The sequence below is a fragment of the Serratia sp. YC16 genome (genome assembly GCF_009707615.1).
In the GTDB taxonomy this organism is placed as follows: domain Bacteria; phylum Pseudomonadota; class Gammaproteobacteria; order Enterobacterales; family Enterobacteriaceae; genus Serratia; species Serratia surfactantfaciens.
Genome location: NZ_WLYN01000008.1, coordinates 1 through 57,145, shown reverse-complemented (window position 1 = coordinate 57,145; position 57,145 = coordinate 1). Strand labels below are relative to the sequence as shown.

The window sequence follows — 57,145 nt, the reverse complement described above, 5'->3', positions numbered from 1 at the left end:
AAAAAATCACAGTGCTCGGTCAACTCCGTTCCAAGAACCAGGACGGCTACAAATAAGAACCGAGTTCCCTGATGACAGAAGCGTCCCGAAACCATTCCGGAAAAATAAGACGCGACATTATAGCGGCGCATGCATGGCGAGTCGAGGAAAGCTAGGCGGCGCAGGCGCGCTAAAACTCACACTTTTGTCGATTCAATCGCCAAAAGGCCGCCAAAACAGACCGAACGTTGGCCATATTGCGCATCGGCCGCGTCGTCGTCAAAAACAGAAACGGCCCGCAGGCCGTTTCAAAATTCGTCAGTAGTAATACCCTAATTCGAGGGCAAAGTTCCACTGATACCTGAAAATTTCCCCCTCAGGCCAGCGTCCCGGCGCCGCGGCACGGCGGCGAGGCCGGCACGGTATCCTGCAATCCTTCCCACTCTTTGAGCGTATAGGTGTGCAGCGCCAGCGCGTGTACGCCATCGGCCAGCTCTTCCGACAGTACGCCGTAGATGGAGCGGTGACGCGTCAGAAACCGTTCGCCGACGAAGCGATCGCTGACCAATACCACTTTGAAATGACTTTCTGAACCCGCCGGAACGTTATGACGATAGCTTTCATCAACGACTTCCAGATACGCGGGCTCAAACGCCGCCCTTAACTTTGCTTCTATTTGCTCGCGAATCATAGGATCTCCTTACAACACCGGCAGAGGACCGTGCCCATCTAGTTCAATATTAGCCGGTTTTCCCCCGTTTAGACCATCACCTGGACAAATTTCTCTTTTCTGCGGTCAGAGGATGAGCGCCATCCCCACCGCTTGGGGGATTATCCGATTGAGCGGGCCAAAAAAGCGTGTTTTTATCAACGGCAGGTAAAAATTTGTCACTCAGGCGCCTTCCGCGCTTCCACCGCACGGCGGCGATGCTATGATGTCGGCAATTTGTTGTCGGCTATCCCGCTCTGATTATTGCTAAATCCATCGAGAATGAGACAGAAAACATGTTAAAGAAACTTTGTCTTCCTTTGCTGGCCGCCCTGCTGCTGGCCGGCTGCGCGACCAGCAGCAACACCCTGAACGTCACGCCGAAAATCGTTCTGCCACAGCAGGATCCAACCCTGCAAGGCATCACCATCAGCATCAACGGCGCGGATCAGCGCACCGATCAGGCGCTGGCCAAAGTGAATCGCGACGGCCAACTGGTCACGCTGACGCCATCGCGCGATCTGCGCTTCCTGCTGCAGGAAGTGCTGGAGAAACAGATGGGCGCTCGCGGTTACATGATCGGCGCCGACGGCCCGGTCGCGCTGCAGATCGTCGTCAATAACCTGTACGCGGACGTCTCCGAAGGCAACCTGCGCTACAACATCACCACCAAAGCCGACATCTCGATCATCGCCCAGGCGAAGAACGGCAACAAGCAGGTGAAAAATTACCGCTCTACCTATAACGTGCAGGGCGCCTTCACGGCCACCAATGAGAAGATCACCGACGCCGTCAACTCCGTGCTGGGCGACGTGATCGCCGACATGGCGCAGGACACCAGCGTCAACGACTTTATCAAGCAAAACGCGCGTTAATCGACGCGCCTTGCGCCGCCCGGCGGATCGGGCGGCGCAGACAGGGAACTCATGTCGAAACACTATCTGAACATCTTCACCCAGCGTAACTCCGCCATTCTGCTGCTGCTGGGCTTCGCGTCGGGTCTGCCGCTGGCATTGACCTCCGGCACGCTGCAAGCCTGGATGACCGTCGAAAACATCGATCTGAAAACCATCGGCATCTTCTCGCTGGTGGGCCAGGCCTACGTCTTCAAATTCCTCTGGTCACCCTTCATGGACCGCTATACCCCCCCGTTCCTTGGGCGGAGGCGCGGTTGGCTGCTGATCAGCCAGCTGCTGCTGGTGGCGGCGATCGTGGCGATGGGCTTTATGCAGCCCGCGCAGCATCTGTGGTGGCTGGCGGCGTTGGCGGTGCTGGTGGCGTTCTGCTCCGCCTCGCAGGATATCGTGTTCGACGCCTATAAAACCGATCTGTTGAAAGCCGAAGAACGCGGCGCGGGCGCGGCGATCTCGGTGCTGGGTTACCGGCTGGCGATGCTGGTTTCCGGCGGCCTGGCACTGTGGCTGGCGGATCGCTATTTCGGCTGGCAAACCACCTACTGGCTGATGGCAGGATTGATGCTGATCGGCCTAGCCGCCACGCTGCTGGCGCCGGAGCCGGATGAAAGCATCCCGGCGCCGCGCACCATGGAACAGGCGGTCGTCGCGCCGCTGCGCGATTTCTTTGGCCGCAACAACGCCTGGCTGATCCTGCTGCTGATCGTGATGTACAAAATGGGCGACGCCTTCGCCGGCAGCCTGAGTACCACCTTCCTGATCCGCGGCGTGGGGTTCGACGCCGGTGAAGTGGGGCTGGTGAACAAGACCCTCGGCCTGTTCGCCACCATCGTCGGCGCCCTGTTCGGCGGCGTGCTGATGCAGCGCCTTACCCTGTTCCGCGCCCTGATGCTGTTCGGCATCCTGCAGGCGGTGTCCAACCTCGGGTATTGGATCCTGGCGGTGACCGACAAGAGCCTGCTCACCATGGGCAGCGCCATCTTCCTCGAAAACCTGTGCGGCGGCATGGGCACCGCGGCCTTCGTCGCGCTGCTGATGACGCTGTGCAACCGGTCGTTCTCCGCCACCCAGTTCGCGCTGCTGTCGGCGCTGTCCGCCGTGGGCCGCGTTTATGTCGGCCCGATCGCCGGCTGGTTCGTCGAAGCTCACGGCTGGCCGCTGTTCTACCTGTTCTCGATCGCCGCCGCCCTGCCCGGCTTGCTGCTGCTCGGCGTCTGCCGCCAAACGCTGGAGCACACCCAGCAGCATGGCGACTTTATGCCGCGCACCGAGTTTTCAGGATCTTACCGCTGGGCGCTGCGCCTGCTGACGCTAGGCTGTTCGCTGCTGGGCCTGTGGCTGCTGCTGCTGATCGCCAATGCGCTGGACTGGACCCAGGCCCCACAGTTGGCCGATCGGCTGCTGCAGGCCGGCGCCGCGCTGAGCCTGCTCGGCGTCGCAATGGGCAGTACGTTGGATTACCTGGCGCTGCGCCGCACCCGTTTGGCATAATCTGACCGGCCGGCGATAGCGCCGGCCGAAAAAAAAGCGATCCGCGGGTATATTTATTTTGGTAAAAAAAGATAATCGGCGCGGAAATTATTTTTTTATCCGACTGCCGCACTCGGAAATAAAATTAAATTCACCTTTAAGACACAATTATTTTACATTAAATAAACCTTTTCTGCGTATTTCCCCGCCGTGCATTTCTTCGCCAAATTCATCATACCTTTAGTTTTCCTTAACATACGGGCTGCTCGTCACGATTCAGCGTGCCAACGCGTTGTTGTCATTGGTAAATTGTCACGCAGGGTTACATCTGTGACCCCCTTAACAGAAAGTGTCAACAAGCCGCTGACACTCCCTTAAGCATGTTTACAGTACTGCAACCTTCCCGTAAAATGCCCGCACACATGAAACGACAATTGAGCCTTTGTTATTGAGGTCGTTAGATGAGACTTAAGAAATACAATAAAAGTATTGGGATGCTGTCATTAATCGCAGGCACTGTATTGCTCAGTGGCTGCGATATGGTTTTGATGAATCCCAAAGGAGCAATTGGTGTTGAGCAACGGACACTGATTATCACTGCAATCGCGTTGATGTTGATCGTGGTGGTGCCAGTTATCTTCATGGCGTTCGCCTTTGCCTGGAAGTATCGCGCTTCCAACAAAGACGCCAAGTACAGTCCGAACTGGGCCCACTCCAACAAGATCGAAGCGGTCGTCTGGACCATTCCTATCATTATCATCGCCATCCTTGGCACCATTACCTGGAAGACCACCCACGAACTCGACCCGTTCAAGCCGATTGTCACCGACAAGAAGCCGATGACGATCGAAGTGGTGTCGCTCGACTGGAAATGGCTGTTCATCTACCCGGAACAAGGCATTGCGACTGTTAATGAGCTGGCTTTCCCGAAAGATGTTCCAGTCGAATTCAAGATCACCTCTAACTCGGTAATGAACTCGTTCTTTATCCCGCAGTTGGGTGGACAGATTTATGCGATGGCCGGCATGCAGACCAAACTGCACCTGATCGGCAACGAAGCCGGTGCCTACAAGGGCATCTCGAGCAGCTACAGCGGCGCAGGCTTCTCCGGTATGAAATTCACCGCGATTGTTACCCCGACCGAAGGTGACTTCGATCAGTGGGTGGCCAAGGTGAAGGCATCGTCTAAAAACCTGAACACCACCGACGACTTTAACAAACTGGCAGAGCCGAGTGAAAACAACCCGGTTGAGTACTTTGCCGCTGTCAAACCGAATTTGTTCAAAGAAACAATTGCCAAATTCATGGGCGACATGGATATGCACAAGGGCGCTGGCGCGCACGAAGGCATGGACATGAGCCAAGGTATGGACATGGGTGAACATGCTGCTCACGCCGGAGCCGAGGAATAACTGATGTTGGGAAAATTAACACTTGATGCGGTTCCGTACCACGAACCGATCATCATGGTCACCGTAGCCGCAATTATCGTCGGGGGCCTGGCAGTGCTGGCGCTGCTGACGTATTTCGGCAAATGGAAGTGGTTGTGGAGCGAATGGCTGACTTCGGTCGACCATAAAAAAATTGGTATCATGTACATCATCGTGGCGATGGTCATGCTGCTGCGCGGCTTCGCCGACGCCATCATGATGCGTAGCCAGCAGGCGTTGGCGTCCGCCGGCGAAGCCGGGTTCCTGCCGCCGCACCACTACGACCAGATCTTCACCGCGCACGGCGTTATCATGATCTTCTTCATGGCGATGCCTTTCGTGGTCGGCCTGATGAACGTCGTGGTGCCGCTGCAAATCGGTGCGCGCGACGTCGCCTTCCCGTTCCTGAACTCCCTGAGCTTCTGGTTCTTCGTGGTGGGCGTTGTGCTGATCAACATCTCCCTGGGGGTCGGTGAGTTCGCTCAGACCGGTTGGCTGGCGTATCCGCCGCTGTCGGGTAAAGAGTACAGTCCTGGCGTCGGGGTCGATTACTGGATCTGGAGTCTGCAGATTTCCGGTCTGGGTACCCTGCTGACCGGCGTGAACTTCTTCGCCACCATTCTGAAGATGCGTGCCCCTGGCATGCCTATGATGAAGATGCCGGTGTTCACCTGGGCGGCGCTGTGTACTAACGTCCTGATCATCGTTTCTTTCCCAATTCTGACCGTCACCATCGCGTTGCTGACCCTGGATCGCTATCTGGGCACCCATTTCTTCACCAATGATATGGGCGGCAACATGATGATGTACATCAACCTGATTTGGGCCTGGGGTCACCCAGAGGTGTATATCCTGGTTCTGCCGGTGTTCGGTGTGTTCTCCGAAGTCACCGCGACCTTCTCCAGAAAACGCCTGTTCGGCTATACCTCACTGGTATGGGCAACCATCGCGATCACCGTTCTGTCGTTCATCGTCTGGCTGCACCACTTCTTCACCATGGGGTCCGGCGCGAACGTTAACGCCTTCTTCGGTATCGCCACCATGATCATTTCCATCCCGACCGGGGTGAAAATCTTCAACTGGCTGTTCACCATGTATCAGGGCCGCATCAAGCTCAACTCCGCGATGCTGTGGACCGTTGGCTTCATCATCACCTTCTCCGTGGGTGGTATGACCGGCGTTCTGCTGGCGGTGCCGGGCGCGAACTTCGTGCTGCACAACAGCCTGTTCCTGATCGCTCACTTCCACAACGTCATCATCGGCGGCGTGGTGTTCGGTTGCTTCGCGGGCCTGACCTACTGGTTCCCGAAATCCTTCGGCTTCACGCTGAACGAAAAATGGGGCATCCGCGCTTTCTGGTTCTGGATCATCGGCTTCTTCACCGCCTTCATGCCGCTGTACGCATTGGGCTTTATGGGCATGACCCGTCGTATCAGCCAGAACATCAACCCTGAGTTCCACCCTCTGCTGCTGGTTGCAGCCGGCGGTGCGGCGCTGATCGCCTGCGGCATCCTGTGCCAGCTGACCCAGATCTTCGTCAGTATCCGTGACCGCGAACAGAACCGCGATCTGACCGGTGACCCATGGGGTGCTCGTACTCTGGAGTGGTCAACTTCGTCTCCACCGCCGTTCTATAACTTTGCCGTAGTGCCTCAGATTCATGACCGTGACGAGTTCTGGGACATGAAAGAAAAAGGCGAAGCCTATAAGAAACCGGCTAAATACGAACCGATTCATATGCCTAAGAACACCGGCGCCGGCGTTATCATCGCCTTCTTCAGCCTGGTATTCGGTTTCGCAATGATTTGGGAAATCTGGTGGATGGCTCTGGCTGGCTTCATCGGTATGATCGTTGTCTGGATCGGCAAGAGCTTCGATCACGATGTTGACTACTATGTGCAGGTTGATGAAATCGAGCGCATTGAGAACCAACACTACGAACAAATCCGTAAAGCAGGCGTGAACCATGTCAACTGAAACTCTGACCAATCATAACGCAGCCCATGCAGAGCATGGGCACCACGACGCGGGTGAGACCAAGGTCTTCGGATTCTGGATCTACCTGATGAGCGACTGTATTTTGTTTGCGAGCTTGTTCGCGACTTATGCAGTCCTGGTGAACGGGACCGCGGGCGGTCCTACCGGCAAAGACATCTTCGACCTGAAGTTTGTCCTGGTCGAAACCTTCCTGCTGTTGTTCAGCTCCATCACCTACGGCATGGCGATGATCGCCATGAACAAGGGTAAAGTTGGCGGTGTAAACACCTGGTTGTTCCTGACCTTCCTGTTTGGTCTGGGCTTCGTGGCGATGGAAATCTATGAATTCCATCACCTGATCGCCGAAGGCTTCGGTCCGGATCGCAGCGCGTTCCTGTCCAGCTTCTTCGCGCTGGTCGGCACCCACGGTCTGCACGTAACTTCCGGCCTGATTTGGATCATCGTGATGATGATTCAGGTGAGCAAGTTCGGCCTGACTGCGACCAACAAAACCCGCCTGATGTGCCTGAGCCTGTTCTGGCACTTCCTGGACGTGGTCTGGATCTGCGTATTTACCGTTGTCTACCTGCTGGGGGTTATGTAATGAGCCATTCATCCCATGAAACCTCTCACGGCGGCGCAAGCCACGGCAGCGTGAAGTCATACCTGGTCGGCTTTATCCTGTCGATCATCCTGACGGTAATTCCATTTGCGATGGTAATGAACGGCACAGCCTCTCATTCCACCATCCTGGCGGTTGTTGTCGGTATGGCGGTTATCCAGGTGATTGTTCACCTGGTTTACTTCCTGCACATGAACACCTCATCGGAAGAGCGCTGGAACCTGGTGGCATTGCTGTTCACCGCTATGATCATCGGTATCGTTGTTGTAGGTTCACTCTGGATTATGTACAACCTCAACATCAATATGATGGTCGATTAAGAGCTGAGCTGCACGTGATGATTAAGCAATACCTGCAAGTCACTAAACCAGGAATTATTTTCGGCAATTTAATTTCTGTCGTTGGGGGATTCCTGCTCGCTTCCAAAGGGAGCATCGACTATCCCCTGTTTCTCGCCACCCTGGTGGGTGTCTCGTTGGTGGTCGCGTCGGGCTGTGTGTTTAACAACTACATCGACCGCGACATCGACAAGAAAATGGAGAGAACGAAGAATCGGGTGCTGGTAAAAGGCCTGATCGCGCCGAGTGTCACCCTGGTTTATGCGACCGTGTTGGGTATTGTGGGCTTCGCGTTGCTGTATATCGCGGCCAACCCGCTGGCCATGTGGCTGGCGGTGATGGGCTTCGTGGTTTATGTCGGCGTTTACAGCCTGTACATGAAACGCCACTCGGTCTACGGCACGCTGATCGGCAGCTTGTCGGGCGCTGCGCCGCCGGTTATCGGCTACTGCGCAGTGACCAACGAGTTCGACGCCGGCGCGTTGATCCTGCTGGCTATCTTTAGCCTGTGGCAGATGCCGCATTCTTATGCGATCGCTATCTTCCGCTTTAAAGATTACCAGGCGGCCAACATTCCGGTGCTGCCGGTGGTGAAAGGCATTTCCGTCGCCAAGAACCACATCACGGTCTACATCCTGGCGTTTATGATCGCCACGTTGATGCTGACTCTGGTGGGTTATGCCGGCTACAAATACCTGATCGTCGCTGCGGCGGTGAGCGTATGGTGGCTCGGCATGGCGCTGCGCGGTTACAAAACCGAAAACGACAGCGTCTGGGCGCGTAAACTGTTCGTGTTCTCCATCGTCGCCATCACCTCGCTGAGCGTGATGATGTCGATCGACTTCAGCGCCACGGCGGCGCCTGAAGCGCTGGTGACCTACGTTTGGTAAGCCAAATCATCTATGAATGGGCCGCGTATGCGGCCCATTTTATTTGTCACGCCGAAAAGCGCTCGAACTGTAATATCTGTTAAACAACATTCGATTTACCCCCCCTGCCCTGCACACTAAAATGACGCAGCTTTACAGAAATCATGCCATCAGGCGCTGTCTCAACGTCTGATGGCATGGTTTTTACCGAGGTTTGATGTGAACGATAATTCAATGACCCCGCAGGAGCGCCGCGCCACCTGGGGATTGGGCACCGTATTTTCCCTGCGCATGCTCGGCATGTTTATGGTATTGCCGGTGCTGACTACCTACGGCATGGCGCTCAACGGCGCCAGCGAAGCGCTGATCGGCATCGCCATCGGCATCTACGGCCTGGCGCAGGCGGTGTTTCAGATCCCATTCGGCCTGGTGTCCGATCGCATCGGCCGCAAGCCGCTGATCGTCGGCGGCCTGCTGATCTTTGCCCTCGGCAGCGTGATCGCCGCCGTCACCGACTCTATCTGGGGCGTGATCCTCGGCCGCGCGTTGCAGGGCTCCGGCGCCATCGCCGCCGCGGTGATGGCGCTGCTCTCCGATCTGACCCGCGAGCAGAACCGTACCAAGGCGATGGCGTTTATCGGCGTCAGCTTTGGCATCACCTTCGCCATCGCCATGGTCGTGGGGCCTGTCATCACCCACGCTTTCGGCCTGCACGCGCTGTTCTGGATGATCGCCGTGCTGGCGCTGGCCGGCATTGTCATCACCTTGACGGTGGTGCCTTCCGCCGACACCCATCTGTTGAATCGCGAGTCCAGCATCGTGCGCGGCAGCTTCCGCAAAGTGCTGAGCAATTCGCGCCTGCTGAAGCTCAACTTTGGCATCATGTGTCTGCATATCCTGCTGATGTCCAGCTTCGTGGCGCTGCCGCTGGCGATGGAAAAAGCCGGGCTGGCGGCCAGCGAGCACTGGATCGTCTATCTGGTGACCATGCTGGTGTCGTTCGCTGCCGTGGTGCCTTTCATCATCTATGCCGAAAAATATCGCCGCATGAAGCAGGTATTTATGGGCTGCGTGGCGGTGCTGTTCTGTGCCGAAGTGCTGCTGTGGCTCTCCGGCATGCACCTGTGGGGCATCATCGCCGGCGTGCAGCTGTTCTTTATGGCCTTCAACGTGATGGAAGCCATTCTGCCTTCGCTGATCAGCAAAGAATCACCGGCCGGCTACAAAGGCACGGCGATGGGGGTCTACTCCACCAGCCAGTTTATCGGCGTGGCGATCGGCGGCAGCCTTGGCGGCTGGCTTTACGGTTTGCAGGGGGCAGGCTTGGTGTTTATCGCCGGCGCCGTATTGGCTGCAGTCTGGTTCCTGGTCAGCAGCACGATGAAAGAGCCGCCGTATGTCAGCAGCCTGCGCATTACGCTGTCGGAACTGGCGGTGAAGGATTCGGCGCTGGAAAGCCGCCTGAAGGCGCAGCCCGGCGTGGCCGAGGCGATCGTGGTGCCGGAGGAGCGCAGCGCCTACGTCAAGGTGGATACCAAGCAGACCAATCGCGGTCAGCTGGAAGCGCTGGTCAATTCGCTGTAAAGAATCAGGGCCGGCAATGCCGGCCCTGTAGAGATTAATCGCGGAAGTTCTTGAACTGGAACGGCTGCCCCAGATCGCCGCCGCGCACCAGCGCCATCACGCTCTGCAAATCGTCGCGCGACTTGCCGGTCACCCGCACTTCTTCGCCCTGGATCTGCGCCTGCACCTTCAGCTTGCTGTCTTTGATCAGCTTGACGATTTTCTTCGCCACGGTGGTTTCAATCCCCTGCTTCAGCTTGGCTTCCACGCTGTAGGTTTTACCGCTGTGGGTAAATTCTTCCGGGATCTCCAGCGCGGCGCCGTCGATGCTGCGCTTGCTCAGCTTTTCGCGCAGAATGTCGAGCAGCTGCTGCACCTGAAAATCAGACTCGGTGGCAACCTTGATGCTTTGGTCTTTCTCGTTTAGCTCAAAGCTGGCCGGCACGTTGCGAAAATCCCAGCGGGTGCCGAGATCGCGGGTGGCGTTCTCAACGGCGTTACGCACTTCCTGCATATCAATTTCGGAAACGATGTCGAAAGATGGCATACTTCTTCCTCCTGAATGAGTGCCTAATAGCTTAGGCGATTTTGATGCCGAGCATGATAACCGCTTTGCCGCCTCAGACAAAATCTGCTGAACGCACGCAGGGATAGCGCTTCGGGCTGCCATAAAGCCTATAGTTAATTCACGGTAATTGAGCGGTATTCCCGTGTTTCCAAGGAGACTGAATGAAAATAACCATTCTTGGTTGCGGCGCGCTCGGACAACTGTGGCTCTCCCGGCTGTATCAGCAGGGCCACGATGTACAGGGATGGCTAAGAGTGCCTCAGCCTTTTTGCGCCGTGAACGTGATAGAGCCGGAAGGCGTCTCGTTCAATCGCAATCTGCCCACCAACGATCCGGAGCATCTGGCGCAAAGCGAGCTGCTGCTGGTGACGCTGAAAGCCTGGCAAGTGTCCAGCGCGGTCAGCGCGCTGCTGCCGAAGCTTAACCCCCAGTGCGCCATCTTGCTGCTGCACAACGGCATGGGCACTCAGGAGGAGCTGCCGCCGAACGGCCAGCCCATTCTGCAGGGCACCACCACCCACGCCGCGCGCCACGAAGGCAGCACCATTATTCACGTCGCCACCGGCATCACCCACATCGGGCCGACCTCGCCGGCCGCCCAACGCCTCAGCCACCTGGCGGAAGTGCTGCATCAGGCGCTGCCCGACGTCGCCTGGCACAACAACATCGCCTCGGCCAACTGGCGCAAGCTGGCGGTCAACTGCGTGATCAACCCGCTGACGGCGCTGTACGGCTGCCGCAACGGCGATCTGCAGCGCTACCCGGAGCAGATCGAAACGCTGTGTCGTGAAGTCGCCAGTGTGATGGCGATGGAGGGTTACCACACCTCTTGCGAAGGCCTGATGCAATATGTCATGGACGTAATCCACAGCACCGCCGACAACGTTTCGTCGATGCTGCAGGATATCCGCAGCCAGCGGCACACCGAGATCGACTACATCACCGGCTACCTGCTGCGCCGCGCGCGCAGCCACGGCCTCACGCTGCCGGAGAATGCGCGACTGTTTGAACTGATTAAACGAAAGGAAAATGAATATGAGCGTATCGGCGCTGGTCTGCCTGGCACCTGGTAGTGAAGAAACCGAAGCCGTCACCACCATCGATCTGCTGGTGCGGGCGGGCGTAAAAGTCACCACCGCCAGCGTTGCCGGCGACGGCGAGTTGACTATCGTCTGTTCGCGCGGCGTCAAACTGCTGGCCGATGCGCCGCTGGTGGCGATCGTCGATGAGCCTTTCGACGCCATCGTACTGCCCGGCGGCCTGAAGGGAGCGGAATGCTTCCGCGACAGCCCGCTGCTGGTGGAAAAGGTGCGGCAAATGCATCTGCAGGGCAACATCGTCGCCGCCATCTGCGCAGCGCCTGCGCTGGTGCTGCAGCACCACGATCTGTTCCCGGTCGGCAACATGACCGGCTTCCCGGGCCTGAAAGACCAGATACCGGCGGATAAATGGATGGAACGCCGCGTGGTGTACGACGCTCGCGTTAACCTGCTCACCAGCCAGGGGCCGGGCACCGCAATGGAGTTTGCGCTGAAACTGATCGATCTGCTGCTTGGCAAGGCCAAGGCGGCGGAGATCGCCGCGCAGCTGGTGTTGATCCCCGGGATGTACGATTTCCGCGACTGAACGATTTGCCGATAAAAAAAGGGCTGAACACCGGTTCAGCCCTTATCGTTTATGGCGCTCCACGCGTTACGGGCGATAAACCTTCACGTTGCTGAAACCCTGCTCCAGCAGGTACAGCGCCTGCAGACGGCTCATCACGCCGCGCTCGCAGTACAGCAGATAGGTTTTGCTCTGATCCAGATCGCCGAACTGGGTGCTCAGCTTGTAGAACGGCAGCGCTTTCACTTCAACCTGTTCCAGCTGCAGCGGCTTCTCTTCCTGTTCGTCGTTGGAACGGATATCCAGGATCACCTCGTCGGCACCAAAGGCCGCGACGGTTTCCACCTCGGTCACCTGCTCCTGCGCCTGCTCGGCGATAGAGCGAATATCGACGTTCTTGGCCTCGCTCACCACCCGATCGAGAATGCTGAAATCGAAGTGGCTCTCTTCCTCTTCTATCTTGGCCTTGACGGCTTTCACCGTCGGGCTCTTCGAAATCACGCCGCAATATTCCGGCATGGTTTTGGCGAAGTCTTCGGTGCCGATTTCGCGCGCCAGCTTGATGATGTGCTCTTTATCGTGCGAAATCAGCGGACGCAGGATCAGGGTGTCGGACGCGTTATCGATCAGACGCAGGTTGGTCAGCGTCTGGCTGGAGACCTGCCCCAGCGCCTCACCGGTCACCAGCGCCTGCACGCCGTAGCGTTCGGCCACTTGCGAAGCGGCACGCACCATCATGCGCTTGAGCACCACGCCCATCTGACCGTCGTCGACTTTCTCCAGGATCTCACCCACCACCGGCTCGAAGTCGATGGCGACGAAGCGCACCTTGTGCGAACTGGCGAAACGATTCCACAGATAATGCGCCACCTGCTTCACGCCGATCTCGTGCGCGGCGCCGCCCAGGTTGAAGAAGCAGAAGTGCACGCGGCAACCGCGACGCATCAGCATATAGCTGGACACGCCCGAGTCGAAACCGCCGGAAATCAGCGACATCACGTCTTCCTGGGTGCCGACCGGGTAACCGCCGATGCCTTCGAGACGGCGTTTGACCAGCATCAGCTTGTCGTCTTCGATCTCCAGGTTTACCGTGACCTGCGGGCGGGTCAGGTTAACGCGCGCGCTCTCGATATGCTGATTCAAACCGCCGCCGACGTAGCGCTCCACGTCCTGCGAGTTGAACGCCTGCTTGCCGCGGCGCTTGACGCGCACGCAGAAGGTTTTGCCTTCCAGCTGGGCGCGGTAGGCTTCCAGCGTCTGCTCGAAGATGTGGTGGATATCGGTATAAGCGCGATCTTCCACTTCCAGAATATGGTGGATGCCGGGAATGCGCGTCAGCGCGTCGGCAATGATCGGCCGCTGGTTTTCATCTTTGGCGCGAACTTCGATATGATCCCAGTGACGGACGACCGCCAGCGTTTCATCATACTGCTTCAGGACGTTGCGAATATTGGTCGAGAGAATCTTGATAAAGCGCAAGCGCACAGATTGGCTCTTGATGGTGATTTCCGGGAACAATTTAATGATAAACTTCATGGCGGTCTTTGTTGTCAGATAAGAATTACGGCGCGGAGTATATCACCATATCGCCGTGCTCTGCGCACAAAACCACACATGAGCGCCATGATTTGCTAATCAAGATCCGCTAGGATAGGCTCTGGCACCACGGTTCACATGATGACGTAAAAAGAAAATTATGCCGAAAAAACCAGCACAATCAGCCAGTACAGAGCAAACTGCCAGCTTTGAAAGCGCCCTCGGCGAGCTGGAAAGCATCGTGACGCGTCTGGAGTCAGGCGAACTGCCGCTGGAAGACGCGCTGAACGAATTCGAACGCGGCGTGCAGCTGGCGCGTCAAGGCCAGCAAAAACTGCAGCAGGCGGAACAGCGTGTGCAGATACTCCTTAACGACAGCGCCGATGATGCGGCGCTGGCGCCTTTCACACCGGATGCCGAGTAACCGACATGTCTGAAATCGCCCCATCGGCCGCTTTTGCCGATCAATTGCAGATGTTCCGCCAGCGCGCAGATCGCGCGCTGCTGGATTTCATCGCCCCGCTGCCGTTCAATGACGGCAACATGGTGGCGGCGATGCGTCACGGCGCCTTACTGGGCGGCAAGCGCCTGCGCCCGTTCCTGGTGTACACCACCGGCCAGATGTTCGGCGTGTCGCTGACCAACCTGGACGCGCCGGCGGCGGCGGTGGAATGCATTCACGCCTACTCGCTGATCCACGACGATCTGCCGGCGATGGACGATGACGATCTGCGCCGCGGCCAGCCGACCTGTCACATTAAATTCGGCGAAGCCAACGCTATCCTGGCCGGCGATGCGCTGCAAACGCTGGCATTTTCAATCCTGGCCGATGCCGAGATGCCCGACGTGGCGCTGCGCGATCGGCTGGCGATGGTCTCCGAACTGGCGAGCGCCAGCGGCGTAGCCGGCATGTGCGGCGGCCAATCGTTGGATCTGGAAGCCGAAGGCAAGCACGTCGACCTGCAGGCGCTGGAGCAGATCCACCGCCACAAAACCGGCGCGTTGATCCGCGCGGCGGTGCGACTGGGCGCGCTGAGCGCCGGCGAAGCCGGACGAGCGGCGCTACCGCAGCTGGATCGTTACGCCGCTGCGGTCGGCCTGGCGTTCCAGGTGCAGGATGACATTTTGGACGTTGTCGGCGAAACTGAGAAAATCGGTAAGCGCCAGGGAGCGGACCAACAACACGGAAAGAGTACCTACCCGGCGTTACTCGGGCTTGACAGCGCGAAAGCAAAAGCGTGGGATCTCTATCAGGAAGCATTAGCTGCATTAGACACTTTGGCAGCGCAATCTTATAACACAGCGCCATTGCGAGCGTTAGCCAGCTTCATTATTGAACGCGACAATTAACGTGTGACGTTAACTCCTCTGATATGAGTATCGAATGAGTCTTGATATAGCCAAATACCCAACCCTGGCGCTAGCGGAAAACCCCGAGGAACTCCGTTCGCTGCCCAAAGAGAGCTTGCCGAAGCTGTGCGATGAGCTGCGGCAATACCTGCTGAACAGCGTCAGTCGTTCCAGCGGCCACTTTGCCTCCGGGCTGGGTACCGTCGAACTGACGGTGGCGTTGCATTTCGTCTACAACACGCCGTTCGATCATCTGGTGTGGGACGTCGGCCACCAGGCCTACCCGCACAAAATTCTGACCGGTCGCCGCGACCGCATCGCCACTATCCGGCAAAAGAACGGCCTGCACCCCTTCCCGTGGCGCGCCGAGAGCGAATACGACGTGCTGTCGGTCGGCCACTCGTCGACCTCGATCAGCGCCGGCCTCGGCATGGCGGTGGCGGCGGAGCGTGAGGGCAAGGGCCGCCGCACGGTGTGCGTGATCGGCGACGGTGCCATCACCGCCGGCATGGCGTTCGAAGCGATGAACCACGCCGGTGACATCAACCCGGACATGCTGGTGGTGCTGAACGACAACGAGATGTCGATCTCGGAAAACGTCGGCGCGCTGAACAACCATCTGGCGCAGCTGCTGTCCGGCAAACTTTACTCCACCCTGCGCGAAGGCGGCAAGAAAGTGCTGGCCGGCGTGCCGCCGATCAAGGAGCTGGTGAAACGCACCGAAGAGCACCTGAAAGGCATGGTGGTGCCTGGCACGCTGTTCGAAGAGCTGGGCTTCAACTACATCGGCCCGGTAGACGGGCACGACGTGCAGGGGCTGGTCGCCACGTTGAAAAACATGCGCGATCTGAAAGGCCCGCAGCTGTTGCACATCATGACCAAGAAAGGCCGTGGTTACGCGCCGGCGGAGAAGGACCCAATCAGCTTCCACGCGGTGCCGAAGTTCGATCCCGCCAGCGGCACGCTGCCGAAAAGCGCCGGCGGTCTGCCGACCTATTCGAAAATCTTCGGCGACTGGCTGTGTGAAACCGCCGCCAAAGACAGCTCGCTGATGGCGATCACCCCGGCGATGCGCGAAGGCTCCGGCATGGTGCAGTTCTCCCGCGACTATCCGCAGCAGTACTTCGACGTGGCGATCGCCGAGCAGCACGCGGTCACCTTCGCCGCCGGGCTGGCGATCGGCGGCTACAAGCCGGTGGTGGCGATCTACTCCACCTTCCTGCAGCGCGCCTACGATCAGTTGATCCACGACGTGGCGATCCAAAACCTGCCGGTGATGTTCGCCATCGATCGCGGCGGCATCGTCGGTGCCGACGGCCAGACCCACCAGGGGGCGTTCGATCTGTCGTTCATGCGCTGCATCCCGACCATGGTGATCATGACGCCGAGCGACGAGAACGAATGCCGCCAGATGCTGTATACCGGCTATCACTACAATGCCGGCCCGAGCGCCGTGCGTTATCCGCGCGGCACCGGCACTGGCGCGGCGCTGGAGCCGCTCAGCCTGCTGCCGATCGGCAAAGGCGTGGTGCGCCGCCAGGGGGAAAAGATCGCCATTCTCAACTTCGGCACCCTGCTGCCGGAGGCCGCGCAAGCGGCGGAAGCGCTCAACGCCACGCTGGTCGACATGCGCTTCGTCAAACCGCTGGACGAGGAGCTGGTGCTCGAACTGGCCGCCAGCCATGACGCGCTGGTCACGCTGGAAGAGAACGCCATCATGGGCGGCGCCGGCAGCGGCGTCAACGAACTGCTGATGGCCAAACGCCGTCCGGTGCCAGTGCTGAACCTCGGCCTGCCGGACAGCTTCGTCTCGCAGGGCACCCAGGAAGAGCTGCGCGCCGATCTGGGGCTGGACGCAGCCGGCATTCAGCGCCAAATCGAAACCTGGCTGGCGCAGTAATCGCCGCCCGCGCCTGAAAAAACGCCTCCGCTCCCGGGGGCGTTTTCGTTTCAGCCCTCCGGGATCCGCGCTACAGTTACTGTCTGAGTTGTGAATGGGAGGCAAGCATGAAGTACCTGAAACTGGGCAACACCGATCTGAACGTCTCGCGCATCTGCCTGGGTTGCATGACCTATGGCGAACCGAACCGCGGCAATCACGCCTGGACGCTGCCGGAAGAGAGCAGCCGCCCGCTGCTGAAACAGGCGCTGGAAGCCGGCATCAACTTTTTCGACACCGCCAACAGCTATTCCGACGGCAGCAGCGAGGAGATCCTCGGCCGGGCGCTGCGCGACTATGCCCGGCGCGAAGACGTGGTGGTCGCCACCAAGGTCTATTTCCCGCTGAGCAATCTGAAGCGCGGTTTATCGCGCGCCAACATCATGCAGTCCATCGACGACAGCCTACGGCGCCTGGGCACCGACTATGTCGATTTGCTGCAGATCCACCGCTGGGATTACGAAACGCCGCTGGAAGAGACGCTGGAAGCGCTGCACGAGGTGGTGAAAGCCGGTAAGGCGCGTTACATCGGCGCCTCCTCGATGTACGCCTGGCAGTTCGCCAAGGCGCTGTACACCGCCGATCTGCACGGCTGGACGCGCTTCGTCAGCATGCAGGATCAATACAACCTGATCCAGCGCGAAGAAGAGCGCGAAATGCACCCTCTGTGCGCCGCCGAAGGCATCGCCGTGCTGCCGTGGAGCCCGCTGGCGCGCGGCCGCCTGACCCGCCCCTGGGGCGAAACCACCGCGCGGCTGGTTTCCGACCAGTTCGGCAAGAGCCTGTATGAGGAAACCGAAGGCATCGACGCCATCATCGCCGAACGCGTCGCCAGCCTCGCCGAAGAACGCGGCGTCTCGCGGGCGCAGATCGCACTGGCCTGGCTGCTGAACAAACCGGCGGTCAGCGCGCCGATCGTCGGCGCCTCGCGCAGCGAACAGCTGGACGACGCCATCGCCGCGGTCGATTTGAGTTTGTCGCCGCAAGAGGTGGCAGAACTGGAGACGGCTTACGTGCCGCATCGGGTGACGGGGTTTGAATAAAGAGCAGCGGGCGCGAAACACCGCGCCCGTCTGTCAGAACAACCCGATCGGCCAGTGGTGCCCAATCAAGTAGATGATGCCGGCGGACAACACGCCGGCGATGATGTCGTCGACCATGATGCCCATGCCGCCATGCACGTTGCGATCGAACCAGCGGATCGGCCACGGCTTCCACATGTCCAAAATGCGGAAGATGACGAAACCGGCGGCGACCCAGCGCCAGTCGTTGACCGGCAGCGCCATCAGCGTGATCCACATGCCGACGAACTCATCCCAGACGATGCTGCCGTGATCGTGCACCTTCATGTCTTTCGCCGTGCGATGGCAAATATAGACGCCGATGCAGATGCTGAACATCACCGCCAGCGAGTAGAGCTGCCACGGCAGTTGGATCAGCAACAGCCAGAACGGGATCGCCGCCAGCGATCCCATGGTGCCCGGCATGATCGGCGACAAACCGCTGCCGAAGCCGGTGGCCAGCAGGTGCCACGGATTGCTCATCCGCAGCCGACGCTTGGCTTCATCCATGGTTGCCCGGCTCCGCATTGAAATGGTCGAACCCGACCCAGTCCAGCTCCACCGCCTCGTCGTTGCGATAATAGCGAATGCCTTCAGACAGCGGGCCAATCTGGCCGATACAGGTGTAGTCGGCCCCGAGATGGCTCAGCGCCACTTCCAACGCGCCGCGGTTGATTTCCGGCACGGTGAAGCACAACTCGTAATCTTCGCCGCCCGCCAGCGCCCAACGCAGCGCCTGCTCGGCATCCGCGTGGCTGCTCAGCGCCTGCGACATCGGCAGCTCGTCCAGCACGATGCGTGCGCCACAGTCGCTGGCCTTCAGGATGTGTTTCAGATCGGAGATCAGGCCGTCGGAGATGTCGATCGCCGAGCTGGCCAGATCGCGCAGCGCCTGCCCCTGCAACACCCGCGGCTGCGGGCGCAGATGGCGAGCGATCAGGTAATCGCGCGCCGCCGTATCCGTCACCGCCAGACGATCCTGCAGGATCGCCAAACCGGCGGCGCTGTCGCCCAGCGTGCCGGTCACGTAGATCCAGTCGCCGATGCGCGCACCGCTGCGGGTCAGCGCCCGGCCGGCCGGGATCAGCCCCTGAATGGTCAAGGTCATGCTCAGCGGGCCGCGCGTGGTATCACCGCCGATCAGCTGCATGCCGTAATAGTTCAGCTGATCGAACAGGCTGTCGCTGAAGGCCTTCAGCCAGGGTTCGTCCACCTCCGGCAGCGTCAGGGCCAGCGAAAGCCACGCAGGATCGGCGCCCATCGCCGCCAGATCGCTGAGATTGACCGCCAGTGCTTTGTAACCAAGATCGGCCGGATCGATGTCCGGCAGGAAGTGAATGCCCGCCACCAGCGTATCGGTACTGACGGCCACCAGCTGTTTTTCCGGCACTGCCAGCAGTGCGCAGTCATCTCCAATGCCCAACTGTACATCCCGGCGCACGCGCTTAAACCGGTCAAAATAGCGGGCAATGAGGTCAAATTCGCCGCATGCCATATCGATATTCCACTAGAAGAAATTAAGGCCGGGGATACCGGCCTTAATGTTTTACTTTTTCTTGCGAAGGGTTGGCGCCACTTTATCCAGCACCCCGTTCACAAACTTGTGGCTGTCTTCCGCGCCGAAGGTTTTCGCCAGTTCGATCGCTTCGTTGATCGCCACCTTGTAAGGGACATCCTCGCGCATTTTCAGTTCAAACAGCGCGACGCGCAGCACTGCGCGCTCCACCTGGCCCAGCTCTTCGAGCTGACGCGACAGGTATGGCGCCATCAGTTCGTCCAGCATACCTGCATTCACTGCCGCGCCGGACAGCAACTCGCGAAAATAGGCGACGTCAACATCTTTGACATCCTGCTCCGTCAGGAACTGGTGTTCAACATCGGCAAGGTCGTTTTTAGACAACTGCCAAGAGTAAAGCGCTTGAACAGCGCACTCACGAGCGCGGCGACGAGCAGCAGGTTTCACGGAATTCCCCTTAACTAAATTCAGGCTTTAATAGCTTTGATAACATTAATCATTTCAAGTGCGGTCAGCGCGGCTTCAGCGCCTTTGTTGCCCGCTTTGGTGCCGGCGCGTTCGATCGCCTGTTCGATGCTTTCGGTGGTCAGCACGCCAAAGGCAACCGGGATTTCGGCATTCATCGCAACGTTGCCGATGCCGGAGCTGGCTTCGCCCGCCACATATTCGAAGTGCGCGGTGCCCCCACGGATAACGGTGCCCAGCGCGATAACCGCGTCGTATTTGCCGGTTTTGGCCAATACGCTCGCCGTCAACGGCAGCTCGTAAGCGCCCGGGACCCAGACAACGGTGATGTTGTCGTCAGCAACCTGACCAATGCGTTTCAGCGCGTCGATGGCACCTTCCAGCAGGCTGTCGTTGATGAAATTGTTAAAACGTGCAATTGCGATCGCCACACGGGCATTTGGAGTAGCAACAACACCTTCGATAACTTTCATGGGCTTTCCTTAAAAATGGGTTCAATACCCCGCAGGGGGGCGGATTCTATCATATTCTTTCATCGCCTGCGCGGCGCTTTTGTAAAACCGGCGCGCGGGCGCGAGATTCAGTGTTTCGCCCGCAGGCGCAAACGCAGATCGGGGCCAACCTGCCGCACGTCGCTAAAGACGAATTCCGGCGCGTCGGCCAAATGCTCCAGGCCCGGCAAATGACACAGGCCGCGGCCATTATCGCCCAACAGTTTTGGCGCGATGTACAAAATGAGCTCATCCACCAGGCCGGCCTGCAGCAGCGCACCGGCCAGCGTCGCCCCCGCCTCCACCCAGATTGAATTCACCTGGCGCTTGGCCAACAGCATCATCATCACCACCAGATCGACCCCGCCGCCGTGCGCCGGGCAGATGAACTGCTCGACGTCTTGCGGCCAGGCCTGTTCATCCGCTTGCTGGCGCGCCAGCCAGGTGGCGCCAGGCTGCTGCACCACGCGGTGTTGCGGGGTAATGCGATTTTGGCTGTCCAGCAGGATGCGCAGCGGCTGACGCAGATTTTCGCGCGGATAGAGGCGCTGGGTTTCGGCGTCCAGCTCATCCCAACGCACCGTCAGCGACGGATCGTCCGCCAGCACGGTGGCGCTGGTGCTGAGAATCGCGGCGCTTTGCGCGCGCAGGCGCTGCACGTCCTGACGCGCTTCGGGTGAAGTGATCCACTGGCTTTCGCCGGAGGCCATCGCCGTGCGGCCATCCAGCGACGCGCCCAGCTTCAGCTGTACATAGGGGAAACCGGTGCGCATGCGTTTGAGGAAGCCCAGGTTGACCGCTTCGGCTTCGGCCAGCATCAGGCCATGACGCACCTCGACGCCGGCCTGCTGCAGCTTGTACAGCCCGCGCCCCGCCACCTGCGGATTGGGATCTTGCATCGCCGCGACCACCCGCGTCACGCCGGCGGCCACCAGCGCATCGGCGCAGGGCGGCGTGCGGCCGTGATGGCTGCACGGTTCGAGCGTGACATAGGCGGTGGCGCCGCGCGCCTTGTCGCCCGCCATGCGCAGCGCATGCACTTCCGCGTGCGGCTCGCCGGCGCGCAGATGATAGCCTTCACCGACAATTTCGCCGTCGCGCACGATAACGCAGCCGACGTTCGGATTGGGCGCAGTGGTGAAACGCCCCAGCCGCGCCAGCTCGAAGGCGCGCGCCATGTAAAATTCGTCGTGATGCATGAAAGATCCTTTAGTCTTGCAGGCGGGCGATCTCTTCGCCGAACTCGCGCACGTCTTCGAAGCTGCGGTATACCGACGCAAAGCGAATGTAGGCCACCTTATCCAGCTTTTTCAACGCGTCCATCACCAGATTGCCGACTAATTTGGTCGGCACTTCGCGTTCGCCGGTGGCGCGCAGTTGGGATTTGATATGGTTAAGGGCGTTTTCCACGTCGTCCGAGCTTACCGGGCGCTTCTCCAGCGCTTTCAGCATGCCGCGACGCAGCTTGTCTTCGTTGAACGGCTCGCGCACCTCATCGCTTTTAATCACTCGCGGCATCACCAACTCGGCCACCTCGAAGGTGGTGAAGCGTTCATTGCACACCAGACACTGGCGGCGGCGGCGCACTTGCGAACCGTCCCCCACCAGGCGGGAATCAATGACTTTGGTATCAACGGCGGCGCAGAAAGGGCAATGCATAACACGTCCTGATAAACTTTTTTTATAGATAAATGCAGTTTAACCCGAAGTGCAGCCACAACAAAGGGCGGCGGCGATTTGTTGCGACAGGCGGCGGGAAGGCGGCGTCGATATGACTTTCACCTCCATGCGGGCTAAGCTTGATAGCAGGAGATTCAGCATAGGACATCGCCCTCATGACAACCCGTTACCCCAAAATCGGCCTGCTCGCCATCGCCCTGTTGTTGGCGGGCTGCGCGCACAACCCCGCCGTGCCACAGCTGCGCCATCAGGTCGCCGCACTGAACCAGAAAGTGAGCGTGCTGACCGACCAAACCACCGCGCTGGAGCGACAGAATCTGCTCAATCAGCACTCCGACAACGGCGTCTACCTGCTGCCGGCGGCCCGCAGCGCCGCCCGTTTGCAAAGCGGCATCGGCGAGCTGAGCGTTTCACTGAGCCACATCAAGAGCGAAGCCAACGGCACGCAGGCGCAACTACATGTGCGCATCCTCTCACAGGCCACGCTGCCGCCGTTCAAAGCGGTGGTGGAATGGGGCCAGTTGGACGAGGCTACCGGCCGGCCGTTGACCGCCGAGGCGCTGTCGCAACCGATCGCCAGCGCCGACTCGCTGCTGCCGAAACCCGGCCAGGACTTCGAGCTGCGCTTCAGCGGCCTGACGCCGGAACAATTGGGCTACATCCGTCTGCACAGCCTGGTTTCGACCGCCCAGCCGGCGGTGGTGCAGCCGCGCTGAAACCGAGGCAAAAAAAAGGAGCGCCCATCGGCGCTCCTTCTCATTTCGCTGAATACTGCGGCGGTTAAGGCAGAATCGAAGGCTGATCGGCGCCCTCTTTTTCCACTTTTTGCTGCAGCATGTGTTCGCGTTTCATCCCCAGTTTCAACGCCAGCGCGGACGCGACGTAGATAGAGGAAACGGTACCGATCGACACGCCGATCAGCATCGCCAGCGAGAAGCCTTGCAGCATCGCGCCGCCGAAGATGTACAGCATCAGCACCACCATCAGGGTGGTCCCGGAGGTCATCAGCGTACGGCTCAGCGTCTGGGTCAACGACACGTTCATGATCTCGTAAGGCGTGCCGCGGCGGATCTTGCGGAAGTTCTCACGAATACGGTCGGATACCACGATGCTGTCGTTCAGCGAGTAACCGATAACCGACATCAGGGAAGCGACGATGGTCAGGTCAATCTCGATGTGGAACAGCGACAGCACGCCCAGCGTGATGATCACGTCGTGCGCCAGCGCGATAACCGCCCCCAGCGCCAGGCGCCATTCGAAGCGGAAACCGACGTAGATCAGGATACAGATCAACGCCACCAGCAGCGCCATGCCGCCGGTTTGCGCCAGTTCGCTGCCCACGCTCGGGCCGACGAACTCGATGCGCTTCACGGTGGCGTTCTTATCCACCGAGTCGTTGATCACGCCGATCACCTTGTTACCCAGCTCCTGGCCTGCGGTGCCGGTCGCCGGTGGCATGCGCACCATCACGTCGCGGCTGCTGCCGAAGTTCTGGATGATCGGATCCTGGAACCCGGCCTTCTCCAGCGTATCGCGCATCAGGTCAAGGTTAGCCGGCTTCTCCAGGTTGATTTCAATCACCGTACCGCCGGTGAAATCCAGACCCCAGTTAAAGCCGCGCACCGACATGGTGGCGATCGACGCGACCAACAGCACCAACGAGATGCCGAAGGCCACGTAGTCCCAGCGCATAAAGTCGTAGACTTTACGGCCGTAGTTGAGTTGCTCAACAGTATAATCCTGTGCCACAACGCACTCCTCAGATAGACAGCTTGTTAATGCGTTTGCCGCCGTAAAGCAGGTTGACGATGGCACGGGTACCGACAATCGCGGTGAACATGGACGTCGCCACACCGATAGCGGTGGTGATCGCAAAGCCCTTGATCGAACCGGTGCCGACTGCGTACAGGATGACCGCGGTGATCAGGGTGGTGATGTTGGCGTCGACGATACTGGAGAACGCGCCTTTATAGCCCTCATGGATCGCCTGCTGAACGGACCTGCCGTTCTTCAGCTCTTCCTTGATACGTTCGTTAATCAGTACGTTGGCGTCGACCGCCACCGCCAGCGTCAACACGATCCCGGCAATACCCGGCATGGTCAGCGTCGCCCCCGGCAACAGGGACATCACGCCGACGATCAGCACCAGGTTGGCGACCAGCGCCGTGGTGGCGATCACGCCGAATTTACGGTACCAGACCACCATGAAGACGATGGACGCCACCAGGCCCCACAGACAGGCTTCCAGGCCTTGGGTAATGTTCTGCTGACCCAGGGTTGGACCGATGGTGCGCTCTTCAACGATCTGAATCGGCGCGATCAGTGCCCCCGCGCGCAGCAGCAGCGAAAGCTGACGCGCTTCGTTCGGGTTGCCGATACCGGTGATACGGAAGCTGTTGCCCAGACGCGACTGAATGTTCGCCACGTTGATCACTTCTTCCTGTTTCACCAGCACCGCGCGACCGTTGGCGTCTTTCTTGCCGCTGTCCTTATACTCCACGAACAGGGTCGCCATCGGCTTGCCGATGTTGTCCTTGGTGAAGTTGGACATGGACGTGCCGCCGGCGCTGTCCAGCGAGATGTTAACCTGCGGCTGGTTGTATTCGTCGGTGCTCGAGGTGGAGTCGGTGATGTGGTCACCGGTCAGGATCACGCGCTTGTACAGCACGATCGGCTGGCCGTCACGGGTGTACTTCACCTCGGAATCGCCCGGCACGCGGCCGTTGGCCGCCGCAGTGGCGTCCGCATTGGTGTTCACCAGACGGAATTCCAGGGTCGCGGTGGCGCCCAGAATTTCTTTGGCGCGCGCGGTGTCCTGAATGCCCGGCAGCTCGACCACGATGCGGTCGGAGCCCTGGCGCTGCACCAGCGGTTCGGCGACGCCGAGCTGGTTGACGCGATTACGCAGGATAGTGATGTTCTGCTGGACGGCGTATTCGCGCGCTTCGCTCAGACGGGCGTCCGTCAGGCTGGCTTTCATGGTGTTGGCGCCGTTGGCGGACAGCACCAGATCGCGCTGACGCGGGCCGATGTAGCTGATGGCCTGGTCGCGGGCCGCATCGTCGCGGAAACGAACTTCCACGCCGTTGTTGTCCAGCTTGCGGATAGACGCGTAAGGAATGCCCTTCTCACGCAGCTCGCTGCGCAGGGTATCCATGGTCTGTTCCTGCAGCTTGCTCAGCGCGGTGTCCATGTCCACTTCCATCAGGAAGTGCACGCCGCCGCGCAGGTCCAGGCCGAGTTTCATCGGCTCAGCGCCCAGCATGGCCAGCCAGGTCGGCGTGGCCGGCGCCAGGTTCAGCGCCACGACGAATTTGTCACCCAGCTCGGTCATCAGCGCTTCACGGGCGCGCAGCTGAACGTCGGAATCTTTAAAGCGAGCCAGGATGGCGCCGTTTTCCAGCGCAATCGACTTGCTCGCGATGTTGTCTTTTTCTAATACGGTACGGACCTGGTCCAGCGTAGTTTCACTGGCGGCGACGCCGCGCGCGCCAGTGATTTGTACGGCCGGATCCTCACCGTAGATGTTGGGAAGCGCATAAAGCAGACCGACGAGGATCACGACGATCAACATCAGATACTTCCACAAAGGATAACGGTTTAGCACGGCAATTCCCTTCGGGAAAAAAGATTACAGGGCCTTCATGGTACCTTTCGGCAGAACGGCCGCCACGAAGTCACGCTTGATCATCACTTCCGTGGTGTCGTTCAGCGCGATGGCGATGATGCCGGTGTCGGCCACTTTGGTCACGCGACCGATCAGGCCGCCGGTGGTCAGCACTTCGTCGCCTTTACCGATGGAGTCCATCAGCTTCTTGTGATCTTTCGCGCGTTTCTGCTGTGGGCGCAGGATCATGAAGTAGAAGATCAGGCCGAACACCACCAGCATAATGATCAGAGAGTACGGGCTTCCCTGAGCCGGAGCCCCTGCGGATGCGACGGCGTCAGAAATGAAAAAGCTCATTGAAATTCCCTCATTAAGTTATCAATTATTAGATCAAGCGTTTAAAGGCGGAATCGGCTTGCCGATCCGACCATAGAAATCCGCAACAAACTGCTCTAATTTACCCTCTTCGATAGCCTGGCGTAAACCCGCCATCAGGCGCTGGTAGTGACGCAGGTTATGAATTGTGTTCAGTCGAGCACCCAATATTTCGTTGCAACGGTCGAGATGGTGCAAGTAGGCGCGGCTGTAATGGCGACAAGTGTAGCAATCACAGTCCTTATCCAGCGGAGAAGTATCATCCTTGTGCTTGGCATTACGGATTTTTACCACACCGTCAGTCACGAACAGATGGCCGTTGCGGGCGTTGCGGGTCGGCATGACGCAGTCGAACATGTCGATGCCGCGGCGCACGCCTTCCACCAAATCTTCCGGCTTGCCGACGCCCATCAAATAGCGTGGCTTATCTTCCGGAATTTGCGGGCAAACGTGTTCAAGAATGCGATGCATATCCTCTTTCGGCTCGCCTACAGCCAAGCCGCCCACAGCGTACCCATCAAAGCCGATATCCACCAGCCCTTTTACTGAAACATCACGTAAATCTTCGTAAACGCCGCCCTGAATGATGCCGAACAGCGCATTTTTATTTTCCAGCTCGTCGAAACGCTGGCGGCTGCGCTGCGCCCAACGCAGCGACATTTCCATCGAACGCTTGGCGTAGTCCCAGTCGGCCGGGTACGGCGTGCATTCGTCGAAGATCATCACGATGTCGGAACCCAGGTCATACTGGATTTCCATCGATTTTTCCGGGCTCAGGAACACCTTGTCGCCGTTGATCGGATTGCGGAAGTACACGCCTTCCTCTTTGATCTTGCGCATCGCCCCCAGGCTGAACACCTGGAAACCGCCGGAGTCGGTGAGGATCGGGCCCGGCCACTGCATGAAGTCGTGCAGATCGCCGTGCAGTTTCATGATCTCCTGGCCCGGGCGCAGCCACAGGTGGAAGGTGTTGCCCAGCAGGATCTGCGCGCCGGTCTCTTTCACTTCTTCCGGCGTCATGCCCTTGACCGTACCGTAGGTGCCGACCGGCATAAAGGCCGGGGTTTCCACTACGCCGCGGTCGAAGATCAGGCGGCCGCGACGCGCGCGGCCATCGGTAGTTTGTAATTCGTACTTCACAAAGCCTCCAGCATCAGAGAAACAGTCTGATGTCGTTGAAACGGGGCCGCGCCATGCGCGCAGCCCGGGAATTTAGCCGCCGACGGATTCGTTTTCCGCCTGCGGGTTACGGCTGATGAACATCGCATCGCCGTAGCTGAAAAAGCGATACTGCTCGGCTACCGCCTGCTGATAGGCGTTCATGGTATTTTTATAGCCGGCGAAGGCCGACACCAGCATGATCAGGGTCGACTCAGGCAGGTGGAAATTGGTCACCAGCGCGTCGATCACCTGGTAGTGGTAACCCGGATAGATAAAGATGCTGGTGTCGCCGAAGAACGGCGCAATCAGCGCCTCTTTGCTGGCCGCCGCGGCGCTCTCCAGCGAGCGCACCGAGGTGGTGCCCACCGCCACCACGCGCTTGCCGCGCGCTTTGCAGGCCAGCACCGCATCGACCACCTCCTGCGGCACTTCGGCGTATTCGGCGTGCATCACGTGATCTTCGATGGTTTCCACGCGCACCGGCTGGAAGGTGCCGGCGCCGACGTGCAGCGTCACGAACGCCATTTCCACGCCCTTGGCGCGCAGCGCCGCCAGCAGCGGTTCGTCGAAATGCAGGCCGGCGGTCGGCGCGGCGACCGCGCCCGGCTTCTCGCTGTAGACCGTCTGATACAGCTCGCGGTCGGCGTCTTCATCCGGGCGAGCGATATACGGCGGCAGCGGCATATGGCCGGCCGCGTTGAGAATGGTGAATACGTCGCGCTCGTCGTTGAAACGCAGCTCGAACAGCGTCTCATGGCGCGCCACCATGGTGGCGGCGATGCTCTCGTCATCCCCCAGCAGCAGCTCGGCGCCCGGCTTCGGCGCTTTCGACGCGCGCACGTGCGCCAGCACGCGATGGTCGTCCAGCACGCGCTCCACCAGCACTTCAATCTTGCCGCCGCTGACCTTGCGGCCGAACATGCGCGCCGGGATCACGCGGGTATTGTTGAACACCAGCAGATCGCCGGCCTCCAGCTTGTCCAGCAGATCGGTGAATACGCCGTGCGTCAGCGCCCCGCTCGGCCCGTCCAGCTGCAGCAGGCGGCATGCGCTGCGCTCGGCCTGGGGATAGTGGGCAATCAGGGATTCGGGAAGTTCAAACGAAAAATCAGCGACGCGCATGGGTATTCACTTCTTCAATTTAAGGCTGGTTGGTAAAAAACAGGCGGCCTAGTCTAAAGCCGGGGGCGGTCAGCGGCAAGAAATAAGGAGGATTTGCCTGACTTCGGGTATAGTTGAGGGATGAATTTTCTCGCTCATCTCCATCTGGCCATGCTGGCGGACAGCTCGCTGCTGGGCAACCTGCTGGCCGATTTCGTGCGCGGCAACCCCGCCGCCGACTACCAGCCCGACGTGGTGGCCGGCATCATGATGCATCGCCGCGTCGACGTGTTGACCGACAGCCTGCCGCAGGTCAAAGCCTGCCGCGACTATTTCAGCGCCCCTTACCGCCGCGTGGCGCCGATCACCCTCGACGTGGTGTGGGACCATTTTTTGGCGCGCCACTGGCAGCAGCTGGAGCCCTCGCGCGATCTGCACCAGTTCACCCAGGAAGCCCGCAGCCAGATCGAACCTTACCTGCCGCTCACGCCGCCGCGTTTTCAGAACCTGAACGGCTATCTGTGGCCGGAGCGCTGGCTGGAACGCTACGCCGAATTGCCGTTCATCGCCCGAGTGCTGCAGGGCATGGCCAGCCGCCGCCCGCGCCTTGAGGCGCTGGCCGGCTCGTTCGCCGACGTCGAGCAACATTATCATCAGCTTGAAACACAGTTCTGGCAGTTTTACCCGCAAATGATGCGGCAGGCGAAGGATAAAAGGCTCTGAGGTCAAGCCCAAGCGTTTGAAATTGCAGCGCCTTGCAAGAATTTACGTTTTGCCGCTTGCCCTTTTGTGGGAAAAGGTTATTTTTAAAGCTCGATAAATTATATCAACGACTTTGATAGGTGAAAGCTATCTCATCGATTGGTCTTTTACCCTTTATTCACCAAGTCACGGCCCCTATACTGGCCCTTGTTTTTACATCCACCCTTTAACACCTATTACAGGAGTAATTATGGTCCTGGTAACTCGTCAAGCCCCTGACTTCACTGCAGCTGCCGTACTGGGTAGCGGCGAAATCGTTGAAAACTTCAACCTGAAGAAGCACCTGAACGGCAAACCAGCCGTCCTGTTCTTCTGGCCAATGGACTTCACCTTCGTATGCCCTTCCGAGCTGATCGCTTTCGATCACCGCTATGAAGAGTTCCAGAAGCGTGGCGTTGAAGTGGTTGGCGTTTCCTTCGACTCAGAATTCGTTCACAACGCATGGCGTAAAACCCCTGTCGACAAAGGCGGCATCGGTGAAGTGAAATACGCAATGGTTGCTGACATCAAGCGTGAAATTCAGAAAGCTTACGGCATCGAACACCCGGAAGCCGGCGTTGCGCTGCGCGGCTCCTTCCTGATCGACAAAGACGGCATCGTGCGTGCTCAGGTTGTTAACGACCTGCCAATCGGCCGTAACATCGACGAAATGATCCGTACCGTTGACGCGCTGCAATTCCACGAAGAGCACGGTGAAGTGTGCCCGGCTCAGTGGGAAAAAGGCAAAGCAGGTATGGGCGCTTCCCCAGACGGCGTAGCAAAATACCTGTCTGAAAACGCTGCCAAGCTGTAATTTCAGCCTGATAGTGAATCAACCGGCCCACGGGCCGGTTTTTTTGTGCCCCTTTTTGGGGCAACATGCCCACCTTCTGTGCTTTATTTCCCTGTTTCCGCTCACATTTCCTATCCCGATCGCCGCGCGTGCGCCCATCTGCGGCTACTATCAATAACGCTGGCTCGCGCTTTGCAAGCGAGTAACGGCAAGCAAACACAACACAATAAAAAACTGACAGGATAGGAATAACTATGTTTTTACAGAAATGGAGCAAACCCCTGACCATGGCGGCGCTGCTGGTCAGCGGCAGCCTGTATGCGGCGTCTAACCCGGCGGTGGAAGCCAAAAACGGCATGGTGGTCACCTCGCAGCACCTGGCCTCGCAGGTCGGTGTGGATATCCTGAAAATGGGCGGCAACGCCATCGACGCCGCCGTGGCGGTCGGCTATGCGCAGGCGGTGGTTAACCCCTGCTGCGGCAACATCGGCGGCGGCGGCTTTATGACCGTCCACCTGGCGGACGGCACCGACACCTTCATCAACTTCCGCGAAACCGCGCCGGCCGCGGCCAGCGCCAACATGTATCTGGATGCCGACGGCAAGGTGAAGAAAGACGCCAGCCTGTACGGCTATCTGGCGGCGGGCGTGCCGGGCACCGTGCTGGGGATGGAAACCGCGCGCGAGAAGTACGGCAAACTGAGCCGCGAACAGGTGCTGGCACCGGCGATCAAGCTCGCGCGGGAAGGCTTTGTGCTGACCCGCGCCGACACCGATATCCTCGACACCACCATCACGCGCTTCAAACAGGATCCCGAGTCGGCCAAAATCTTCCTGCGCCCGGACGGCAGCCCGCTGCAGCCGGGAGATAAGCTGGTGCAAACCGATCTGGCCAACACGCTGGAAGCCATCGCCAAAGGGGGAACCGACGCTTTCTACAAAGGCAAGATCCCGCAGGCGGTGGAGGCGGCGGCCAAGCAGGGCGGCGGCATTCTGACGGCGGCCGACTTCGCCAACTACAAGGTCACCGAAACCCTGCCGATCACCTGCAGCTATCGCGGCTACAAGTTCGTGTCGGCGCCGCCTCCCAGCTCCGGCGGCGTGACGCTGTGCGAAATCCTCAACGTGGTGGAAGGCTACGACCTGAAAAGCATGGGCTTCAACTCGGCGGCGGCCATTCACACCATGACCGAGGCGATGCGCCATGCCTACATGGACCGCAACACCTATCTCGGCGACCCGGCATTCATCAAGAACCCGATCGATCGGCTGGTGAGCAAGAGCTACGCCGAGCAGATCCGCAAGAAAATCGTTGCAGACAAAGCCACGCCGTCGGAAAACGTGCAGCCCGGCATGGAGCCGCATGAGAAACCGGAAACCACCCATTATTCGATTGTCGACCATGACGGCAACGCGGTCTCCACCACCTATACCGTCAACGGCCGCTTCGGCGCCGTGGTGATCGCACCGGGCACCGGCTTCTTCCTCAACGACGAGATGGACGATTTTACGGTCAAAGTGGGTGAGAAAAACCTGTACGGGCTGGTGCAAGGCACCGCCAATAGCATTGCCCCCGGTAAGCGCCCACTATCGTCGATGAGCCCGACGCTGGTGACCAAGGACAACAAGATCTTTATGGTACTGGGTTCGCCGGGCGGTTCGCGCATCATCACCATCACCCTGCAGACCGCGTTGAACGTGATCGACCACGGCATGGCGCCGCAGGAAGCGGTGGACGCGCCGCGCATCCATCACCAATGGTTGCCGGATGAGGTGTACTACGAACAGCGTGGCGTTTCCGCCGATACGCTGAAGCTGCTGAGCGGCATGGGCTACAAGATGGTCGAGCAAACGCCGTGGGGCGCCGCCGAACTGATTCTGGTCGGCTTGCCGGGCGCGGCGGGCGTCACACCGGCCAACTCCGGCAACGATTCGGCGGTTTCCGGCAAAGTGCGCGAAGGCTATCTGTACGGCGCCAACGACGTGCGCCGCCCGGCAGGCTCCGCGGTCGGTTACTGATGTAAACGCCCACTTACCTTAATCGCGGGGGCCCTTTGGCCCCCGCAGTTTCTTTAACCTTCGCAGCGCCATACGGTAGCCGACTCTTCTGCCAACTGCAGGCGCAACCCGCCCGCCGTTTCGCTCAACTCTCCCCGCCCTTCCACACGCCGCCACGGGCCGCGCGCCAGCAGCGGGTTATGCGGCAGCTGCGCCTGGCCGCTGCCGTCGCGCTGCAGCGCCACCAGCACCTGCTCCTGCTGATACAGGCGCACGAACACCAGCGTTTCGCCGCTGGCGTACAACACCTGGCAGCCGCCACGGCGCAAGGCCAGGCTCTGTTTACGCAGCGCCGCCATGCGCTGGAACAGCGCCAGCAGCGGCCGGTCCCAGTCGGCGACGTCCCACGGGAACGGCTTGCGGCAGAACGGATCGTTGCCGCCGTCCAACCCAATCTCATCGCCATAATAGAGGCAAGGCACGCCGATCCAGCTCAGCAGCCACACCGCCGCCATCTGCATGCGCGCCGCGTTCCCCTGCAACAGCGTGAGGAAACGCGCGGTATCGTGACTGTCCAACTGGTTGAACTGGATCAGCTGGCGGCCATGCGGCAACCCGGCGCGGTAGCCGTCCATCCACTGTGCGCATCCGGCGGCGTCCAGCCGCACCGGGTGATAGGCCACGTCCAACCCCGCTAAAAATGCCCGCACCGGCAGCGCGAATCCCATGTAGTTCATCGCCGCATCCTCCACGCCGGCATGCAGCCAGCGACGCGCGTCGCCGAAGTGCTCGCCCAACACGTAGGCCTGCGGATCCTCCTGTTTCACCGCCTGATAGATGCCCGCCAGATGGCGCAGGTTGCCGGCGGCGCCGCCGTTCTCCCCCAGCATGTGCACCACGTCCAGCCGCCAGCCGTCGATGCTGTACGGCGGGCGCAGCCAGTGGCGCACCACGCTGCCTTCGCCCTGATAAATCGCTTCCGCCACCTGCGGCTCGGCGAAGTTGAGCTTCGGCAGGCTGGCGTTGCCCTTCCAGTCGAGCGCGCGGCCGTCCGGGTAGAAGTTGAACCAGCCGCGATACGGCGAATCGGGATGGTGGCAGGCGCCATTTTCACCCTGACGATGGCGGTCGAACCACGGATGCGAGTCGCCGGTGTGGTTGAATACCCCGTCCAGCACCAGTTTCATGCCTACCTTGTTAGTACTCACTCGCAAACGCTGCAGCGCCGCGTTGCCGCCGAAGTGCGGATCGACCTGGTAGTAGTCCTCGGTATCGTACTTGTGCACGCTCGGCGCGGTAAAAATCGGGTTCAGATACAGCGCCGTCACGCCCAGCTGCTGCAGGTATGGCAGTTTGGCGCAAATGCCGTCCAGATCGCCGCCGTAAAAGGTCGAGGCGGCGTGGCGGTCCTCCAGCGGATGCTGCCAGTCGCGCCGAATCACCTCGGCGCCGACCGCGTGATGGCGGTAGCTGCCGCTCTGGATACCGTGCTCACCGCCGCTGCTGGCGAAGCGATCGGGGAAAATCTGGTAGAACAGCTGATCCGCCACCCACTCGGGGCCATTGTCAGGATCGTCGACGGCGAACTGCGCCAGCTGGCCCGGCGGCGTTGGCGACCAGCCCTGCGGCCCGAACCACTGTTGGCGATCGGCCCACAGCAGCTTGAAACAGTAACGCCGCGTCGGCTCGCCCTCATTCAGCGTCAGGCTGGCCTGGTAACGCCGCATCCCCTCGTGGCGCTGCGCTTTCATCGCCAGCAGCCACTCTTCGTTGTCCGGTTCGGCGCGCAAAAATACCCGTTCCGGCAGTTCATCCCCTTGTAACCACAGCGTGATATCCAAACGTTGCCCTTGTTTTACGACAAAAGGCGGGACCGGTTGATGCCAGGCGTTAAGCATACTGTTCTCCTGCTGTACCAAACGAAATCGACGGCGTTCTTCAAGAAGCGAACAATGCCACGTTAAGTGCAACTCCCCCTCCTCTCTGGCCGCAAAACCCGGGGATGAGCCGGGGGGCGGAGACTGAAAAATAACGCTAACTTGATGTAAAAAAAGGTAAACAGGCACAAATCCTGCACGTTACCCCTTAGGCTAACGCGTTTTAAGTTTACAGGATATTTTTTGCGCATTTTTTAAGGAGCGGTAATGCAACAACAGATAACGCGCTGGCTGGAACAATTTGGTTTGGAATTCGGCGGAGTGATGTCGCTGTTGATGGTATTGGGGTTGATTGTTCTGATCTCGGTGGCGATCCACATGGTGCTGCATCGGGTAGTGTTGGCTGCCCTTCAGCGCCGTGGCCAGCAATCGCAGCGCGTCTGGCAACAGGCCATCACCCAATACAAACTGTTCCAGCGCGTGGCGCTGCTGCTGCAAGGGGTGATCATCAGCATCCAGGCGACGCTGTGGCTGCAGAGCGGCAGCCAGACCCAGGCGGTGATCGTCACCGCCGCGCAGGTGTGGATCCTCGCCTTCACCCTGCTGTCGCTGTTCTCGCTGCTGGATACGCTGCTGGCGCTGCTGCGCCAAAGCCCGATTTCCAATCAGCTGCCGCTGCGCGGCATTTTCCAGGGCCTGAAACTGGTGGCGGCGATCCTGATCGGCATCATGATCGTCTCGCTGCTGATGGGCAAATCGCCGCTGCTGCTGCTCAGCGGACTGGGCGCCATGACCGCGGTCTTGATGTTGGTGTTCAAGGATCCGATCCTCGGGCTGGTGGCCGGCATTCAGCTTTCCGCCAACGATATGCTCAAGATCGGCGACTGGCTGGAAATGCCGAAATACGGCGCCGACGGCGCGGTCACCGACATCGGCCTGACCACGGTCAAAGTGCGTAACTGGGACAACACCGTCACCACCATCCCCACCTACGCGCTGATCTCCGACTCGTTCAAAAACTGGCGGTCGATGTCGGAATCCGGCGGGCGCCGCATCAAGCGCAGCCTGAATATCGACACCGGCAGCGTGCACTTCCTGTCGGAAGAAGAGCAGCGCCGTCTGCAGCGCAACCCGCTGCTGCACAGCTATCTGGATAACAAAACCCAGGAGCTGAGCCAGCACAACCAGGAGATCGCCATCGATCTGGCCTCGCCGCTCAACGGCCGCCGCCTCACCAACCTCGGCACGCTGCGCGCCTATCTGGAAGCCTACCTGCGCGCTCACCCGCGCATTCACCAGAACATGACGCTGATGGTGCGCCAGCTGGCGCCGACGCCGGAAGGGCTGCCGCTGGAAATCTACGCCTTCACCAACACCACGGTCTGGGCGGAGTATGAAAGCATTCAGGCGGATATTTTCGACCATATCCTGGCGGTGATCGACGAATTCGGCCTGCGCGTGCACCAGACGCCAACCGGCAACGACCTGCGCGGCATGCTGCTACAAAGCGCGAACGCTTCCTGACATCGGCTGACGTAAAGATGTCTGCTGGTAATGATGTTCTTTCAATTGCCAGCAGATATCTCCATCCCCTTCTTTTCCCCAGCGAAAACGGCGTTAATGCGCCATCACCTTCACCACCGAGAGGGAAAGCCCTTGCTGAAACGGTTACGTCATCGGCTGTTCACCCTGATGGCCACCCTGCTGTTTATCGGCTGCCTGCACAGCGCTTCGCTGGATGAAAGCCGCATGCCCCGCAACCTGCAACCTTCGCTGAGCGCTCTGAGCAGCAACCTGCAGGACATTCGCGAAGTGCTGGCGCGCTGCGCCGGCGAGGAAGAGGAAGAACGCCTGAACGACGGCGACATGCGTATCGAAGCGCGCGCCGCCGGGGAGGATGAAGTGGAAGATAAACGCCTGACGTGATGGTCAAAAAACACCCCACCTTGTTGCGCCATACGCAACACCTGGCTATGATGCGTATAGCGCAACACCCATGGAGCCGTCAGGATGATAAGAAGCTTCAAGCATAAGGGACTCAAAAAGTTTTTCGAAACCGGTTCAACGGCGGGTATCGACGCCAAGCAGGCGAAGAAAATCGCGCTGCGGCTGAGCGTGCTGGATCTGGCGAAAGTGATTGATGACGTAGATCTGCCCGGCTTCTTCTTGCACCCGTTAACGGGCGCTCGCAGCGGGCAATGGTCCGTCACCGTCACCGGCAACTGGCGTATCACGTTTGAACTGGTCGAGGGTGATGTTTATATCGTGAATTATGAGGACTATCACTAATGAACCGCATGCATAACCCCCCTCATCCTGGCGAGTTGATCAAAGAAACCATGGAAACGCTGAATCTCAGCGCGCGCGCGCTGGCTAAAGCGCTGGACGTCGCGCCCTCCACGGTTCAACGTCTGATCAGCGGAAAGTCCGATATCTCGCCGGAAATGGCCATCCGCCTGTCCATCGTGATAGGCAGTTCCGAACAGGTGTGGATGGGCATGCAGGATGCTTACGATCTGTGGCAGGCCAGGCAGTCCATCGACGTATCGAAACTGCGCAAGCTGGACTTCGCTTGACGCCTGCCCCCTAAAAAAACACCGGCCTTAGCCGGTGTTTTTCATTTAGTCTTGCTGCGTCGCCAACGGCGCGCGTTTTTTCTGATGGTTGACTTTGAACCAGTACCCCGCCAGCAGCAATACCACCCAGACCAGGCCGGCGTACAGCGAGACGCGCGTGGTCGGGAAGTAGCCGATCAGGCCGATGATGAACACCAGGAACACGATCGCCACCACCGAGGTGAACACCCCGCCGCGCAGCGGGAACGCCAGCTGCTTCACCTGCTCTTTGCTCAGGCTGCGGCGGAAGGCGATTTGGGAGAACAGGATCATGATCCACACCCACACGGTGGCGAAGGTCGCCAGGGAGGCGATCACCAGGAACACGCTCTCCGGCATGATGTAGTTGAGGTACACCGCCAGCAACAGCGCCAGCATCATCACCACTACCGTCACCCAAGGAATGCCGCGTTTCGATACCTTGCTGAACATCTTCGGCGCGTGCCCCTGTTCGGCCATGCCGTGCAGCATGCGACCGACGCCGAACACGTCGCTGTTGATCGCCGACAGTGAAGCGGTGATCACCACGAAGTTGAGGATGCCCGCCGCCACGGTGATGCCCATATGCTGGAAGGTCAGCACGAACGGGCTGCCGTTGGTGCCCACCTGGTTCCACGGGTAGATCGACATGATGACGAACAGCGTGCCGACGTAGAACACCAGAATGCGCCATGGCACCGAGTTGATGGCCTTCGGAATCGATTTTTTCGGATCTTTCGCTTCGCCGGCGGTGATACCGATAATTTCAATGCCGCCGTAAGCGAACATCACCAGCTGCAGCGACAGGATCATGCCGATAAAACCGTTGCTGAAGAAGCCGCCGTTCGACCACAGGTTATGAATGCCGGTCGGTTGCCCGCCGTTGCCGATACCCCAGATGATGATGCCGATGCCGGCCGCGATCATGATGATGATGGTGGCGACCTTGAAGAACGAGAACCAGAACTCCAGCTCGCCGAACACCTTGACGCTCATCAGGTTGATGGCGCCGATGATCAGCACCACGCTCAGCACCCAGATCCAATGCGGCACTTCCGGGAACCAGACGCCCATATAGATGCCGAAAGCGGTCACGTCGGCGATGGCGACAATCAGGATTTCAAAGCAGTAAGTCCAGCCGGTGATGTAGCCCGCCATCGGGCCGAGGTAATCCTGCGCGTAACGGGAAAACGAGCTGGCCTGTGGGTTGTTGACCGACATCTCCCCCAGCGCGCGCATGATGATAAAGGCCACGATGCCGCCGATCAGGTAAGCCAGCAGCACGCTCGGGCCGGCCATTTTGATGGCGTCCGCCGAGCCGTAGAACAACCCGGTGCCGATGGCCGACCCCAGCGCCATAAAGCGGATGTGACGCGTGCTGAGGCCGCGTTTCAGCTTATTGTCGGGGGCAGTGGTGGGTGACTGTTGTTGCATGAAGATGACCCATAGTTTTAAACGTAAAAAAGCCACGGACATGTCCGTGGCCCTAGATTAAGCCGGGGGATTATCAGTGCGCGGTCACTTGAGAACGCGTGCACACCCGATCATAAATCGCGACCAGCACCAGCATCAGCAGCGAAGGCGGCAACCATGCCAACCCCTGCTCCGCCAGCGGCAGGTGAGTGGTCCAGGCCGGCAGCAGCTGCTGGAAGCTGGACGCTTTCACTGCGTCAAGGATACCAAACAACAGGCTGACAAGCATCACCGGCGCGATGATGCGCGGTGCGCTGTGCCACCAACGCAGGGTGAAGCTCAGCACCACCAGCACGATGCACGGCGGGTAAATCGCGGTCAGCACCGGAATGGAGATCTGGATCAGGTGGCTCAGACCGAGGTTGGACACCACCATCGAGAACAGGCCCAGAATAAACACCAGCGTCTTGTAGGAAAACGGCAGGTATTGCGCGAAGAACTCGGCGCAGGCGCAGGTCAGGCCTACCGCAGTCACCATGCAGGCGATGAAGATCAGCGCCGCCAGGAAGAAGCTGCCCAGGCCGCCGAAGGTGTTCTGAACGTAAGCATGCAGGATCACCGCGCCGTTGGTAGCGTCAGGCACCAGCGCGCCGCTGCCGGAACCCAGCTTGAACAGGCTCAGATAAACCAGCGTCAGGCCCACGCCGGCGATCAAACCGGCCAGAATGGTGTAACGGGTCAACAGACCGGCGTCTTTCACGCCGCGCGAGCGCGCCGCGTTGACGATAACGATGCCGAATACCAGCGCGCCCAGCGTATCCATGGTCAGATAGCCGTTAACGAAACCGGAAGAGAAAGGCACGCTCTGGTAAGCCGCCGTCGCCGGAATCGGCGCGCCGGCAGGCCACAGCAACGCGGCGATGCCCAGTACGGCCAACGCCACGATCTTCAGCGGCGCCAGCACGTGGCCAACGGTATCGAGCAGGCGGCCCGGATACAGGGAGATGCCAATCACCAGCGCGAAATACACCAGGCTGTAGATGAACAGCGGCATGGCGCCGTCGCCGGTCAGCGGGGCGATGCCCACTTCAAAGGAGACGGTGGCGGTGCGCGGCGTCGCGAACAGCGGGCCGACGGCCAGGTAGCAAACGGTCGCCAGCAGCAGGCCGGCACCGCGGCCAATCGGCGAACTGAGGGCGTCGATGCCGCCGCCGACGCGTGCCAGCGCGATGACGGTGATGACCGGTAGGCCGACGGCGGTGATCAGGAAGCCCAGCGCCGCAGTCCAGACATGTTCACCGGACTGTAAACCGACCATCGGCGGGAAGATGATGTTCCCGGCCCCGACGAATAAGGCAAAGGTCATAAAGCCCAATGCCAGGATATCTTTTGACGTTAAACGATGACTCATACGATGTCGTGTTGCCTGTTCAAATGAAAAAAATTGTCCGATAGCGTGGTGGCGTGACGCCCCACCCGGTTGCCGGCATGCCCGACCATCGCAGCGCCAAATAAGCACCCTAAACGCAATCGTTCCGGCGTTTATGTCCCTATTCGAAAGTGGCCGCTCATGAAGATGGGCAAAGTTTTAGGAGTTATAAAAATGGAGGTTTAATCCGACAACGAGGGCTAAGGTAAACGTTTATAGCGCTTCAAGGCAAGACGCACGGCGAAAAGCAGAGCTATCGACCATATAAACTTTAGCCACCAGTCGATCATATTGGCTATCAATAAATATACACTACATGATTTGTATCATTTTTGAACAGCCAATTCACGAAACGTGAAGCATATATCACTTTACCGCGCGAAAACGCCAATAAAAGCCCGGTTTTCGCGTGGTATAAGCTCCATTTCGGCGTGAGAAAAGGCGAAAATTACGTCGCTTTTTGTCGCTTATTGCATCATGGCCGGCGCAAGCGGTTGCAGCCCGAGCGCCTGGCGGGTCTTCTGCAGAGCGGCCGGCGGCAGAGGCAGATAGCCGTCGTGGTTGACCAGGCTCTGTCCTGCGGTCGACAGCACGCGATCGAGGAACGCCGCGGTCAGCGGCTCCAGCGGTTGATTGGGGGCTTTGTTGATGTAGATATACAGGTAGCGCGACAGCGGGTAGCGATCGTTGCGCACGTTGGCGGCGGTAGGCGCGACATAATCCTCCCCCGACTCCGCCAACGGCAGCAGCCGCACGCCGCTGGCGCGAAAACCGATGCTGGCGTAGCCGATGCCGTTGAGCGAACCGGCCACCGCCTGCACCACCGAGGCCGAACCGGGCAACTCATTGACGCGCGGCATAAAATCGCCGCCGCACAGCGCGCGCAGTTTGAAATAGCCGTAGGTGCCGGAAGCCGAGTTGCGGCCAAAGCGTTGCAGCGAGCGCGTCGCCCAGTCGCCGTTCAGACCCAGTTCGCCCCAGCGCGTCAGCGGCTGGCTTTCACCGCAGCGCCGGGTGGCGGAGAAAATACGATCGAGTTGCTGCAAATTGAGGCCGCGCAGCGGATTGTCCTGATGCACCAACACCACCAGCGCATCCACCGCCACCGGCACCGCCAGCGGCGCATAGCCGTAACGGTGTTCGAACGCCGAAACCTCGGCCGCCTTCATAGGCCGGCTCATCGGGCCCAGCTGCGCGGCGCCCGCCGCCAACGCGGTCGGCGCGGTCGACGAACCGGCGGCCTGGATCTGCAGATTAACGTTGGGGTAATGCTGGCTGAAGTCCTGCGCCCACAGCGCCATCAGGTTCGCCAGGGTGTCGGAGCCGACGCTGGACAGATTGCCCGCCAGCATGCCGTCGGGCTGCGCCAGTGCGCCACGTCCGGCCAGCAGCGCCAGGCAAAGCAACAGCCCTCGGGTGATTCGGGTCATACCGGTGTCTCGCGTTAATTTTTCACCGCATTCTCTGATAAAGCGGCCGGAACAATCAACCGGTTGGGTAAGGTAAAGATAAAGCGGGTGCCGATCCCCGGTTCGCTGAGGATCTCCAGCCGCGCATCGTGATGGCTGAGCGCGTGTTTGACGATCGCCAGCCCCAGCCCGCTGCCGCCGGTCTGGCGCGAACGGGCCTTGTCGACGCGATAAAAACGCTCGGTCAGGCGCGGAAGGTGCTCGGCGGCGATGCCCGGCCCGTTGTCGCTGACCTGGAACTGCGCGCCATGCGCCGTCTGCTGCCAGCTGACTTCGATATGGGTGCCCTTCGGCGTGTGATTGACCGCGTTGTACACCAGGTTAGACACCGCGCTGCGCAACTGGTCTTCATTGCCGAACACTTTGAGCTGTTCGTTCACCCGGAAAGCGATCTCGTGATTGCCGCCGCTCAGCGATTGCGCCTCGCGCTGCAACACCCGCAGCATCAGCGGGATATCCACCCGTTCGTTCATGTCGACATTGGGCGCCGCCTCGATGCGCGACAGCGTCAGCAACTGCTTGACCAGCCCGTCCATCCGGCGGGTCTGCTCTTGCATGGTGCTCAGCGCCTTGCTGCGCAGCGAGCCGTCCTGCTCTTCGTCGCCCATCATTTCCAGGTAGCCCTGCAGCACCGTCAACGGCGTGCGCAGCTCATGGCTGACGTTGGCGAAGAAGTTGCGCCGCGCCCCTTCCAGCTGGCGCATCTGGGTGACGTCGCGCGCCACCATCAGCAGTTGCCCTTCGGAATAGGGCATCACGCGGAATTCGACGTAATGTTCGTTGTTCAACTGCAGCGTCAGCGGGCGCGAAAACTCCTGCTGTTGCAAATAGTGGCTGAACTCCGGATAACGCAGCAGGTTGAGGATGTGCTGGCCGTTGTCTTCCGGCCAGCGGAAGCCGAGCAGATGCTGCGCCAGACCGTTGCACCAGAAGATATTGCCTTCGACGGTGGTCATCACCACCGCGTCAGGCAGCGATTCGGCCCCGCTGCGAAAGCGCTTGATAAGCAGCGCCAGCTCGCGGCGGCGGCGGCGGTTGCGCTGCTGCATCTGATACAGGCCATAGAATAGCGGCTCCCAGCTCCAGCGGCCGGGCGGCGGCGTCATGCTGCGGTCGATCCACAGCCAATGGGAGAGTTTGAGCTGGTTGTAGAAATTCCACACCAGCGCAGCCAGCGCAGAGGCCAGCAGGAACCAGGGCAGATAACCGAAAATCAGCCCCAGCAGTAAGGCGGGCAGACAAAAAAGAGCCAGCTCCAGAGCCAGCCTCTTCCACGACAGACGTTCTAACACGGCATATTCTCCAGCGCGGCGCGATCAGTAGCGCGTTGAGAACCGGTAGCCGGTGCCCCGAACGGTTTGAACCATTTTATCATGCCCACTGGTTTCTAACGCCTTGCGGAGCCGACGGATATGCACGTCAACGGTACGGTCTTCCACATAAACGTTAGTGCCCCAGACGTGATTAAGCAACTGCTCGCGGCTATAAACCCGCTCCGGGTGGGTCATAAAGAAGTGCAGCAGCTTGAACTCGGTCGGCCCCATGTCCAGCGCCTGATCGTTCGCCATCACGCGGTGAGAGGACGGATCCAGGCTTAGCCCTTGCATTTCAATCACTTCTTCCACCGCCATCGGTGAAATACGGCGCATGACCGCTTTGATGCGCGCCACCAGCTCCTTGGGCGAGAACGGCTTGGTGATGTAATCATCCGCCCCCACTTCCAGGCCGCGCACCCGGTCTTCCTCTTCGCCGCGCGCGGTCAACATCATCACCGGGATATCGCGGGTCAGCGCTTCGCGCTTCATATGCTTGATAAACTGAATGCCGGAACCGCCGGGCAGCATCCAATCGAGCAACACCAAATCAGGGAACGGCTCAGACAGGCGCGTCACGGCGCTGTCATAATCCTCGGCTTCCAACGGTTGGTAACCATTCTGTTCCAACACAAAGCACACCATCTCACGGATCGGCGCTTCGTCTTCCACCACCAGTATGCGTCTTGCCATCGTCAATCCTGCCAATGTGTTAGCGACTTTGCGGGCGCCATTATGCGTCAGTTTTGTGACACTTTTATGAAAAAAAGCGGCTGTTATAGGCAGTAAGCATAGCGATTATTTCCCGCAGTAAAGAAAAATCATTCCGCTGCCCTCGCCATTGCGCCGGGACAGCCGGCGCCGCGGCCTTTATAATCATCGCCATTACCTTTGCACCCGGGAGTGTCATGCGCCTGATCCACACCTCTGACTGGCACCTTGGCCAGTACTTTTTCACCAAAAGCCGCGCCGCCGAGCACCAGGCTTTTCTGAACTGGCTGATCGAACAGGTAGAGCAGCAGCAGGTGGATGCGCTGATCGTCGCCGGGGATCTGTTCAATACCGGCTCGCCGCCCAGCTACGCCCGCGAACTGTACAACCGCTTCGTGGTGGAACTGCAGCGCACCGGCTGCCAACTGGTGGTGCTGGGCGGCAACCACGATTCGGTGGCGACGCTGAACGAATCGCGTGAACTGCTCTCCTGCCTGAACACCACGGTGATCGCGAGCGCGCAAGGCGCCCCCGAACAGCAGATCCTGGTGCTGAACCGGCGCGACGGCCAGCCGGGCGCGGTGCTGTGCGCCATCCCGTTCTTGCGGCCACGCGATCTGCTCACCAGCCGCGCCGGCGAATCCGGCGCGCAGAAACAGCAGGCGTTACAGGAAGCCATCGCCGAACATTACCAAACGCTGTATCAGGCGGCCTGCGAGCGCCGCGACCAATTGGGCCTGCCGCTGCCGATCGTCGCCACCGGCCACCTGACCACCGTCGGCGTCACCACCTCCGACTCGGTGCGCGACATCTATATCGGCACCCTCGACGCCTTTCCGGCGCAGGCCTTTCCTCCCGCCGACTATATCGCGTTGGGCCACATCCACCGCGCGCAGAACGTCGCCAAATCGGAGCACATTCGCTATAGCGGCTCGCCGATCCCGCTCAGCTTCGATGAACTGGGCAAAGCCAAAAGCGTCTTTATGGTCGATTTCGCCGACGGCGCTTTGCAGCAGGTGGAAGCGTTAACGATCCCGCAGTTTCAGCCCATGCAGCTGATCAAAGGCGATCTGGCCGAGATCGAACGGCAGCTGCGGCAGTTTGCCGATTATGACGGTGAGCTGCCGGTGTGGCTGGATATCGAAGTGGCGACGCAGGACTACCTCAGCGACATCCAGCGCCGCATTCAGCTGCTGGCGGACGAGTTGCCGGTGGAAGTGGTGCTGCTGCGGCGCAGCAAAGAACAGCGCCGCCAGGCGATCGCACAGCAGGATAAGGAAACGCTCAACGAACTGAGCGTCAATGAAGTGTTCGAGCGGCGCCTGGCGCAGGAGACTGAGCTGCCCGAAACGCGCCAACAGCGGATGCGCCAAATGTTCCGCCAGGTGGTCGATGCGGTGCAGCACAACGCCGAGGAGAACAACCCATGAAAATCCTCAGCCTGCGCTTAAAAAACCTCAACTCGCTGCAGGGCGAATGGAAGATTGACTTCACCGCCGAGCCGTTCGCCAGCAACGGTCTGTTCGCCATTACCGGCCCGACCGGCGCGGGCAAAACCACCCTGCTGGACGCCATCTGCCTGGCGCTATACCACCAGACGCCGCGCCTCAACGTCACGCCAAGCCAGAATGAACTGATGACCCGCCATACCGCCGAATCGTTGGCGGAAGTCGAGTTCGAAGTCAAGGGCGTCGGCTATCGCGCCTTCTGGAGTCAGCGCCGCGCCAAAAACGCGCCGGACGGCAACCTGCAGGCGCCGAAAGTCGAACTGGCGCGCCGCGAAGACGGCAAGATCCTGGCGGACAAAGTGCGCGACAAGCTGGAGATCACCGCCGCCATCACCGGGCTGGACTTCGGCCGCTTCACCAAGTCGATGATGCTGTCTCAGGGGCAGTTCGCCGCCTTCCTCAACGCCGACGCCAACGATCGCGCCGAGCTGTTGGAAGAACTGACCGGCACCGAAATCTACGGGCGATTGTCCGAACAGGTGTTCGAATCCCACAAACAGGCCAAAACCGATCTGGATGGGCTGCATCAGCGCGCCAGCGGTATCGAGCTGCTGAACGACGAACAGCGCCACTCCCTGGCCGAACAGCTGACGGCGCTGAGCGGGCAGGAAAGCGTTCTCGGCGAGCAAACCCGGCAACAGCAACAGGCGCTGAGCTGGTTACAACAATGGCAGCGATTCCGGCAACAGCAAAACGAGGGGCGGCAACGGCTGGAAAACGCCCAGCGCGAGCAGGCCGAGGCCGCCCCGCAGCTCCAGCGGCTGGCGCTCAGCGAACCGGCCGAAAAATTGCGGCCGCTGCGCGGCGAACGCGATCGCTGCCGCGCCGAGCTGCAGACGATACAGCAGCAAGCGGCCCTGCTGACGCAGCAGCAGGAACAGCAGTCGGCGCAGCTGGCGCCGCTGCAGCAGGCGGTAGAAAAGACCCGCCTGGCGCAGCAAGCCCATGCCGAGCACATGCGGCAACAGCAACAGCTGATCGATGAGCAGGTCGCCCCGCTCGATCATCAGATCGCCCAACTGCAATCGACACAGGCCGAACGGCGACAGGCCGGCGATGCTGCCGCGCAGCAGTGCGCCCAACAGCAGGCGGCGCTGGAGCAGCTCACCGTTCAACGCAATCAACTGACGACGCAGGGCGCACAGCATCAGCAGCAATTGAACGCGCTGACCCAAGCGCTGGCCGTTCAACAGCAGCAGCAGCAAGCGCTGGAGGCGCAAACGCCGCTGGCCCCGTTGCGCCAGCGCCTGAGTGCCCTGGCAGATCTGCGTCCAACGCGTCAGCAGTTGTCCACGCTCGCCACCCTCCACCGTCAGACCCGCGAGCGGCTGACCCGGCAGCAAGCGGAGCACGCCGGACGACAAACGCAACTCGCCGAGCTGCAACAACAGCTGGAGAGCGCACGCCAGCAATTCAAACAACACAAGGCGCAGCTGCAGGAAGTAGAGCGGATCCACGAGCTGGAAAAACGCATCGTCAGCCTGGAAGCGGAGCGTGCCCTGCTGCAAAGTGGCGCCCCCTGCCCGCTGTGTGGCTCGACCACCCACCCGGCGGTGGAGCAATATCAGGCGGTGCAGCCTTCGGCGACGGAGCGGCGGTTGGTTGAGATGCGCACCCTGGCCGAGAAACTGCAAACCCAGGGTACCGAACTGCGCACCCGCTGCGAAAGCCTGCTGGAACAGCAGCAGCGCCAGCAGCAAACCATCGCGCAGGATGAACAGCAGCTGGCCGGCCAACAGCAGCAGTGGCAGCAGCTCAGCGCGCCACTGGCGTTCGACTTTACGCTGGCGGATGACGAGCCGCTCAGCGCCTGGCTGAGTGGCTGCGACGATGAAGAGCGGCGCGGGCAACAGGCGCTGCAGCAGCATGAACAATCGGCGCAGGCGGTACAGCAGGCGAAAGACGCGCTCGCGGCGCTGCAAACGCAGCAGCAGCAGGCGCAGCAACAGCTGGCGTTGCTCGAAGAGCGCTTTACGCTGCTGCAAAAAAACCACGCCGATAGCCTGCAACAGCAACAAGACCTGCAACAACGCTGGCAAGAAGGCGAGAAAATCCTCGCCGAACGGCGTGCGCAGCGGCTGGCGCTGTTCGGCGAACAGCGGGTCGCCGAGGTGCGCGAACAGCTGCGCGCCAAACAAACCGCCTGCGAACAGGCCAATGTTCAGGCTGCCGAGCAGTGGCAAAAGGCGCAGGAACTGCGCGAACGCCTGGCAGGCCAACAGGCCGGGCTGCAACAGCAACACACCCAAATGCAGGAACGGCTGCAGCAGGCGCAGCAGCAGTGGCAGCAGGCGCTGGCCGACAGCGAATTCGTCGATGAAACCGCCTTCGCCGCTGCGCTGCTGGACGACGCCCTGCGCCGCGAATTGCAGCAGCGCAAAGAGCAGTTGCAGCAGCGGCAGATAGAGGCCACCGCCCTGCTGACACAGGCGACGCAAACGCTGGAGCAGCATCGGCAGAACCGCCCTGAAGGTCTGGATGAAGCCAACGCGGATATCGACGCGCTCACCCAATCGCTGGCCGAGCTGGCGCAGCAGTTGAAGGTGCTGCAGCTGCGCCAGGGCGAACTGCGCAATCAGTTGGAAAGCGACGCCGCCCGCCGCCTCAATCAGCAGGCGCTGTTCGAGCAGATCGCCCGCAGCCAGCAAGACTACGATGACTGGAGCTACCTCAACCAGCTGATCGGCTCAAAAGAAGGCGACAAGTTCCGCCGCTTTGCTCAGGGGCTGACGCTCGATCATCTGGTTTACCTGGCCAACAACCAGCTCGGCCGGCTGCACGGACGTTATCTGCTGCAGCGCAAGACCAGCGATGCGCTGGAACTGCAGGTGGTCGACACCTGGCAGGCGGATGCGCTGCGCGATACCCGCACCCTGTCCGGCGGCGAGAGCTTCCTGGTCAGCCTGGCGCTGGCGCTGGCGTTGTCCGATCTGGTCAGCCATAAAACCAGCATCGACTCGCTGTTCCTCGACGAAGGCTTCGGCACGCTGGACGCCGAAACCCTCGATACCGCGCTGGATGCGCTGGACAGCCTGAACGCCTCCGGCAAAACCATCGGCGTGATCAGCCACGTCGAGGCGATGAAAGAGCGCATTCCGGTGCAGATCAAGGTGAAGAAGGTCAACGGGCTTGGCGTCAGCCGGCTGGAAGCGCACTTCAGGCTGGAATGATCCCGCGGCGCGCGGCGCAGAAGTGTGACCGCGGCGGCACTCCGCGGTGAAAAGCGTTGAGCCGCAGCGGGCACGGGTTATTATGCCAACATAATAGGATTGTTACTGTATCCCCTCCGCCGCTCAGGGCCGCAGGGCAGAAACATAAAATACAGGCAAAACCTGACGCCCGGGATCGCTTCCGGGCGTCAGGTTTTTTCGTTTTCAGGATGCTGAAACACCGGGAAAAACCATGAAAATCGCTAAAATACTCAATAATAACGTGGTGATTACGCTGGACGACCGTCAGGAAGAGACGGTGGTGATGGGAAAAGGAATCGGCTTTAAAAAGAAGCCCGGCGATACGCTGGACGAAAGCCTGATCGAAAAGGTATTCACCCATAACGGCGGTGAAATCGCCGAACGCTATAAAGAGCTGCTCGCCGAGATCCCGCTGGCCTGCGTTACCACTGCCGACAGGATTATCACTCTCGCCCGCGAACGCCTGCCGGGCAAATTGCATAACATCGTCTACATCACGCTGACCGATCACATCCACTTCGCCCTGCAGCGCCATGCGCAAGGGCTGGATATCAAAAATGCGCTGCTGTGGGAGATTAAAAAGCTCTACCCGGCCGAGTTCGCCGTCGGGCTGGAGGCGCTGGCCCTGATCGCCCAACGGCTGGATACCGCGCTGCCGGAAGACGAAGCCGGATTTATCGCCCTGCACCTGGTCAACGCCCAGCTTAACGACGAGATGCACAACACGCTGCACATCACCCGCGTGATGCAAGAGATCCTTAACCTGGTTAAATACCATTTCCGCTTTGATTACAACGAGGAAGCCCTGAGCTACCACCGTTTCGTCACCCATTTGAAATTCTTCGCCCAGCGCCTGCTGGGGAAAAATTATGTCGACAGCGACGACGACTCGCTGTATCAGGTGGTGAAAGAGAAATACCGCGAGTCTTTCGCCTGCGCCGGCAAGATCAACCGCCACATCGAAAAGCACTATCAGCATCAGCTCACCACGGAAGAGATGATGTTCCTGACCATTCATATCGAACGGGTGCGCAGCGAAAGTGAGGAAAAGCCGGCTTAACGGCGGGCGTCCGCCACCCGCACGCCGTACTGCGGAAACACCGCGTCGGCGGAGATCAGCGTCAGCCCTTCGGCCTGCGCCTGTGCGATCAGCATGCGATCGAAAGGATCCTGATGATAGGGCGGCAACTGCCCGGCCTGTTGGCAGTGAAAGGCGTCCATCGGCAGCGACAGAAAATCTTCGGCCTCGATGATCGCAAAGATATCTTCCGGCAGCGCCAGTTTACCCAGCGCCTGCTTGATCGAGATCTCCCAAATGCTGGCCGCGCTGACGTACACCGCATTGCCCGGATCGGCGATCTGCCTTTTGGCGTTCGCGCCCAGGCAGGCGTCATCAATCAGCCACCACAGCAATGCGTGGGTATCCAGCAGCAAGCGCTTCATTCATCGCCCTCAAACAGCGCCGCAATGGCCGCGTCCCCCGCGTTGAAATCCGCCGGCACGGTGAACTTACCCTTGGCGGCGCCAGGGCGGCGCGCTTCGCCCTTGATGGCGACCAGCTGTACATACGGCTTCCCTGCTTTTGCAATAATCACGGTTTCTCCCTCCGCGGCTCTGTCCGCCAGCTGGCTCAGATTGGATTTGGCTTCATGCATATTGGCCTGAATTGCCATCGCGTCCCCCTTAGCTAAGTTAGCTAAAGCATAAAGCGCCGTCCAGTTTTTGTACAGGGAAGGGTTTAAAGCGCGAGCTTGCTCGCGCTTTGTTGCAACGCTTAGCGCTGCTGCTGCGGCCACAGCCAGGCCGCGCCGCGCACGCCGCTGGAGTCGCCGTGGACCGCCTTGCGGATCGGCGTTTCACACTCGCCGCCGAACACCCAACTTTTCACCAACGCGGGCACCGTGCGGTACAAACGATCCACGTTGCTCATGCCGCCGCCGAGCACCACCACGTCCGGATCCAGAATGTTGATCACGTGCGCCAGCGATTTCGCCAAGCGCATTTCGTAACGTTCGATCGCCTGCACCGCCAGCGCATCGCCCCGCTCGCTCAGCGCCATGATCTCATGCCCTTGCAGCGCGTTGCCGCTCAGGCGCGCATAGTCGGTGGCGAAACCTGTGCCGGAAATAAAGGTTTCGATGCAGCCCGGCTTGCCGCAGTAGCACGGCACTTCACGGGCGTAGCGCAGCTCATCGTCATCCTGCCACGGCAGCGGATTGTGGCCCCATTCGCCGGCGATGCCATTGCCGCCGGAATGCGCCTGGCCGTTCAGCGCCACGCCGGCGCCACAGCCGGTGCCGATGATGACCGCAAACACGGTTTTCGCGCCGGCGCCGGCGCCGTCGGTGGCTTCCGACACCGCCAGGCAGTTGGCGTCGTTGGCGATGCGCACCTCGCGCGCCAGCAGCGCCGACAGATCCTTATCCAACGGCTGGCCGTTGAGCCACACCGAGTTGGCGTTCTTTACTCGCCCGGTAAACGGCGACAGCGTGCCGGGAATGCCGATCCCGACCGATCCTCGTTCGCCGGTATGATCCTCCGCCAGTTTCACCAGTCCGGCGATCGCCGCCAGGGTTTGCCGGTAGTCATGGCGCGGCGTGGCGATGCGATGGCGAAACAGCTCCCGCCCGTCATTCGCCAACGCGATCACTTCAATTTTCGTTCCACCCAAGTCGATGCCAATGCGCACGTATTTTTTCTCCTCGATGCCGCGCAGCGTTGTCACAGCCTAATGTAAGCGCGCGAATGAATCACCTGTTTCCCATTCTCCGTCCCGTCCTTTCCCGATGCGCAAAGCGACGCAATTCGGAGAGAATGGGGCGATTTTTCAGCGTCAATTCGTTATCATGCCGCCCTGCTTTTGACGAATCAGCGTGCCGAACGCACGCCCAGCCAGGGATAACATTATGCTGTGGTTTAAGAATTTGATGGTTTACCGTTTGAGCCGCGAAGTGGCGTTAAACGCGGATGAAATGGAAAAACAACTCAGCGCGTTCGCCTTCACACCGTGCGGCAGCCAGGACATGGCGAAGACCGGCTGGGTCTCCCCGATGGGCTCGCACAGCGATGCGCTGACGCACGCGGTCAACGGCCAGATCGTCATCTGCGCGCGCAAGGAAGAGAAAATCCTGCCGTCGCCGGTGATCAAGCAAGAGCTGCAGGCCAAGATTGAGCGCCTGGAAGCGGAGCAACACCGCAAACTGAAGAAAACCGAGAAGGACGCGCTGAAGGATGAAGTGCTGCACAGCCTGCTGCCGCGCGCGTTCAGCCGCTTCAACCAGACCTTCATGTGGATAGACACCGTCAACGATCTGATCATGGTCGACGCCGCCAGCGCCAAACGCGCCGAAGACACGCTGGCGCTGCTGCGCAAGAGCCTCGGCTCGCTGCCGGTGGTGCCATTGACCATGGAAAGCCCGATCGAACTGACGCTGACCGAATGGGTGCGTTCCGGTGAGATGCCGGCTGGCTTCGCCATTCAGGATGAAGCGGAATTGAAAGCGATTCTGGAAGAAGGCGGCGTCATCCGCTGCAAGAAGCAGAATCTGATCAGCGACGAAATCGCGGTGCACATCGAAGCCGGCAAGCTGGTGACCAAGCTGGCGGTGGACTGGCAAGAGCGCATCCAGCTGATGCTGTCGGACGACGGCTCGCTCAAGCGCCTGAAGTTCGCCGACACGCTGCGCGAACAGAACGACGACATCGATCGCGACGACTTCGCCCAGCGCTTTGACGCCGACTTTATCCTGATGACCAGCGAGCTGGCGGCGTTGATCAAAAACACCATCGAAGCGCTCGGCGGCGAAGCCCAGCGTTAATCTCGCCTCAGAAATGACTAGGGCCCAGCATCCGCTGAGCCCTGCGTTCCCCTAGCGAACAAAATTTATTTGCTCAGGTAGCGGCACAGATAGGCGGTGGCGTCGGCCACCTGCAGGTTGAACTCGCTGTGCCCCGGCACGAAGAACTTCTCGCCCGGCGTAAACACTTGCCAGTCCGGCGCTCCCGGCAGCAGCACTTTCAGCGCCCCGGTGATCACTGTCATTTCTTCCGGCTGCGCGGTGGAGAAGGTGTATTCGCCCTCTTCCATCACACCCACGCTGGTAAGACCGATGCTGCTACTGTCAAAACCGATAGACTTCACTTTTCCGGCAAAATACTCATTCACTTTCAGCATAGACTGGCACCCGCGTAATCATCTTGATGGAAAATCCATATTGGGGGATTGCGGTTGATCTGTCACTGGTTTTTCGCGCGAAATGCGATCGCGGCGCAGAGGCAAAGGTTTCCGTGCGTCACGCTCAGGCCATCGCCATGAAACAACCGCGTCAAAAACCCGCGCCGCGCAAACTGAAATCGATCGGCAGCGTCAATTCCACCGTGCCGTTGACGTAGGCGTCCGACGGCGGCGTGGGCAGCGGCGAAGCGCGTTTGACCAGCGCCTGGATTTCGCGATCCAGCGACGGCAGCCCGGCGCTGCTGACCAGCGTCACCGCCAGCACGTGGCCCTGTCTGTCCAGCGTGAAACGCACCTGCCCGACGCCCTGGCGCTTCAGCCGCAATGCGTCTTTAGGATAACGCTTAAAGCGATTCAGGCGGCTGCTGATGCGGCTGCGCCAGTTGTCTTCCCCCGCCTGAACATAGGGCGTCAGGCGAGTTTGCGGCGCGGCCGTTTTATCCGCGTGGCCCGGCGGCGGCGCGCCGGCGTTGTGATCCTGAACCCTCGGCGGCGCGATGGTTCTCTCCTGCGGCGGCGTGCGGGGCAGGTTGTTTTTTTTCACCGGCTTAGGCGGTTTTTTCTGTTTCGGCGGCACGGCGATGTTCGGCTGCGCGGCGTCGGGCACTTTCACTAGCGGTAACGGCTCCGGTGGCGCCGGCGGTTCAACCTGAGGCGGCGGCGTCCTTTGTCCCGGCGGTTGTTTCGCCTCGGCCGGGGCCTGCGGTGTGGCGGCCATCAGCACCATCACCGCCGGTGGCGGTACCCACGGCGGCTCGGCCTTGTCTCGCCAGGGCCAAAGCAGCGCTACAACCAGCAGATGCAGCGCCAGCACCAACACCAGACAACGGCGCCAGGGCATGGTGGCACCGGGCGCGGCGAAAGGCAGCGGCGAAACCGACATGCTCACTCTTCCGTCAGCGCCAAATGGAGGCGATCGGTCAGCGGTTTGAACAGATAGTTCATCATCGAACGCTCACCGGTGCGGATGAAGCCTTCGACCGGCATCCCCGGGCGGATCTCCAACCCGCTCAAGCGTCGCAATCCTTCTTCGCTGACCTTGGCGCGCACGCTGTAATAAGGCGCGCCGCTTTTCTCGTCGGTCAGGCGATCGGCCCCGACCAGCGTCACTTCGCCCTCGACGCGCGGCGTGGTGCTTTGGTTGAACGCCGAGAACAACAGCTCGACCGGCAACCCCACCTGCACTTTATCGATCAACTCGACCGGGATGCGCGCTTCTACCTGCAGCCCGCGATCGCTGGGCACGATCTCCATCAGTTGCTGACCGGCGCCGATCACGCCGCCTTCGGTGAACACGCTCAACCCCACCACGGTGCCCGCCACCGGCGCTTTCACCTGCGTATGCCCCAAATCGGCCTCCGCCTTGGCCAGGCGGTTATCCAGCTCGTCCAGCTTCATCCGCACCTCGGCCAGCTGGCTGCTGACCTCTTTCTGATACTCTTCCCGCCGCTGGATCGCCCGCAGTTTCAGCTCCAGGATCTGGCGCCCCAGACGGCCGATATTGCCGCTGTCCTCGGACGCCTGGCCATCGATCTGCGCATGCTGCCCCTCTAGATCCAGCAGCCGATTGCGCGCCACATACCCTTGCGCCGCCAGCTTGCGCATGCCGCCCAGTTGCTCCTGCAGCATGGCCTTTTGCCGCTGTTTGCTGGCGTAAGACTGCCGAACCCCTTCCAACATCGCCTGCGATCCGGCGATGCTTTCCGCGATCGCCGCCAGCTCGCTCTGCAGTGCCGCACGGCGGCTGGTGAACAGCTGCTGTTGCAGCAGCATCAGTGACATCACTTCCGGCTCTTCTCGCCGCGCTTGCAGCGATGGCGGGAAAGCGATCGCTTGCAGGCCGTCGCGCTCGGCTTGCAGCCGCGCCTGCTGTGCGGCATTGCTCAACTGCTGGCTGCGCAGCGCATCGCGCTGGGTGCGGCTGTCGACGGTATCCATCAACAACAGCACCTGCCCGGCGCTGACCCGGTCGCCCTCATGCACCTGAATCTGCGACACCACGCCGCCGCTCGGGTGCTGCACCGCCTTGCGATTGCCCGCCACCACCACGCTGCCGGAAACCGGCACGCCTTTGTCCAGCGGCGCCAACAGCCCCCACAGCAGGAAACCGCCAAACCCCAGCACCACCAGCCAGCCTCCCAGCCGCAGGTAGCGACCTTCGTCGAACTGCCGGGAAAGGGTGTCGATATCGCCGGGAATCACACTCTGATTGCTCATACTTTTCGTTCACCGCTGGCCGTTTTGGCGAAGTTGGCGTAATTGACGTTGAAGCCGCCGTTGCTGCGCCCGGCATTGGCCGGTGCAGCGGCAGCAGCGGGCGCAAAACCAGGCAGTTTTTTCAGGATGGCGTCGCTGGGGCCGAAGTGCTGTACCTGGCCGGCGCTCAGCACCAGCAATTTGTCGGTGGCCGCCAGGATCGCCGGTTTGTGGGTCACCAACACGATGGTGGTGCCACGCGCCTTCAGCGCTTCGATCGCCTGCTGCAGCGCCCCTTCCCCTTCGCGATCGAGGTTGGCGTTCGGTTCGTCCAGCACCACCAGCGCCGGAGATCCATACAGCGCGCGCGCCAGCGCCACCCGCTGACGTTGGCCGCCGGACAGGCCGCTGCCGCCTTCACCCAGCTCGGTCTCATAGCCTTTCGGTAAATGCAGGATCAGCTGATGCACGCCGGCCAGCGCCGCCGCGGCCACCACCTTCTCGGCGTCGACCTGCCCAAAGCGAGCGATGTTGTCCGTCAGGGTGCCGGCGAACAGCTGGATATCCTGCGGCAAGTAACCGATATGCGGCCCGAGTTGTTGCTTGTCCCACTGCTGAATGTCTGCACCGTCCAGCCGCACGTCGCCGCTGAGCGGCGTCAGCGCGCCAACCAGTTGACGCATTAGCAGGGTTTTGCCGGAGCCGGACGCGCCAATCACGCCCAGCACCTCGCCGGCCTCCAGACGAAAACTGACGCCGTGCAACACCGGCGCCGTGCCGCCTGGCGCACTGGCGGTCAACTGATTCACGGCCAATGTGCCGCCGGGCGCCGGCAGCGGCAGACTCGGCATTCGTGGCGGGTTAGCGACCAACATCACCTCCAGCCGCTGCAGGGACTGGCGCGCCGATGACCACTGCTTCCAGGCGCCGATCAGCTGATCGATCGGCCCCAACACCCTGCCGATCAGGATCGATCCGGCGATCATCATGCCCGGCGTAATGTCGCCGTTGACCGCCAGCAGCGCGCCGCAGCCCAACATCAGCGACTGCAGCGCCAGCCGCACGGTTTTCGACCAGGCGGTGACCGCGGCGATTTTCTCGCTGGCGCGGTTCTGCAGCAGCAGGAACTGCTGATGCTGCCGCAGCCAGCGCAGGCGCAAGTCGGTCAACATGCCCATGGCGGCGATGGCTTCGGCATTGCGCAGGTTGCCGTTGGCCTGTTGCGTGGCGCTCAGCGCGACGCGGCCGGCCTCCGCCAGCGGCGCTTGCGACACCCGCTGGTTGAGCCAGGCCAGCAGCACCAGCACGATCACCCCGGCGCTGGCCAACGCGCCAAGCCAGGGATGGAGCAGAAAAACCACCAGCAGATAAACCGGGAACCAGGGGGCATCGAAAAAGGCGAACAGCGCATTGCCGGTGGCGAACTGGCGCAGGTTGGTCAGATCGTTCAGCGCCTGCCCCGCCAGCGGGTTGCCGGTTTTCAGGTTGGTTTCGAAGGCGGCGTCGTAGACCCGCTGATTGAGGCGCATATCCATCTGGGCGCCAAGGCGGATCACCACCTGGCTGCGCACCCACTCCAGCAGGCCCATAAACAGATAAAGGCCGACCACCATCAGGGTCAGCATCGCCAGCGTCATGCGGTTGCCCGACGGCAACACGCGATCGTAGACCTGCAGCATGTACAGCGCCGGGGCCAGCATCAGCAGGTTGATCACTGCGGTAAACAGCGCAATGCCCCAAAATCCGCGCCGGTATGCGCCCAGCACGCTCATCACTTCTCCGCGCCTGACGGCGTTTTTCATGGCGTTTTCCATCGGCTAAAAACGAGAAAACGCCCGCCGGGGCACGCGGCGCCGGCGGGCAAACGGCCGCGATCAGGCCGCCAGCAATTCCGGGCTGTCGGCGTGCTGCACGCCCACCGCCGTCGCCGCCGCCACCTGATCGAAGGTGGAGTTGACGCTCAGACCGTAGTCGTCGAGGATGCCGTTCAGCGCGGTTTCCAGCGCGCCGGTATCGCCGGACATCAGGCCGTACACCACCTGGTGCACCACGCCATCGTGGCCCTGTGCCTGCAGGCTGCTGAGATTCAGGCCGCCGAAGCTGACGTCAGGCACCTGGATGTTGTACGGCGTGGAGCCGCCGCCGTTCAGGCCGTCGCCGAACGACAGGGAATCCAGTTGACCGTACAGGGTGTGCGCCGGTGCGTTGAACAGGGTGTAGGTCAGGTTGCCGCCCGCCACGAACGAGGTGATGTTATTGGCGGTGCTGGTCACGGCATATTGGCTGCCGGACAGGCTGCCGCCGTAGAAACCGCCGCTGTTGGAGTCGGTGACATTACCGTTGGTGTGGTTGATATCGCCAAACGACGACGCCCACTCGTTCAGATAGTTATGGATGCTGTAGCTGCCGAAACTGCTGTCATAATTGACTGAAAATGCCATTTCTCTATCTCCATTGATGAACGGCGCCCCTTGCGAGGCGACCTCTGTGCTCAACGATGAGCAACGCCCTTTTACTGCTTAAAAACGGTACTCCACCCCGCCCTGCACGCTGCGGCCGCGCCCCAGGGTATTGGCCAGCGTCTCGCCGTAGCTGACGACGTAGGCGCGGTTGGTCAGGTTCTCCACCGAGCCGCGCAGCGTCAGGCTGTCGGTCAGTTTGTAGCTGGCGTACAGATCGAACAGGGTGTATTTCGGCCAGTCGGCCAGATACGGGTAGTTGGACGGTACCGAGCTGTCCTGATAGCCCGGCGCGAAGCGCACGGTCACCCCAGCGTCCAGCTTGCGATCGAAAGCGCGGCCGCCCAGCGTCACCGAGCCGCGATCGCCCGGCAGGTAAGCGGCGGTGCCGAACTGCGAGCCGCCGTCGCAGGACACGGCGTCATTCGCCGTCGGATCCTGCTCCGCGTAGAAGTTGCCCGGCCGGGAGTTGGCGCCGTAACGCAGGCGATTGCCCAGCCAGGCGTTCCTGGAGCAAAACTCGTTTTTACCGATCATGTGGGTGTAGGTCAGGTCGGCGTAAAACACCCCGGCGTCATAGTTGAGCTGGTACTCCAGCCCGCGGAAACGGGTTTTCGACAGATTGTTGACGTAGGCGGCGTTGCCGATGCTCGGCTGCACCAGCCCCGGCTTGTCGCGGTTAATCGCCAGGTTGATGTAGTTATCCACTTTGGTGTCGAAATAGGCCACCTTGGCCGCCAACCGATCGCCCTCAAACCACAGATCCGGCTGCTGCACGTTGAACCCCACTTCCCAGGCGCGCGAGCGCTCGGCCTGCAGGAAGGGGTTGGGATATTGCGTAGAGGTGCTGTGAGCGCTGCCGTTGGTTAGCGTTTCGGTGATCGCCGGCGGCCG

55 protein-coding genes are annotated in these 57,145 nt (G+C 60.4%); 26 read left to right on the top strand and 29 right to left on the bottom strand.

Annotated elements, in window-relative coordinates; genetic code table 11:
• Positions 1-355: 355 nt before the first annotated feature.
• Positions 356-670 carry a transcriptional regulator BolA gene (bolA, locus tag GKN89_RS19395; protein WP_004940361.1) on the bottom strand — a complete coding sequence of 105 codons (315 nt, stop codon included), beginning with the start codon at positions 668-670 and terminating at the stop codon, positions 356-358.
• Positions 671-984: 314 nt separating this feature from the next.
• On the opposite strand from bolA, the gene GKN89_RS19390 reads away from it, so the two are divergent.
• From GKN89_RS19390 to GKN89_RS19355, 8 genes are all read left to right on the top strand, one after another.
• Complete coding sequence (locus GKN89_RS19390; protein ID WP_025160064.1) at positions 985-1,563, top strand: lipoprotein; 579 nt, start codon at positions 985-987, stop codon at positions 1,561-1,563.
• Positions 1,564-1,614: 51 nt separating this feature from the next.
• The gene (gene ampG, locus GKN89_RS19385; RefSeq protein ID WP_154747582.1) at positions 1,615-3,093 is read left to right on the top strand and encodes a muropeptide MFS transporter AmpG; all 1,479 of its coding nucleotides are present in this window, start codon (positions 1,615-1,617) and stop codon (positions 3,091-3,093) included.
• Positions 3,094-3,533: 440 nt separating this feature from the next.
• The gene (cyoA, locus tag GKN89_RS19380) at positions 3,534-4,484 is read left to right on the top strand and encodes a cytochrome o ubiquinol oxidase subunit II (RefSeq protein ID WP_004940365.1); all 951 of its coding nucleotides are present in this window, start codon (positions 3,534-3,536) and stop codon (positions 4,482-4,484) included.
• 3 nt (positions 4,485-4,487) lie between these two features.
• Positions 4,488-6,479 (top strand): cytochrome o ubiquinol oxidase subunit I, encoded by a 1,992-nt coding sequence (gene cyoB, locus GKN89_RS19375; RefSeq protein ID WP_004940366.1) that lies wholly within the window; start codon positions 4,488-4,490, stop codon positions 6,477-6,479.
• Positions 6,469-7,083 carry a cytochrome o ubiquinol oxidase subunit III gene (locus GKN89_RS19370; protein WP_154747581.1) on the top strand — a complete coding sequence of 205 codons (615 nt, stop codon included), beginning with the start codon at positions 6,469-6,471 and terminating at the stop codon, positions 7,081-7,083. Before cyoB ends, GKN89_RS19370 begins: the two co-directional genes overlap by 11 nt.
• Positions 7,083-7,421 carry a cytochrome o ubiquinol oxidase subunit IV gene (locus tag GKN89_RS19365; RefSeq protein WP_019454195.1) on the top strand — a complete coding sequence of 113 codons (339 nt, stop codon included), beginning with the start codon at positions 7,083-7,085 and terminating at the stop codon, positions 7,419-7,421. Before GKN89_RS19370 ends, GKN89_RS19365 begins: the two co-directional genes overlap by 1 nt.
• A gap of 17 nt (positions 7,422-7,438) precedes the next feature.
• Positions 7,439-8,329 (top strand): heme o synthase, encoded by an 891-nt coding sequence (gene cyoE / locus GKN89_RS19360; RefSeq protein ID WP_019454196.1) that lies wholly within the window; start codon positions 7,439-7,441, stop codon positions 8,327-8,329.
• 198 nt (positions 8,330-8,527) lie between these two features.
• Positions 8,528-9,892: an MFS transporter gene (locus GKN89_RS19355; protein WP_063918841.1), complete on the top strand. Its 1,365-nt coding sequence runs from the start codon at positions 8,528-8,530 to the stop codon at positions 9,890-9,892.
• A 34-nt stretch (positions 9,893-9,926) separates the two neighbouring features.
• Here the strand turns inward: GKN89_RS19355 and GKN89_RS19350 are convergent, their stop codons facing one another.
• A complete protein-coding gene (locus tag GKN89_RS19350; protein ID WP_019454198.1) occupies positions 9,927-10,418 on the bottom strand; it encodes a YajQ family cyclic di-GMP-binding protein in 492 nt (163 codons plus the stop codon).
• Positions 10,419-10,600: 182 nt separating this feature from the next.
• Between GKN89_RS19350 and panE the strand changes: the two genes are divergently transcribed.
• Both panE and yajL read left to right on the top strand, forming a co-directional pair.
• Positions 10,601-11,512 carry a 2-dehydropantoate 2-reductase gene (gene panE / locus GKN89_RS19345; protein WP_074055229.1) on the top strand — a complete coding sequence of 304 codons (912 nt, stop codon included), beginning with the start codon at positions 10,601-10,603 and terminating at the stop codon, positions 11,510-11,512.
• Positions 11,475-12,065 (top strand): protein deglycase YajL, encoded by a 591-nt coding sequence (gene yajL, locus GKN89_RS19340; protein ID WP_019454200.1) that lies wholly within the window; start codon positions 11,475-11,477, stop codon positions 12,063-12,065. Before panE ends, yajL begins: the two co-directional genes overlap by 38 nt.
• Before the next feature lie 66 nt (positions 12,066-12,131).
• Here the strand turns inward: yajL and thiI are convergent, their stop codons facing one another.
• Positions 12,132-13,580 (bottom strand): tRNA uracil 4-sulfurtransferase ThiI, encoded by a 1,449-nt coding sequence (gene thiI / locus GKN89_RS19335; RefSeq protein ID WP_004940377.1) that lies wholly within the window; start codon positions 13,578-13,580, stop codon positions 12,132-12,134.
• 160 nt (positions 13,581-13,740) lie between these two features.
• On the opposite strand from thiI, the gene xseB reads away from it, so the two are divergent.
• The 4 genes from xseB to GKN89_RS19315 all read left to right on the top strand — a co-directional run bounded on the left by xseB (position 13,741) and on the right by GKN89_RS19315 (position 17,912).
• Positions 13,741-14,004: an exodeoxyribonuclease VII small subunit gene (xseB, locus tag GKN89_RS19330; protein WP_015376838.1), complete on the top strand. Its 264-nt coding sequence runs from the start codon at positions 13,741-13,743 to the stop codon at positions 14,002-14,004.
• Between the two features lie 5 nt (positions 14,005-14,009).
• On the top strand, positions 14,010-14,930 hold the full coding sequence (gene ispA, locus GKN89_RS19325; RefSeq protein WP_019454202.1) for a (2E,6E)-farnesyl diphosphate synthase: 921 nt from the start codon (positions 14,010-14,012) through the stop codon (positions 14,928-14,930).
• Between the two features lie 34 nt (positions 14,931-14,964).
• Positions 14,965-16,830: a 1-deoxy-D-xylulose-5-phosphate synthase gene (gene dxs, locus GKN89_RS19320; protein ID WP_154747579.1), complete on the top strand. Its 1,866-nt coding sequence runs from the start codon at positions 14,965-14,967 to the stop codon at positions 16,828-16,830.
• Between the two features lie 107 nt (positions 16,831-16,937).
• Positions 16,938-17,912, top strand: a complete 975-nt coding sequence (locus GKN89_RS19315; RefSeq protein ID WP_154747578.1) for an aldo/keto reductase — start codon at positions 16,938-16,940, stop codon at positions 17,910-17,912.
• A gap of 33 nt (positions 17,913-17,945) precedes the next feature.
• Here the strand turns inward: GKN89_RS19315 and pgpA are convergent, their stop codons facing one another.
• The 6 genes from pgpA to nrdR form a co-directional block, all read right to left on the bottom strand.
• The gene (gene pgpA / locus GKN89_RS19310) at positions 17,946-18,440 is read right to left on the bottom strand and encodes a phosphatidylglycerophosphatase A (RefSeq protein WP_019454205.1); all 495 of its coding nucleotides are present in this window, start codon (positions 18,438-18,440) and stop codon (positions 17,946-17,948) included.
• Positions 18,433-19,425, bottom strand: coding sequence for a thiamine-phosphate kinase (gene thiL, locus GKN89_RS19305; RefSeq protein WP_019454206.1), 993 nt, complete (start codon positions 19,423-19,425; stop codon positions 18,433-18,435). The genes pgpA and thiL overlap by 8 nt, the downstream gene beginning before the upstream one ends.
• Positions 19,426-19,476: 51 nt before the next feature.
• Positions 19,477-19,893, bottom strand: coding sequence for a transcription antitermination factor NusB (gene nusB / locus GKN89_RS19300; protein ID WP_004940384.1), 417 nt, complete (start codon positions 19,891-19,893; stop codon positions 19,477-19,479).
• A 20-nt stretch (positions 19,894-19,913) separates the two neighbouring features.
• A complete protein-coding gene (gene ribE, locus GKN89_RS19295; protein ID WP_004940385.1) occupies positions 19,914-20,384 on the bottom strand; it encodes a 6,7-dimethyl-8-ribityllumazine synthase in 471 nt (156 codons plus the stop codon).
• A gap of 107 nt (positions 20,385-20,491) precedes the next feature.
• Positions 20,492-21,601, bottom strand: coding sequence for a bifunctional diaminohydroxyphosphoribosylaminopyrimidine deaminase/5-amino-6-(5-phosphoribosylamino)uracil reductase RibD (ribD, locus tag GKN89_RS19290; RefSeq protein WP_154747576.1), 1,110 nt, complete (start codon positions 21,599-21,601; stop codon positions 20,492-20,494).
• 10 nt (positions 21,602-21,611) lie between these two features.
• Positions 21,612-22,061, bottom strand: coding sequence for a transcriptional regulator NrdR (gene nrdR, locus GKN89_RS19285; RefSeq protein WP_004940387.1), 450 nt, complete (start codon positions 22,059-22,061; stop codon positions 21,612-21,614).
• Positions 22,062-22,237: 176 nt separating this feature from the next.
• Between nrdR and GKN89_RS19280 the strand changes: the two genes are divergently transcribed.
• A complete protein-coding gene (locus GKN89_RS19280; protein ID WP_063918834.1) occupies positions 22,238-22,798 on the top strand; it encodes a DUF3251 domain-containing protein in 561 nt (186 codons plus the stop codon).
• Between the two features lie 64 nt (positions 22,799-22,862).
• Here the strand turns inward: GKN89_RS19280 and secF are convergent, their stop codons facing one another.
• From secF to queA, 5 genes are all read right to left on the bottom strand, one after another.
• A complete protein-coding gene (gene secF, locus GKN89_RS19275) occupies positions 22,863-23,831 on the bottom strand; it encodes a protein translocase subunit SecF (protein WP_019454209.1) in 969 nt (322 codons plus the stop codon).
• 10 nt (positions 23,832-23,841) lie between these two features.
• Positions 23,842-25,689, bottom strand: coding sequence for a protein translocase subunit SecD (gene secD, locus GKN89_RS19270; RefSeq protein ID WP_025160068.1), 1,848 nt, complete (start codon positions 25,687-25,689; stop codon positions 23,842-23,844).
• A 24-nt stretch (positions 25,690-25,713) separates the two neighbouring features.
• Complete coding sequence (gene yajC, locus GKN89_RS19265) at positions 25,714-26,046, bottom strand: preprotein translocase subunit YajC (protein WP_004940391.1); 333 nt, start codon at positions 26,044-26,046, stop codon at positions 25,714-25,716.
• Between the two features lie 33 nt (positions 26,047-26,079).
• Positions 26,080-27,204 carry a tRNA guanosine(34) transglycosylase Tgt gene (gene tgt / locus GKN89_RS19260; RefSeq protein ID WP_016928877.1) on the bottom strand — a complete coding sequence of 375 codons (1,125 nt, stop codon included), beginning with the start codon at positions 27,202-27,204 and terminating at the stop codon, positions 26,080-26,082.
• 72 nt (positions 27,205-27,276) lie between these two features.
• Positions 27,277-28,347, bottom strand: a complete 1,071-nt coding sequence (gene queA / locus GKN89_RS19255; protein WP_004940394.1) for a tRNA preQ1(34) S-adenosylmethionine ribosyltransferase-isomerase QueA — start codon at positions 28,345-28,347, stop codon at positions 27,277-27,279.
• Between the two features lie 120 nt (positions 28,348-28,467).
• Here queA and GKN89_RS19250 point away from each other — a divergent pair, with 120 nt between their 5' ends.
• The 3 genes from GKN89_RS19250 to ggt all read left to right on the top strand — a co-directional run bounded on the left by GKN89_RS19250 (position 28,468) and on the right by ggt (position 31,878).
• Complete coding sequence (locus GKN89_RS19250; protein ID WP_019454211.1) at positions 28,468-29,049, top strand: ACP phosphodiesterase; 582 nt, start codon at positions 28,468-28,470, stop codon at positions 29,047-29,049.
• A gap of 229 nt (positions 29,050-29,278) precedes the next feature.
• The gene (locus tag GKN89_RS19245) at positions 29,279-29,881 is read left to right on the top strand and encodes a peroxiredoxin C (RefSeq protein WP_019454212.1); all 603 of its coding nucleotides are present in this window, start codon (positions 29,279-29,281) and stop codon (positions 29,879-29,881) included.
• A 233-nt stretch (positions 29,882-30,114) separates the two neighbouring features.
• Complete coding sequence (gene ggt / locus GKN89_RS19240) at positions 30,115-31,878, top strand: gamma-glutamyltransferase (protein ID WP_154747573.1); 1,764 nt, start codon at positions 30,115-30,117, stop codon at positions 31,876-31,878.
• A gap of 53 nt (positions 31,879-31,931) precedes the next feature.
• On the opposite strand, the gene malZ is transcribed toward ggt, so the two are convergent.
• Positions 31,932-33,755, bottom strand: a complete 1,824-nt coding sequence (gene malZ, locus GKN89_RS19235; RefSeq protein ID WP_154747572.1) for a maltodextrin glucosidase — start codon at positions 33,753-33,755, stop codon at positions 31,932-31,934.
• A 246-nt stretch (positions 33,756-34,001) separates the two neighbouring features.
• Here malZ and GKN89_RS19230 point away from each other — a divergent pair, with 246 nt between their 5' ends.
• From GKN89_RS19230 to GKN89_RS19215, 4 genes are all read left to right on the top strand, one after another.
• Complete coding sequence (locus GKN89_RS19230) at positions 34,002-35,258, top strand: mechanosensitive ion channel family protein (RefSeq protein ID WP_154747571.1); 1,257 nt, start codon at positions 34,002-34,004, stop codon at positions 35,256-35,258.
• A gap of 132 nt (positions 35,259-35,390) precedes the next feature.
• A complete protein-coding gene (locus GKN89_RS19225; RefSeq protein ID WP_154747570.1) occupies positions 35,391-35,660 on the top strand; it encodes a hypothetical protein in 270 nt (89 codons plus the stop codon).
• 84 nt (positions 35,661-35,744) lie between these two features.
• Positions 35,745-36,023, top strand: coding sequence for a type II toxin-antitoxin system RelE/ParE family toxin (locus GKN89_RS19220; protein WP_019454217.1), 279 nt, complete (start codon positions 35,745-35,747; stop codon positions 36,021-36,023).
• Complete coding sequence (locus tag GKN89_RS19215; RefSeq protein WP_025160069.1) at positions 36,023-36,310, top strand: HigA family addiction module antitoxin; 288 nt, start codon at positions 36,023-36,025, stop codon at positions 36,308-36,310. Before GKN89_RS19220 ends, GKN89_RS19215 begins: the two co-directional genes overlap by 1 nt.
• 45 nt (positions 36,311-36,355) lie before the next feature.
• On the opposite strand, the gene proY is transcribed toward GKN89_RS19215, so the two are convergent.
• From proY to phoB, 5 genes are all read right to left on the bottom strand, one after another.
• Positions 36,356-37,762, bottom strand: coding sequence for a proline-specific permease ProY (proY, locus tag GKN89_RS19210; protein ID WP_019454218.1), 1,407 nt, complete (start codon positions 37,760-37,762; stop codon positions 36,356-36,358).
• Between the two features lie 73 nt (positions 37,763-37,835).
• Positions 37,836-39,152 carry a branched-chain amino acid transport system II carrier protein gene (gene brnQ, locus GKN89_RS19205; RefSeq protein WP_038873241.1) on the bottom strand — a complete coding sequence of 439 codons (1,317 nt, stop codon included), beginning with the start codon at positions 39,150-39,152 and terminating at the stop codon, positions 37,836-37,838.
• A 485-nt stretch (positions 39,153-39,637) separates the two neighbouring features.
• On the bottom strand, positions 39,638-40,600 hold the full coding sequence (locus tag GKN89_RS19200; RefSeq protein ID WP_154747569.1) for a PstS family phosphate ABC transporter substrate-binding protein: 963 nt from the start codon (positions 40,598-40,600) through the stop codon (positions 39,638-39,640).
• A 14-nt stretch (positions 40,601-40,614) separates the two neighbouring features.
• Positions 40,615-41,931, bottom strand: a complete 1,317-nt coding sequence (gene phoR, locus GKN89_RS19195; protein WP_019454221.1) for a phosphate regulon sensor histidine kinase PhoR — start codon at positions 41,929-41,931, stop codon at positions 40,615-40,617.
• A 24-nt stretch (positions 41,932-41,955) separates the two neighbouring features.
• Positions 41,956-42,645, bottom strand: coding sequence for a phosphate response regulator transcription factor PhoB (phoB, locus tag GKN89_RS19190; RefSeq protein WP_004940438.1), 690 nt, complete (start codon positions 42,643-42,645; stop codon positions 41,956-41,958).
• A gap of 215 nt (positions 42,646-42,860) precedes the next feature.
• Between phoB and sbcD the strand changes: the two genes are divergently transcribed.
• The 3 genes from sbcD (at position 42,861) to licT (ending at position 48,422) form a co-directional block, all read left to right on the top strand.
• The gene (gene sbcD / locus GKN89_RS19185; protein WP_154747568.1) at positions 42,861-44,093 is read left to right on the top strand and encodes an exonuclease subunit SbcD; all 1,233 of its coding nucleotides are present in this window, start codon (positions 42,861-42,863) and stop codon (positions 44,091-44,093) included.
• A complete protein-coding gene (gene sbcC / locus GKN89_RS19180; RefSeq protein WP_154747567.1) occupies positions 44,090-47,341 on the top strand; it encodes an exonuclease subunit SbcC in 3,252 nt (1,083 codons plus the stop codon). The genes sbcD and sbcC overlap by 4 nt, the downstream gene beginning before the upstream one ends.
• 232 nt (positions 47,342-47,573) lie before the next feature.
• A complete protein-coding gene (gene licT / locus GKN89_RS19175; protein ID WP_063918827.1) occupies positions 47,574-48,422 on the top strand; it encodes a BglG family transcription antiterminator LicT in 849 nt (282 codons plus the stop codon).
• Here the strand turns inward: licT and GKN89_RS19170 are convergent.
• The 3 genes from GKN89_RS19170 to mak all read right to left on the bottom strand — a co-directional run bounded on the left by GKN89_RS19170 (position 48,419) and on the right by mak (position 50,051).
• On the bottom strand, positions 48,419-48,805 hold the full coding sequence (locus GKN89_RS19170) for a type II toxin-antitoxin system VapC family toxin (protein ID WP_019454226.1): 387 nt from the start codon (positions 48,803-48,805) through the stop codon (positions 48,419-48,421). The two genes, licT and GKN89_RS19170, sit on opposite strands and share 4 nt — an antisense overlap.
• Complete coding sequence (locus GKN89_RS19165) at positions 48,802-49,035, bottom strand: type II toxin-antitoxin system Phd/YefM family antitoxin (protein ID WP_019454227.1); 234 nt, start codon at positions 49,033-49,035, stop codon at positions 48,802-48,804. The genes GKN89_RS19170 and GKN89_RS19165 overlap by 4 nt, the downstream gene beginning before the upstream one ends.
• A gap of 101 nt (positions 49,036-49,136) precedes the next feature.
• Positions 49,137-50,051 carry a fructokinase gene (gene mak / locus GKN89_RS19160; protein ID WP_063919577.1) on the bottom strand — a complete coding sequence of 305 codons (915 nt, stop codon included), beginning with the start codon at positions 50,049-50,051 and terminating at the stop codon, positions 49,137-49,139.
• Positions 50,052-50,268: 217 nt separating this feature from the next.
• Here mak and rdgC point away from each other — a divergent pair, with 217 nt between their 5' ends.
• Positions 50,269-51,180, top strand: a complete 912-nt coding sequence (gene rdgC / locus GKN89_RS19155) for a recombination-associated protein RdgC (RefSeq protein ID WP_004940461.1) — start codon at positions 50,269-50,271, stop codon at positions 51,178-51,180.
• 65 nt (positions 51,181-51,245) lie between these two features.
• Here the strand turns inward: rdgC and ppnP are convergent, their stop codons facing one another.
• The 6 genes from ppnP to GKN89_RS19125 all read right to left on the bottom strand — a co-directional run.
• Entirely contained in the window at positions 51,246-51,536 is a 291-nt protein-coding gene (gene ppnP, locus GKN89_RS19150; protein ID WP_004940463.1) for a pyrimidine/purine nucleoside phosphorylase, read from the bottom strand.
• A 151-nt stretch (positions 51,537-51,687) separates the two neighbouring features.
• A complete protein-coding gene (locus GKN89_RS19145; protein ID WP_154747566.1) occupies positions 51,688-52,479 on the bottom strand; it encodes an energy transducer TonB in 792 nt (263 codons plus the stop codon).
• Positions 52,480-52,481: 2 nt separating this feature from the next.
• Positions 52,482-53,813: an HlyD family type I secretion periplasmic adaptor subunit gene (locus GKN89_RS19140; RefSeq protein ID WP_019454230.1), complete on the bottom strand. Its 1,332-nt coding sequence runs from the start codon at positions 53,811-53,813 to the stop codon at positions 52,482-52,484.
• Entirely contained in the window at positions 53,810-55,594 is a 1,785-nt protein-coding gene (locus GKN89_RS19135) for a type I secretion system permease/ATPase (protein WP_154747565.1), read from the bottom strand. The genes GKN89_RS19140 and GKN89_RS19135 overlap by 4 nt, the downstream gene beginning before the upstream one ends.
• A 72-nt stretch (positions 55,595-55,666) precedes the next feature.
• A complete protein-coding gene (locus GKN89_RS19130) occupies positions 55,667-56,233 on the bottom strand; it encodes a heme acquisition protein HasA (RefSeq protein ID WP_004940479.1) in 567 nt (188 codons plus the stop codon).
• Between the two features lie 78 nt (positions 56,234-56,311).
• Positions 56,312-57,145: TonB-dependent receptor domain-containing protein (locus GKN89_RS19125; protein WP_154747564.1), on the bottom strand; the 834-nt coding region annotated here is incomplete at its 5' end.

Bases quoted from the DNA above. Each gene is read 5' to 3' on its own strand.
- bolA (WP_004940361.1), bottom strand. From the start codon at position 670: ATGATTCGCGAGCAAATAGAAGCAAAGTTAAGGGCGGCGTTTGAGCCC.
- GKN89_RS19390 (WP_025160064.1), top strand. From the start codon at position 985: ATGTTAAAGAAACTTTGTCTTCCTTTGCTGGCCGCCCTGCTGCTGGCC.
- ampG (WP_154747582.1), top strand. From the start codon at position 1,615: ATGTCGAAACACTATCTGAACATCTTCACCCAGCGTAACTCCGCCATT.
- cyoA (WP_004940365.1), top strand. From the start codon at position 3,534: ATGAGACTTAAGAAATACAATAAAAGTATTGGGATGCTGTCATTAATC.
- cyoB (WP_004940366.1), top strand. From the start codon at position 4,488: ATGTTGGGAAAATTAACACTTGATGCGGTTCCGTACCACGAACCGATC.
- GKN89_RS19370 (WP_154747581.1), top strand. From the start codon at position 6,469: ATGTCAACTGAAACTCTGACCAATCATAACGCAGCCCATGCAGAGCAT.
- GKN89_RS19365 (WP_019454195.1), top strand. From the start codon at position 7,083: ATGAGCCATTCATCCCATGAAACCTCTCACGGCGGCGCAAGCCACGGC.
- cyoE (WP_019454196.1), top strand. From the start codon at position 7,439: ATGATTAAGCAATACCTGCAAGTCACTAAACCAGGAATTATTTTCGGC.
- GKN89_RS19350 (WP_019454198.1), bottom strand. From the start codon at position 10,418: ATGCCATCTTTCGACATCGTTTCCGAAATTGATATGCAGGAAGTGCGT.
- panE (WP_074055229.1), top strand. From the start codon at position 10,601: ATGAAAATAACCATTCTTGGTTGCGGCGCGCTCGGACAACTGTGGCTC.
- yajL (WP_019454200.1), top strand. From the start codon at position 11,475: ATGAGCGTATCGGCGCTGGTCTGCCTGGCACCTGGTAGTGAAGAAACC.
- thiI (WP_004940377.1), bottom strand. From the start codon at position 13,580: ATGAAGTTTATCATTAAATTGTTCCCGGAAATCACCATCAAGAGCCAA.
- xseB (WP_015376838.1), top strand. From the start codon at position 13,741: ATGCCGAAAAAACCAGCACAATCAGCCAGTACAGAGCAAACTGCCAGC.
- ispA (WP_019454202.1), top strand. From the start codon at position 14,010: ATGTCTGAAATCGCCCCATCGGCCGCTTTTGCCGATCAATTGCAGATG.
- dxs (WP_154747579.1), top strand. From the start codon at position 14,965: ATGAGTCTTGATATAGCCAAATACCCAACCCTGGCGCTAGCGGAAAAC.
- GKN89_RS19315 (WP_154747578.1), top strand. From the start codon at position 16,938: ATGAAGTACCTGAAACTGGGCAACACCGATCTGAACGTCTCGCGCATC.
- pgpA (WP_019454205.1), bottom strand. From the start codon at position 18,440: ATGGATGAAGCCAAGCGTCGGCTGCGGATGAGCAATCCGTGGCACCTG.
- thiL (WP_019454206.1), bottom strand. From the start codon at position 19,425: ATGGCATGCGGCGAATTTGACCTCATTGCCCGCTATTTTGACCGGTTT.
- ribE (WP_004940385.1), bottom strand. From the start codon at position 20,384: ATGAAAGTTATCGAAGGTGTTGTTGCTACTCCAAATGCCCGTGTGGCG.
- ribD (WP_154747576.1), bottom strand. From the start codon at position 21,601: ATGCATCACGACGAATTTTACATGGCGCGCGCCTTCGAGCTGGCGCGG.
- nrdR (WP_004940387.1), bottom strand. From the start codon at position 22,061: ATGCATTGCCCTTTCTGCGCCGCCGTTGATACCAAAGTCATTGATTCC.
- GKN89_RS19280 (WP_063918834.1), top strand. From the start codon at position 22,238: ATGACAACCCGTTACCCCAAAATCGGCCTGCTCGCCATCGCCCTGTTG.
- yajC (WP_004940391.1), bottom strand. From the start codon at position 26,046: ATGAGCTTTTTCATTTCTGACGCCGTCGCATCCGCAGGGGCTCCGGCT.
- queA (WP_004940394.1), bottom strand. From the start codon at position 28,347: ATGCGCGTCGCTGATTTTTCGTTTGAACTTCCCGAATCCCTGATTGCC.
- GKN89_RS19250 (WP_019454211.1), top strand. From the start codon at position 28,468: ATGAATTTTCTCGCTCATCTCCATCTGGCCATGCTGGCGGACAGCTCG.
- GKN89_RS19245 (WP_019454212.1), top strand. From the start codon at position 29,279: ATGGTCCTGGTAACTCGTCAAGCCCCTGACTTCACTGCAGCTGCCGTA.
- ggt (WP_154747573.1), top strand. From the start codon at position 30,115: ATGTTTTTACAGAAATGGAGCAAACCCCTGACCATGGCGGCGCTGCTG.
- malZ (WP_154747572.1), bottom strand. From the start codon at position 33,755: ATGCTTAACGCCTGGCATCAACCGGTCCCGCCTTTTGTCGTAAAACAA.
- GKN89_RS19230 (WP_154747571.1), top strand. From the start codon at position 34,002: ATGCAACAACAGATAACGCGCTGGCTGGAACAATTTGGTTTGGAATTC.
- GKN89_RS19220 (WP_019454217.1), top strand. From the start codon at position 35,745: ATGATAAGAAGCTTCAAGCATAAGGGACTCAAAAAGTTTTTCGAAACC.
- GKN89_RS19215 (WP_025160069.1), top strand. From the start codon at position 36,023: ATGAACCGCATGCATAACCCCCCTCATCCTGGCGAGTTGATCAAAGAA.
- proY (WP_019454218.1), bottom strand. From the start codon at position 37,762: ATGCAACAACAGTCACCCACCACTGCCCCCGACAATAAGCTGAAACGC.
- brnQ (WP_038873241.1), bottom strand. From the start codon at position 39,152: ATGAGTCATCGTTTAACGTCAAAAGATATCCTGGCATTGGGCTTTATG.
- GKN89_RS19200 (WP_154747569.1), bottom strand. From the start codon at position 40,600: ATGACCCGAATCACCCGAGGGCTGTTGCTTTGCCTGGCGCTGCTGGCC.
- phoB (WP_004940438.1), bottom strand. From the start codon at position 42,645: ATGGCAAGACGCATACTGGTGGTGGAAGACGAAGCGCCGATCCGTGAG.
- sbcD (WP_154747568.1), top strand. From the start codon at position 42,861: ATGCGCCTGATCCACACCTCTGACTGGCACCTTGGCCAGTACTTTTTC.
- sbcC (WP_154747567.1), top strand. From the start codon at position 44,090: ATGAAAATCCTCAGCCTGCGCTTAAAAAACCTCAACTCGCTGCAGGGC.
- licT (WP_063918827.1), top strand. From the start codon at position 47,574: ATGAAAATCGCTAAAATACTCAATAATAACGTGGTGATTACGCTGGAC.
- GKN89_RS19170 (WP_019454226.1), bottom strand. From the start codon at position 48,805: ATGAAGCGCTTGCTGCTGGATACCCACGCATTGCTGTGGTGGCTGATT.
- GKN89_RS19165 (WP_019454227.1), bottom strand. From the start codon at position 49,035: ATGGCAATTCAGGCCAATATGCATGAAGCCAAATCCAATCTGAGCCAG.
- rdgC (WP_004940461.1), top strand. From the start codon at position 50,269: ATGCTGTGGTTTAAGAATTTGATGGTTTACCGTTTGAGCCGCGAAGTG.
- ppnP (WP_004940463.1), bottom strand. From the start codon at position 51,536: ATGCTGAAAGTGAATGAGTATTTTGCCGGAAAAGTGAAGTCTATCGGT.
- GKN89_RS19145 (WP_154747566.1), bottom strand. From the start codon at position 52,479: ATGTCGGTTTCGCCGCTGCCTTTCGCCGCGCCCGGTGCCACCATGCCC.
- GKN89_RS19140 (WP_019454230.1), bottom strand. From the start codon at position 53,813: ATGAGCAATCAGAGTGTGATTCCCGGCGATATCGACACCCTTTCCCGG.
- GKN89_RS19135 (WP_154747565.1), bottom strand. From the start codon at position 55,594: ATGAAAAACGCCGTCAGGCGCGGAGAAGTGATGAGCGTGCTGGGCGCA.
- GKN89_RS19130 (WP_004940479.1), bottom strand. From the start codon at position 56,233: ATGGCATTTTCAGTCAATTATGACAGCAGTTTCGGCAGCTACAGCATC.